The sequence below is a fragment of the Serratia microhaemolytica genome (genome assembly GCF_004011885.1).
Lineage (GTDB): Bacteria > Pseudomonadota > Gammaproteobacteria > Enterobacterales > Enterobacteriaceae > Serratia_G > Serratia_G microhaemolytica.
The window spans coordinates 1-57,671 of the sequence record NZ_SBEF01000005.1 but is presented as its reverse complement, the minus strand read 5'-3'; the positions used below and the strand labels follow the sequence as shown (position 1 = coordinate 57,671).

Sequence of the window (57,671 nt, the reverse complement as noted above, 5' to 3'; positions counted from 1 at the left end):
TCAACCTGCTACCACTGGAAATGGCGTTCATATCGCTTTTTTTGCCGCTAACAAACAGCAGGTTGATGATTTCTATCAGCAGGCATTAGCCGCTGGTGCTAAAGATGATGGAGCACCAGGGCCACGTCCCCTGTATGGTAATGCATACTATGGTTGTTTCGTGCGTGACTTGGATGGACACAAAATCGAAGCCAGTTTCTGGGATACTACAGTCAGTTAACTGGCAGATTGGATTAGGTTACATCCCAGATTTCCAGTGCGGATAAGACAGATACAGACCGAAAAAAATGCCGACATAACTGTCGGCATAGTATGAAGAAACCTGCTATTTGACAACAACAAAATAGAGAAGTAAGACAATCACCGAGCACAACGCCCATCGCTTAGCGTTGTATTCACCTGCGCCAGTGACAGTACTCGCTTCTGCCGTTGTGAGTGTTGACATTGCTCAATCTTTGCTTTTTTACCACCACGACAACCTACAACCACCTACTGCGTCTTAACCACCAAGCCACAATAGCAATCAGCAACAGCAGTAATACACAAAAGGTAGCAAAAGCAACTGGGCTGGCATTACCAGGAATGCCTCCGAGGTTTACACCAAACAGTCCAGTTAGGAATGTGGTCGGCAGAAAGATCATCGCCATGATTGACATGGTATAAGTGCGCCGGTTCATCGCATCTGCCATTAGTACGGTAATTTCATCCGCCAGAATGGCGGTACGTGCAATACTGCCATCGACATCATCCAATCCCCGCCCTAATCGATCCGCTAAGGCTTGCAGACGATAGCGCTGTTCATCAGTGATCCAAGCAAGACGTTCTATTGCCAAGCGAGAAAACACATCGCGCTGAGGCGCCATATAACGACGCAACACAATCAGTTGCTTGCGAATTAACGCCAGTTGACCACGTTCAGGAATGAGCTGCTCAAGTAATGCATCTTCAAGATCGATAATTTGATCATGAAGTTGCTCAATAAATTCAATTACCTGGTCAGTTAAAGCATCAATCATTTCCACCAACCACTGCGCAGTGCAACTGGCTCCACTGTGATTATACAAATCACTCATCACGGCTTCGATAGCGTAAAATTTTCGATGGCAGGTAGAAACAATTAATTTATCAGTAAGATAGATGCGTACCGTGACCAATTGATCCGGACGTGAGTCACTGTCTAAATTGATGCCTCGCAGTGTAAGCATCATTCCTTCTGATAGCCGGTTTACCCTTGGCCTTGTGCTGGCACCCGATAACGGTTCTCTCACTAACTGAGGTAGCACTGCTGTCGTCGATATCCAGTCTATGCTCGCTGGATGCTGATAATCCAAGTGTAACCAGCAGGGCTTCTCACTGGTCGCAGTCTCTTCATTATCAATCGGGGTACATCCCCCCTTACCATCGAATTGACAAGCATAAGTTGCATCAACAACCTGTAATTCACGCCCAATAATTGTCTCCATTGCCCCCCCTCTGTTTCTGTAGCATTAACAGAAAGTCTAGCGTGACTATCAAGTTGTATCACTTGCAGATCAGCATTTATTTATCACCTTTCGGAGACTTACGCTGATTTAATCCATATTCACGCAACTTGTTCGCAATCGCCGTATGAGAAACCCCTAAGCGTTTAGCCAACTTACGGGTACTTGGGTAGGCACGATAAAGGCGGGTTAAAATCGAGCGTTCAAAACGTTTGCTGATCTCATCCAATGAGCCTTCCAGCACATCGTCACCGAACGACATATCGACATCAAATGTTGGTAGTTCAATGTCTTCTGCTGTCAATTCGTAGCCGTTCATCTGTGTCAAGGCACGATAGATAGCATTCTTAAGCTGACGCACATTACCTGGCCAACTGTATTGGATCAGAAATTCATCAAGGCCGGGAGCCAATCTCGGCTGAGCAACCCCCTGTTCATCGGCAAAGCGTGCAACAAACAGTTCAGTGAGCGGCATGATATCCTGCAAACGCTCCTGCAAAGGTGGCAAATGAATGGTCAAGACATTCAGTCGATAGTAGAGATCTTCACGAAACGCGCCACTCTGCACCAGTTCGATCAGATTTTTCTGTGTCGCACAAATCACGCGGACATCAACCTGAACCTCATGTTCCTCGCCCACACGTCGAAATGTACCGTCATTCAAAAAACGAAGCAGTTTAGTCTGCATTCGTGGTGACATCTCGCCAATTTCATCCAACAGTACCGAACCACCATTTGCTTGTTCAAAAAAACCTTTCTTCCCTTCAATCGCATTAGGATAGGCACCAGGAGCATGTCCAAACAGCTCGCTTTCAACCACATCGTCAGGCAGTGCGGCACAATTGAGAGCTAAAAAGGGTTGTTGGCCACGTGTGCTGTGTAGGTGACACGCCCTAGCCAACATATCCTTGCCGGTGCCAGTATCACCGACTATCAACAACGGTGCGTCAAGCATGGCCAGTTTGCGTGCTTGTTCCAACACCTGGCGCATGTTTGCACTCACGGCAATGATCTGATCAAATTCTGCCACTTTTTGCAGCGCTTGCTCAGCAGACTTGCGCTTAGCAGCCACCGTGTTGAATGTGACCAATGCGCCAATCGGCAGGCCAGGTGCCTCCTCTTCTTCAGGCTGAACTGGGGTAATTTCCATCAAAAACTTCTGATTGCGGATCAGCACTTGCTCAGTATGAACCTGAATATTTTCACTATCCCAAGAGCGGCCAAAATTGTATCCATTGATCAACTGTGCCAGGGTTTGATGTGAAATCTTATCCTGCGAAATCTGGAACAATTGCAGCGCTGCGCTATTTGCCAACACCAGACGCCCTTTGATATCTATTGCCAATACCGGTTCTGTGCGCGCCTGTAGTAATGTCCTTAACGCCCCTAATTCAAGTTCAGAAGGCATAAAGCTCACGGTACGAACATCACTAATACCGCTAATTCGGCGAATTTCCGCCATCAAAGTGCGAAAACTGTCAAAATCCTGCTCAGAAAATTTGAGGTAGATCCGGCCAGCAGCGTAGATTTCTATGCCGCGCAAATCGATATTGCGTGATACCAAAAGATCAAGTAACTCTCGGGTAAGACCGAGACGGTCTTGGCAAAACACTTCTAAGCGCATCAATATTGGCCTCATCTTTACGAGTACTGCGGATGATAATACCCTCTCAGCCGACGCAGAAGAAGTTATCTGTCAGTAAAAGTTGACATCTTTAACGCATTTCAATTTACATCAATATGTTAAAATCAAAAAAAAGCAAAACTTATATCTGGTTAATTTTAACATATTGCTATTTTCAACTAACAAACAGCCCCTATGACCAATTTAAAAACCAAGAGCAGCCTATTATTGCTGCTCATGGTGAGTTACAAATCCAGTCACTTTGTCTCAATCAGCCACGCCTTGTCGTTCTCTCTGATTATGCTTTACTGCCACTTATGCTTTACTGCCACTACTTTTTACCGTCTCCTTCAGTTGGCTAAGCAAGTGATGGCGAAACTCACTAAGTTTAGGTTTTTCATCAGCCAACCAGGGCAGTGGTCGACAAAGTTCCATCGCTTTAATTCCCAGTCGTGCAGTTAACAATCCGGCCCCAATCCCTTGAGCAGCACGAGTGGAAAGGCGAGCAACCATATCCTGAGACATCCAATCCATACCCACTTCGCGCACCAATTCGCTGGCTCCAGCAAAAGCAATATTGAGTAACACCAGTTTCAATAGACGGATCCGACTAAAATAGCCCAATTCGATACCGTATAATCCAGCAATACGATTGATCAGCCGAATATTCCGCCAGGCAATAAACGCCATATCCAATAATGCCAGTGGGCTAACCGCAATCATCAAAGCCGATTCTACTGCTGAGCGATTAATTTCACGCCGAGCATGGCTATCAATCTCTGGCTGAACTATCTGAGCATATAACGTCAATACCTCACCGTCACTCTGGCTTTCATGCAGTGATAACCGCCAGCGCTGCAATGCCGGATGTTCTGCATTCAAACCCGCTTCACGCGCCAATTTCTGGCAAAACAGTTGCCCGTTGCCCACGTCGTGACTCTGCAGCAACTCCCTTGCCTGATCACGTATCTGATTGCGATGGCGTAACCGGTATAAACGTCGCCACTCGGCAATCACCGTTCCCACTGTGGCAAACAGCACCAGCGCTGTTGCTCCGCCAGCAACAAGCACCCCCCAATCCTGTTGTTGCCAAGCGTGATAGAGCCATTGCCCACTCTGTAGTAGCGCACTAACCACAAACAATACCAGCGCCACAGTGACCATTTTTCGCCACAAACTGCGTTTAGGTAACAGTGCGCTATGCATGATCTGCTCCACCTGTTGCGACGCCAACCCATCATCCGGTGGCGATGGAACAAACTGCTCACTCGCTGGCTGACTAAAAGCGCTTCCAGTACGCAACTGCGAAGAGTGTTCCAGTTGCGGAGATGATGTAAAATCGATCCGCCCTTTTAGCTGATCATTCATCGTAATTTATCCCCCAGCAGAAAATGCATCACTGCATCCAATCGAATGTGTGGCAATGGGGCATCAACAGGCATTATCCGTGGCCGAAATTGTTCAAAATGAAATCCCTGTTGCTGCCAAAAAGAAGCAGCAGGTAAGCGTGGCGGTACTTCACCAGGAAACAGCGTCAGTGGCGTGTTATCACTCAATCGGTGCCCTTTTAGCGCCGGAACGCGCGCTCCTTGGTGTTCAACACTACCTGTTTCCGTGGCTTGTACCGAAGCCAGGCTGGCACAGTCGATCGTGATGCCCTCAAAAGCAGCATTTTGCCAAGCATCATGCACTAACTGTCTGAGCAGTGAGAGTAGATTTCCGTGCTGGTCAGCAGTGATATGGTCGACTTTGCTCGCAGCAAACATCAATTTATCAATTGTCGGTGAGAATAGACGACGAAACAGCGTGCGCTTACCGTAATGAAAACTCTTCATCAGTTGCGTCAATGCCAGGCGCATTTCGTTAAATGCTTCAGGGCCACGGTTCAATGGCTGTAGGCAGTCAACAAGTACAATCTGCCGATCAAACTGTGAGAAGTGTTCACGATAGAATTTTTTGATCACTGCCTGACAGTAGTAGTTGAACCGTGTGCGTAACACGCCGATGTTGCTCTGTTCATCAGCTTGTGCCCATTGTGTACTGGTTAACGCCGTTGAATTTGGCCAGGGGAAAAATTGCAACACTGGAGCCCCAGCCAAATCACCGGGTAATACGAAGTGGCCGGGCTGGATAAAATGCAACCCATTCTGTTTGCAGCGTAATAGATAGTCGGTGTAGGCATTGGCAATGGCTGCCAAGCGGTTTTCATCGGCAGCGGCCAAAGGATCGAGATCCCGGCACAACGCCAACCACGGTTCTGCCCATTGCGCACGATCGCCACGCAATAATTCGACCATCTGCCGTGACCAACTCGGGTAGTCCTGTTCTAGCATTGGTAAATCAAGCAGCCACTCTCCAGGATAATCAACAATTTCCAAATAGAGTGTCGCGGTGTCTTTGAAATGGCGCAGTAGTGAATCTGTCGAACGGTAACGCAGTGCCAAACAGATTTCACTCACCCCACGAGTCGGCGTTGGCCACTCAGGCTGAGTGGCATAGAGTTGAGCCAAACCTTCATCATAGCTAAAACGGGGGATGGAAAGATCGCGCTGAGGGATACGTTTAGCTCCGAGTAAACGTCCCTCGCGTAGTGCGGAGAACAGCGGTAAACGCGCGCCGTGGTGGGCATGAAGTAACTGATTTACCAACGAAGTGATAAAAGCCGTTTTACCACTGCGGCTTAATCCGGTTACCGCCAGGCGCAGATGACGATCAACCCCGCGATTAATCAGCGAGGTCAATTCATTTTGCAGTCGTTTCATTCATCCTCTCTGCTTAGCGCACTAAATTGTCACCAACATTGTTCAGCTTTTGTGATCCACCACGGTTTGCCAATGCCAACAGTGGCAAACCGCTAGCTAAAATCACAATTGACGAAAACGGCCACGCACGGTGAAGGTATCAGAGGTAACATAACGCTCAAGTTGACGCAGTTTCTGTTCACTTTGCTCTAACTCAAGTTCAAGCTGTGCCAGTAATTGCCGTGATGTTGGTTGATAACCATCTGTTTCAACTTCTGATGTTGGTGCCTTGTCCAGGAAAAAGGCCAGGATAGCGTATGCTGCCACAGTTAATACCACACCAAAAAACAGCGAGATCACCACAAGTACCCTTACCAAACGTACCGGCAGACCAAAATAGTGCGCCAAACCGGCACAGACTCCCTTGATAATCCCCTGTTGCGGCATAAGGTACAACTTTCTGCCCGAATAACTTGTATGAGAACTGGAACAGCTAGATGATGTTCTGCGGTACTGCGTGCTATTACTGCGCGTTCTGTTTTGCCAATCACGCATTATGACTGTCTCCAATTTGGATGTTCCGCATCAAGAATGTCTTCCAAAACCTGGAGACGTGCGCGCATTCGTGCACTCTGCTCACTCAGTTGCGTTAACTGACTCATTTCCTGTGCATCCAACTCCCCTCCACTCTGTTTCTGAGCGCGGTAATGCAGCCAAAGCCAAATTGGAACAATAAACACGACGAAAATTGTCAGCGGGATAAAGAGAAAGAAACCACTCATTTGACTTCCTTATTGTTGGCAATAGGTTAGCGGCGGCCACATGGTGGCCGCTGGAATATTATTCAGTACGATTTATTTTGGCTTTCAGCGCAGCTAATTGCTCACTAATAGCATCATCGGCTTTCAGCTCTGCAAACTCCTGCTCCAAGTTTTTCTTCTTACCGATGCTAAAACTTTCCGCTTCAGCCTCCATATGGTCGATCCGGCGTTCAAACTGTTCAAATCGGGCCATCGCGGCATCCAGTTTACCGCTATCCAACTGTCGACGCACTTCCGATGATGATGCTGCCACCTGATGCCGTAATGTCAATGCCTGCTGACGTATGCGCGTTTCAGTTAATTTATTCTCCAATTCACCGATTTCGCTTTTCATGCGTATTAATTTCTCATCGATGACTGCAACTTCCCGCTCCAGCGTTCCGACAACATCGGCCACTTTCTGCTTTTCAATCAATGCTGATCGCGCCAACTCTTCTTTGTCTTTGCGTATTGCCAGTTCAGCTTTTTCCTGCCAGTCATTCAGTTGACGTTTGCCATCTTCAACTCGACGTAACAGATGTTTTTTCTCTGCCAGCGCCTGAGCTGAAATCGAACGTACCTCAACCAGTGTATCTTCCATCTCTTGGATCATCAGCCGCACCAATTTCTGTGGGTCTTCGGCTTTATCTAATAACGCATTGATATTGGCATTCACAATATCGCTAAAACGAGAGAAAATTCCCATGATTCACATCCTCTTGATACTGAACATTGATTAAGTTAATTGCCTCTCGATTTAATCAAGAAGCGTGCCAACTTTTATCACAATGAAAATAAATGATTTTTTGTTTTTACCTCTGATAATCTATGGTTTAAAGTAGCCATTTACGCTAAATGTTGGTGAATTTCGTCATGCATGAGCAGCAAGAAAACCTATTAGGCGAAGCCAATTGCTTTGTCGAAATGCTAGAGCAAGTCTCAAAACTGGCAAAGCTCAGTAAACCCGCGCTGGTTATCGGCGAACGTGGAACCGGTAAAGAGATGATCGCTCATCGTTTACATTACCTGTCACCTCGTTGGCAAGGGCCATTTATCTCACTCAACTGTGCTGCACTGAATGAAAATCTGCTTGATTCCGAACTGTTCGGCCACGAAGCCGGTGCGTTTACTGGTGCGCAAAAGCGTCATCTTGGCCGTTTTGAGCGTGCTGATGGCGGTACGTTATTTCTTGATGAGTTAGCGACTGCGCCAATGTTGGTACAAGATAAACTGTTGCGAGTGATCGAGTATGGGCAGTTGGAACGTGTCGGCGGTAGCCAGCCATTAAAAGTCGATGTCCGTTTGGTGTGCGCAACCAATGACGACTTACCCGCTTTGACCAAAGCAGGCAAATTCCGTGCTGATCTGCTCGATCGCTTGGCATTTGATGTGGTGCAGTTGCCTCCACTGCGCCAGCGACAGCAAGACATTCTGTTGCTGGCCGAACATTTTGCCATTCAGATGTGCCGCGAGTTGTCATTGCCGTTATTTCCGGGCTTTAGCCAACAAGCTCAGGATAGCTTGCTGAACTATCAATGGCCGGGTAATATCCGCGAGCTGAAAAATGCTGTTGAGCGTTCGGTTTATCGGCACGGCTCCAGCCAGGAGGCACTGGATCAGATCATCATCGATCCCTTTAACCGGCAATTAGCGCCAATTGTCGCGCCCGCTGATAGCCACACAGTACTGCCAGCCTTGCCGCTGGATCTGAAACTCTGGCAACATCAGCAGGAAGCCGCTTTATTGAAGGCAGCACTGCAACAAGGGCGTTTCAATCAGCGTAATGCGGCCAAATTGCTCGGTTTAAGTTACCACCAGTTACGCGGTTTACTGAAAAAACATGAAGACATTGGTTGAGTACCGCCATGATGGCTCTACAGCTCTTTTGCTGACTGTCACAATCAAAACCATTTTGTGTCAGCAATTGGGCTGTTGCCGATAGTGCGATACACTAAGTCCATCACTGGATAACTCACTGACACCTGTATGCGCATCTTTTGGCTTTGGTTCATCTCGTTTGGTTGCTTGGCAAACTCATTTATCTGCCTGGCTGGTTCGCTATCGGCTTCCATCCGGCCAACATCCTATACACCTGCAACCTACCATTCACCGACAGATATTCGCCGTAGTGGTTTCGTCTATTGTGTCAACGGCATTTTGAACACCTTTAATCCACAGATGGCCAGTAGTGGATTGGTGGTTGATACCCTTTCGGCACAACTCTATGATCGGCTGCTGACTGTCGATCCCAATACCTACCGTTTACTGCCTGGATTGGCTGAACGTTGGGTTGTGCTGGACAATGGCGCCACCTATCGCTTTCATCTACGCAACAATGTTCCATTTCAAACCACTGCTTGGTTCCAACCCACCCGCAACATGAATGCTGAAGATGTGTTGTTTAGTTTTCGACGCATCTTTCAGGTCAATCACCCATTTCATGCGCTCAATGGGGGTGAGTATCCCTATTTCGATAGTTTACAGTTAGCGAATTCAATTCAGTCGATCAACAAACTGGATGACTATACTGTCGAATTTCGCCTACGGGCACCGAATGCCTCCTTCTTGTGGCATCTTGCTACCCATTACGCCCCGATCCTATCGGCCGAATATGCCACCAAGCTTGCGCAAGCTGGCGTACCACAACTCCTTGATCGCAAACCGGTCGGTACCGGCCCCTTTCTGTTGAGTGAATATCATGCCCGGCAATATTTGCGTCTAGCGCGCCATGACAGTTATTGGCAAGGTAAACCGCAGATGCCTCAAGTGGTGATTGATATGAGCGCCGGTGGTGCTGGGCGACTAGCCAAGTTGCTGACTGGTGAGTGTGATGTGCTGGCTTATCCTGCTGCCAGCCAGATCTCGGTGCTGCGCAAAGATCCACGCCTCAGTTTAACGTTACGTCCAGGAATGAATGTCGCTTATTTGGCTTTTAATACGGCTAAACCGCCGTTGGATAACCTGAAGGTTCGTCAGGCAATTGCACTGGCAATCGATAGCGAACACCTGATGCAGTCGATCTATTATGGCAGTGCTGAAACCGCCAGTTCGATCTTGCCGCGTGCTTCCTGGGCCTATGACAGTGAAGCTAAACCAGAGAAATATGATCTTGCCCAGGCTCGCCAACTGTTGAAACAGGCCGGTATTACACACCTATCGTTGACACTTTGGGTACCGATCGCATCGCAGTCCTACAACCCAAGCCCGATGAAAATGGCCGAGCTATTGCAGGCCAGCTTAGCGCCGCTCGGCATTACGCTTAGTATTGTTCCGGTCGATGGTCACTACCGTCAGGAACGGTTGATGGAAATGCACCACGATCTGACGCTCACTGGCTGGGCTACCGACAGCAATGACCCTGACAGCTTTTTCCGCCCATTACTCAGTTGTGCGGCAATTCGCTCACAAACCAACTATGCCCACTGGTGCAATCCCGGCTTTGACGACATCTTGCAAAATGCCCAACTCACCAGTGAGCTGTCACAGCGTATTAGCTATTATCGACAGGCACAGAAGATCCTGACCGAACAATTACCGATCTTGCCGCTCGCCTCCTCATTACACCTACAGGCTTATCGGCATGATATTAATGGGCTTATCTTTAGTCCATTCGGTAACGCCTCATTCGCGGGGGTGCATCGCACCCCGTTAAAGGAAGAACAGACCAAGTGATTATTTTTATCTTACGTCGCCTGCTGTTGCTGCTGATCACGTTGCTACTGTTGACCATGATCAGCTTTAGTCTGAGCTATTTTACACCACATGCGCCACTAGCCGGTTCTACGTTACCGGATGCTTACCTTTTTTATGTCAACAACTTGATCAAAGGTGATTTCGGGTTTTCGATTGTTAATGGTCAGCCGATTAAAGATCAGTTAAAAGAAGTGCTGCCAGCTACTGTTGAACTCTGCTTGCTGGCATTTAGTCTGGCGTTACTGATCGGTATCCCATTGGGGATTATCGCCGGTGTATTACGTGGAAAATGGCAGGATCGCGCTATTAGCACGGTAGCCTTACTCGGTTTCTCGATCCCAGTATTTTGGTTAGCGCTGTTGCTAATACTGCTGTTTTCGTTAAATCTTGGTTGGTTGCCGGTTTCCGGCCGTTTCGATCTGCTCTACCAAGTCAAACCGGTGACCGGCTTCGCGTTAATTGACACCTGGCTCTCAGATTCGCCATACCGTAGCGAAATGATCAACAGTGTATTGCGCCACATTATTCTGCCGGTCGCCACACTCTGTGTTGTCCCCACCACCGAAGTGATCCGCCTACTACGGATAAGCGCCAGTGAGGTATTTGCCAAAAACTACATCAAAGCTGCCAACACGCGCGGCTTGTCGCGCTTTACCATCATTCGCCGTCATGTGCTACATAACGCGCTACCGCCAATCATCCCGAAACTTGGCCTGCAATTTTCTACCATGCTCACACTCGCCATCATCACTGAAGTGATCTTCAGTTGGCCAGGGCTTGGCCGTTGGATGATCGATGCGATTCGCCAACAGGATTTTGCTGCTCTCTCTGCCGGCGTGATGATTTTCGGTGCGCTAGTGATGATGATTAACACGCTGGCCGAGATTATCGGCGCTGCAGCTAACCCGCTAAAACATAAGGAATGGTATGCTGTTCGATAGTGTGTATCGAGAAAATAAAATGCCCAGCCGCCTGCTCTATATTTGGCGTATTTTCTACGCTGACACCTTAGCCATGATCGGCTTTTATGGCGTATCAATACTATTGCTACTCTGTCTGATCGGCAACCTGCTGGCACCCTATCCGCTGGATCAGCAATTTATTGGTTATCAGTTGGCACCGCCCGCTTGGTCAAATCATGGCAATGTCTCGTTCTTTCTCGGCACCGATGATCTTGGCCGTGATTTGCTCAGCCGTCTGCTCAATGGTGCCCGCGCTACTTTTGGCAGTGCCTGGCTGGTGACCATTGCGGCTGCACTCTGTGCGATATTACTCGGCGTTTTTGCCGGTATTACACGTGGGTTACTCTCCGCATTACTCAAACACATGTTAGATATTTTGCTTGCCATTCCTTCACTACTGATGGCAATCATTATCGTGGCATTTGTTGGCCCTTCTCTACAGCACGCCATGTTAGCCATTTGGCTGGCTCTGCTGCCGCGCATGGTTCGTACCATCTACAGTGCTGTACATGATGAACTGGAAAAAGAGTACATTATTGCTGCTCGGCTGGATGGTGCAACCACCGCCCACATTTTGTGGTATGCGGTAATGCCGAATATCAGCGCAGTGCTCATCAATGAGTTTACCCGTGCGCTGTCGATGGCAATTCTCGATCTTGCCGCGCTTGGGTTTCTCGATTTAGGCGCACAACTGCCCAGTGCCGAATGGGGCACCATGCTCGGTGATTCATTGGAATTGATCTATGTCGCGCCCTGGAGTGTTATGCTGCCCGGTGCTGCGATTATGTTGAGTGTATTGCTCGTTAACCTGCTGGGCGATGGCATACGCCGTGCTGTTACAACCGGAGTAGAATAATGCCATTACTCGATATTCGTAACCTCACCATTGAATTTATGACCGCGCAAGGCCCAGTAAAAGCCGTGGATCGCATCAGCATGAGCTTAACTGAAGGAGAAGTACGTGGCATTGTTGGCGAGTCTGGCTCAGGCAAAAGCCTGATTGCAAAAGCGATTTGTGGCGTTACCAAAGATAACTGGCGTGTCAGTGCCGATCGCTTTCGCTTTGACGATATTGATCTATTACGTTTAAGCCCGCGTAAACGGCGCAAACTGTTAGGGCAGGATGTGTCGATGATCTTCCAGGAACCGCAATCCTGTCTCGATCCAGCAGAGAATATCGGCCGTCAACTGATGCAGGCAATTCCTGGCTGGACTTACAAAGGGCGCTGGTGGCAACGTCTTAACTGGCGCAAACGCCGAGCAATTGAGCTACTGCACCGTGTTGGCATTAAAGATCATAAAGATATCATGGGCTGCTTCCCTTACGAATTGACCGAAGGTGAGTGCCAAAAAGTGATGATCGCGATTGCGCTAGCGAATCAGCCGAGATTGCTGATTGCTGACGAACCAACCAATGCGATGGAGCCAACCACTCAGGCACAAATTTTCCGGCTGTTAGCCAGGTTGAATCAAAACAATAACACCACCATCCTACTGATTAGCCATGATCTACAGATGATGAGTAAATGGGCAGATCGGGTCGATGTGCTCTACTGTGGCCAAACGGTAGAGAGCGCACAGTGTGAAGAATTGCTTGCAACCCCGCACCATCCCTATACACAGGCGCTGATCCGCGCCATGCCGGATTTTGGCCGTGCGTTGCCCCATAAAAGCCGACTGAACACGCTGCATGGTGCCATCCCCTCACTCGAGCGCTTACCTATCGGTTGTCGCTTAGGCCCACGTTGCCCTTATGCACAAAAAAAATGTATTGAAACACCACGCTTACGCACGATGAAAAATCGCTCATTCGCCTGCCATTTTCCGCTGAACATTGAGGAGCAGTAACATGGAGACGTTGCTGGAAGTGCGCAATTTGACCAAAACCTACCGCTATCGCACTGGGCTTTTTCGCCGCCAACATATTGAAGCGGTCAAAGCAGTCAGCTTTACACTGCGTGAAGGGCAAACGCTGGCGATCATCGGTGAAAATGGTTCTGGCAAATCAACACTGGCTAAGATGCTGGCCGGAATGATCGAGCCTTCATCCGGTGAGTTACTGATCGACGATCATCGACTGGAGTTTGGCGACTATCACTATCGAAGCCAACGTATTCGCATGATTTTTCAAGATCCAACCACCTCCCTCAACCCGCGCCAGCGGGTCGGCCAACTGCTGGAGACGCCACTACGCCTCAACACTGCACTTGAGGCACATGAACGGGAAGAGCGAATTAACCAAACACTGCGCCAAGTGGGGATGCTACCTGATCACGCCTACTACTACCCGCATATGCTAGCGGCTGGGCAGAAGCAGCGTGTCGCATTGGCACGCGCGCTGATCTTACAACCCAAAGTGATTGTCGCTGATGAAGCGTTAGCCTCGCTTGATATGTCAATGCGCTCACAAATCACGAATCTGATGCTGGAACTCCAGGAAAAACATGGTATTTCGTATATCTATGTTACTCAGCATCTCGGCATGATGAAGCATATTAGTGATCAGGTACTGGTGATGCATGCGGGCGAAGTGGTTGAACGTGGCAACACCGCCGAAGTACTGGCAGCACCGCTACATGATCTCACCAGGCGGCTAATTGCCGCTCACTTTGGTGAAGCATTGACTGCTGATGCCTGGCGCAGAGATGGCGAACAGTTCTAACTGCCGCCGATACCTTGGCCTGTCAGGCTAAAATAAGACTCAGCAACGTATCTGCCTAATCGCATTTACACCTGACACAAAACCATACAACAAACTGATTTTAAAAGAATAAAGATAATCACATGAGCAACTCTGAAAACCGCCGTGACTCGATCTCACCCACCTACCGTTACTCACTGCCAGAGCAGCCCGGTGATGTGCGGCAACTTGGCCAACTACAGGGTTCAGCCTGTGCGGTAGAGTGTGCTGAAATCATTGAGCGACATCACGGCCCAGTGTTGTTAATTACCCCTGATATGCAAACTGCACTGCGACTGCGTGACGAAATCCGACAGTTTACCGAGCAACCGGTGACTACCCTGCCGGACTGGGAAACACTGCCTTATGACAGTTTCTCTCCACATCAAGAGATTATCTCTGCACGCCTTGCTCGCCTTTATCACCTGCCCACACAAGTCACAGGTGCGCTGATCTTGCCGGTCAACACCTTAATGCAGTGCGTCTGCCCACATGAGTTTCTCCATCGCCATGCCTTAGTGATGCGCAAAGGCCAGAAATTATCGCGCGATCGGTTACGCGCCCAGTTAGAACAGGCCGGTTACCGTTGTGTGGATCAAGTGATGGAACATGGTGAATTTGCTACCCGAGGCGCACTGTTTGATCTCTATCCAATGGGTAGTGATCTTCCCTATCGAATTGATTTTTTTGATGATGAAGTAGATAGCTTACGCACTTTTGATATCGACAGCCAACGTACACTGCTCGAAGTTGACAACATCAATCTGCTACCTGCACGCGAGTTTCCGACCGATAAAAGTGCCATCGAGCTATTCCGCAGCCAGTGGCGAGAACAGTTCGATGTGCGACGTGACGCCGAGCACCTCTATCAACAAGTCAGCAAAGGGAGTTGGCCGGCCGGTATCGAATATTGGCAACCTCTGTTTTTCAGCCAGCCGCTAGTATCACTGTTTAGCTATTTACCGGCAAACAGCTTGATTATTAATACCGAACCACTGGAAAGTGCGGCAATTCGCTTTTGGCAGGATATCGAACAGCGTTATCAGAGCCGCAGCGGTGATCCCATGCGGCCGCTATTATCACCCGAACGGCTCTGGCTACGTGTCGACGCGCTGTTTGGCGAATTAAAAGCCTGGCCACGCGTGGTACTCAAAACAGAGCCTCTGCCAGACAAGAGCGGCTGCCGCAATCTGGGTTATCAACCGCTGCCCGATCTGGGGATACAGGCAGCGCAGAAAGCACCACTGGATAAATTACGTCGTTTTGTTGAGCAGTTTAGCGGCAGCATCCTGTTCTCGGTTGAGAGCGAGGGGCGACGCGAAACACTGCTGGAACTGCTGGCTCGCATTAAACTCAATCCGCAATTGATCAAACAGCGAGAGCAAATCACCGCCCCCGGCCACTACATTATGGTTGGTGCTGCTGAACATGGTTTTATCGACAGTGTGCGTGACTGTGCGATGATTTGCGAGAGTGATCTGCTCGGAGAACGCATCAGCCGTCGGCGGCAAGATAACCGCCGCACCATCAACACCGACACCCTGATCCGCAACTTGGCAGAACTGCACCCAGGGCAACCGGTGGTACATCTGGAACATGGCGTTGGCCGCTATGTCGGGTTAACCACCTTAGAAGCGGGAGGCATCAAAGCTGAATATCTGATCCTGGCCTATGCCGGCGAGGATAAGCTCTACGTCCCCGTCTCTTCACTCCATCTGATCAACCGCTATGCCGGCGGCAATAGCGAAAACGCGCCACTGCATAAACTGGGCGGAGATACCTGGTCTCGAGCCAGGCAGAAAGCCGCCGAACGGGTGCGTGATGTCGCTGCTGAACTCCTCGATATTTATGCACAGCGTGCCGCTAAAACCGGCTTTGCCTTCAAGCATGATCGCCAGCAATACCAACTGTTTTGTCAAACTTTTCCCTTTGAAACTACCGTGGATCAAGAGCAGGCAATCAATGCGGTACTGAGTGATATGTGTCGACCACTGGCGATGGATCGCCTAGTGTGTGGTGATGTCGGTTTTGGTAAAACCGAAGTGGCAATGCGTGCAGCCTTTTTGGCGGTAGAGAACAACAAACAGGTGGCAGTGTTAGTACCAACCACACTACTGGCACAACAACATTTCGATAATTTTCGTGATCGCTTTGCCAGTTGGCCGATCCGTGTCGAGATGCTCTCCCGCTTCCGCACCACCAAAGAACAGCAGCAGATCCTGGCGGAAACTGAACAAGGGAAGATCGACATCATCATTGGTACTCATAAACTGTTGCAGAGCGATCTACGCTGGAAAGATTTGGGCTTGCTGATTATCGATGAAGAACACCGCTTCGGAGTGCGGCACAAAGAGCGCATCAAAGCGATGCGTGCCCATGTTGATATCTTAACACTCACCGCCACACCGATACCCAGAACGCTGAATATGGCAATGAGTGGTATGCGTGATCTGTCAATCATCGCCACCCCCCCGGCGCGACGTTTGGCAGTGAAGACCTTTGTGCGGGAATATGACAATCTAGTGGTACGAGAAGCCATATTGCGTGAAATATTGCGTGGTGGCCAAGTTTACTACCTCTACAACGACGTTGAACATATTGATGCTGCTGCCGGGAAACTGGCTGAACTGGTACCGGAAGCACGCATTACCATTGGTCATGGCCAAATGCGTGAACGTGACTTGGAACGGGTGATGAACGATTTTCATCACCAGCGTTTTAATGTGCTGGTCTGCACCACCATTATTGAAACCGGCATTGATATTCCGAATGCCAACACCATTATTATTGAGCGGGCAGATCGCTTCGGCCTTGCTCAACTGCATCAGCTACGTGGTCGGGTCGGTCGTTCACACCATCAGGCTTATGCTTACCTGTTAACACCGCCACCCAAAGCCCTGAATGCGGATGCTCATAAACGGCTGGAAGCGATCGCCTCACTAGAGGAGTTAGGGGCTGGATTTGCATTAGCCACTCACGATCTAGAGATCCGTGGTGCTGGTGAGTTGTTGGGCGAAGATCAGAGTGGGCAGATGAACAGTGTCGGCTTCTCACTCTACATGGAGTTGTTGGAAAATGCCGTTGAGGCACTGAAAAATGGCCGTGAACCGTCACTGGATGATTTGATTAGTCAACAGATTGAGGTTGAATTACGTCTACCGGTGCTACTGCCAGAGGATTTTGTCCCTGATGTGAATACACGCCTGTCATTCTATAAGCGTGTGGCTACCGCCAAAGATAGCCAGCAATTGGACGAGATCAAAGTGGAGTTGGTTGACCGATTCGGTCCACTGCCGGATGCCACACGTAATCTGTTACATTGCGCACAAATACGCCAGCAAGCACAGCAATTGGGCATTAAGCGTATTGAAGCTAACGAACGTGGCGGCTTTATTGAGTTCAGCAGCAATAACCGTGTCGACCCAGCTTATCTAATTAGCTTGTTGCAACAGCCACAAAATTATCGTCTGGATGGCTCAAGCAAACTGAAATTTACCCAAGATCTCAGCCAACGAGCCACACGGTTAAGCTTTGTTGAACAATTAGTTCAGGAGTTTGCGCAACACCAACTCCCAGCCACAATCTAAGCCTCTCGATAGATATTGACTGCTGCTGATGGCCCAAACCGGCAGCAGCAATGTCAACCTGCCGCTATCCAAGGCAACCAGCCAACGAACATGGCGCGACTGAGAGAGCCGTTAAGTCACACAAGAGAGAACACATGGGATATAACCTAGCCGAGCTACCAAAACTGGAAATGGACAAAATTAATGTCGACCTCGCGGCTGCTGGTGTGGCATTTAAGGAACGCTACAATATGCCAGTGGTTGCTGATCTGGTCGAACGCGAACAACCGGCAGAACTGCGCGACTACTTTCGCCAACGCGTGATGCACTACCGAGCTGAATCAAGCAAGTTTTCCTGTCTGCCTTATGAACCGAAAAGCAGATAACTGCTCTTTACACTACTTTACGTATATAATGCCAGGCAATCCGCTAACAAAAGCGCATAAACAAAGTCTTTTTAGCTAAAGGAAAGAGAAATGACGACATTAGCCCCGGTTATCACCATTGATGGCCCAAGTGGTGTGGGTAAAGGCACGCTGTGTAAAGCGCTGGCTGAAACACTAAGCTGGCATCTGCTGGACTCGGGAGCGATCTATCGCGTGTTGGCTCTGGCTGCATTACATCATCAGGTAGATATCAGCTCTGAAGAAGCGCTAGTTCCATTAGCCGCACACCTGGATGTCTGCTTTGTAACACAAAACGGCAACATGCAGATCATGCTGGAAGGGGAAGATGTCAGTCATCAAATCCGCACCGAAGCGGTGGGCAATACCGCATCACAAGCTGCCGCTTTCCCGCGTGTGCGTGAGGCATTACTGCGTCGTCAACGTGCATTTCGTGAGTTGCCGGGGCTGATTGCCGATGGTCGAGACATGGGGACCATCGTTTTCCCCGATGCACCGGTAAAAATTTTTCTCGACGCCAGCGCAGAAGAACGGGCAAAACGTCGACTGCTACAACTGCAAGAAAAAGGTTTTAGCGGTAGCATTGAAACAATATTAGCAGAGATAAAACAACGGGATGATCGTGATCGCAACCGCGCAATCGCCCCATTAATACCGGCAGAAGATGCCCTGATTATCGATGCCACCGAAATGTCAATTCAGCAAGTTAGGCAACAGGCCTTAGCATACATCAAACAAAAATTAACAAATCAATAACAACGAATTCTCATGCAGGCGACTTTTTGCTATATTAGTCACCGTATTGCATAGCAGTCTCTAAATATATCAGTTAGAATGTAGGCTTTCTACCCAACGCCCTGTAGGCACGGAGCCAATAACAGGGTATGTGAAACAACCCCATTTCGGCCGGATGTCGGATGGCAGTTAAACCCAAAATCCTGAAGATTAACAACATGACTGAATCTTTCGCTCAACTCTTTGAAGAATCCCTGAAAACTATCGAAACTCGTCCTGGTGCCATTGTTCGCGGCGTCGTGGTTGCTATCGATAAAGATGTCGTACTGGTTGATGCCGGCCTGAAATCTGAGTCAGCCATTCCAGTAGAACAGTTCAAAAATGCCCAAGGCGAGTTAGAAATCCAGGTTGGTGACGAAATTGATGTTGCACTGGATGCCGTTGAAGATGGTTTCGGCGAAACCCTGCTCTCACGTGAAAAAGCTAAGCGTCACGAAGCTTGGATCACGCTTGAGAAAGCTTATCAGGAAGCTGAAACCGTAGTGGGGATCATCAACGGAAAAGTTAAAGGTGGCTTCACTGTAGAGCTGAACGGTATTCGTGCATTCCTGCCAGGTTCACTGGTTGATGTGCGTCCAGTACGTGATACTCTGCACTTAGAAGGCAAAGAGCTTGAGTTCAAAGTAATCAAACTCGATCAGAAGCGCAACAACGTTGTGGTTTCTCGTCGTGCGGTGATTGAATCAGAAAATAGCGCCGAACGTGACCAATTGCTGGAAAACCTGCAAGAAGGTATGGAAGTCAAAGGTATCGTTAAGAACCTGACCGACTACGGTGCATTCGTTGACCTCGGTGGTGTTGACGGTCTGTTGCATATCACCGATATGGCATGGAAACGCGTTAAGCATCCAAGTGAAATCGTCAGTGTTGGCGATGAAATCCCAGTTAAAGTATTGAAGTTTGATCGTGACCGTACCCGCGTATCTCTGGGTATGAAACAACTGGGTGAAGATCCGTGGGTTGCTATCGCACAACGTTATCCAGAAGGCACCAAGTTAACGGGTCGTGTCAGCAACCTGACTGACTATGGCTGCTTCGTGGAGATCGAAGAAGGCGTTGAAGGGCTAGTACACGTCTCAGAAATGGACTGGACCAACAAGAACATCCATCCGTCTAAAGTTGTTAATGTCGGCGATGTGGTTGAAGTGATGGTTCTGGACATCGACGAAGAGCGTCGTCGTATCTCTCTTGGCCTCAAGCAGTGCAAATCTAATCCTTGGCAGCAATTCGCCGAGACTCACAACAAGGGCGACCGTGTTGAAGGCAAAATCAAGTCTATTACTGATTTTGGTATCTTCATCGGCCTGGACGGTGGCATCGACGGCTTGGTACATCTGTCTGATATTTCCTGGAATGTCGCTGGTGAAGAAGCAGTGCGTGAATACAAGAAGGGAGATGAAATCGCCGCAGTAGTGCTGCAAGTTGATGCAGAGCGTGAGCGTATCTCTCTTGGCGTGAAGCAACTTGCTGAAGATCCGTTCAATAACTACCTTACTGTGAATAAGAAAGGTGCTATTGTTACCGGTAAAGTCACTGCAGTTGACGCGAAAGGTGCTACAGTTGAATTAGCAGGTGGTGTAGAGGGTTATCTACGTGCATCTGAAGCCTCTCGTGACCGCGTTGAAGATGCAACGCAAGTTCTGAAAGTGGGCGACGAAGTGGAAGCTAAATTCACTGGTGTTGACCGTAAGAACCGCGTTGTCAGCCTCTCTGTCCGTGCTAAGGACGAGGCAGACGAGAAAGATGCAATGGCGACTGTGAATAATAAGCAGGAAGAAGGCAACTTCTCTAACGCGATGGCTGAAGCCTTCAAAGCGGCCAAAGGCGAGTAATAACCGGGGCGACGATTAGTCGCCCTTAATACGGTAGTTGAGCTATAAAACTTGGAGGAGCAATGACCAAGTCGGAACTGATTGAAAGAATTGCCGGGCAACAGACTCACCTTTCTGCAAAGCTTGTTGAGGATGCGGTGAAAGAAATGCTAGAACACATGGCGGCGACATTAGCCGGGGGTGATCGCATTGAGATCCGAGGGTTCGGCAGTTTTTCTCTTCACTACCGTGCTCCGCGCATTGGCCGTAATCCTAAAACCGGTGAAAAAGTTGAATTGGATGGCAAATATGTCCCTCACTTTAAACCGGGTAAAGAGTTACGTGACCGAGCCAATATTTACGGCTAGTCGCTGACCACTTATGGTGTTGTTATTAGTAATGTTTTGTTATTGCTGGTAAAACATAAAAATGGCACCTTCAAGGTGCCATTTTTTTATTCAGCGTGCAGCCACGAATAGCAAATGGCTTAATCGTGTTGTGTTAATGCAGCCAACTGCTGGAAATAGTCGGGAAAGGTTTTGGCCGTACACTTGGGATCAAGGATCGTCACCGCAGTATCAGAAAGAGCAACCAGCGAAAAACACATCGCCATACGGTGATCGTTATAAGTCTCAATCTGTGCCAACTGCAACTGCCTTGGTGGCACAATATGAATATAGTCCTGCCCTTCCTCTACCTCTGCACCCACTTTACGCAATTCTGTCGCCATCGCTGCTAGCCGGTCAGTCTCTTTCACACGCCAATTGTAGATATTACGGATAGTCGTTGTCCCTTGAGCGAACAGCGCGGTGGTAGCAATCGTCATTGCAGCATCTGGAATATGGTTCATATCCATATCAATACCGTGCAATTCACCGCGACTGCACGCAATATAATCCTCCCCCCAATGGATGTTCGCCCCCATTTTCGCCAACACGTCGGCAAATTTAATATCACCCTGCACACTGTTTTTGCCAATCCCTGTCACGCGCACCGTTCCACCTTTGATCGCAGCAGCTGCAAGGAAATAGGAAGCGGAAGAGGCATCGCCCTCCACCAGATAATCACCGGGTGAACGATACTGCTGCCGCCCAGCAATATGAAATACACGATAGTTATCGTGATGCACGGCAACCCCAAACCTACGCATCAGATGCAATGTAATATCGATATAGGGTTTAGAAACCAGTTCCCCTTTGATCTGGATCTGCGTGTCTTGTGCTGCCAGTGGCGCCATCATCAGCAAAGCCGTCAGAAACTGGCTGGAAACACTGCCATCAACACTCACCGTACCACCCATAAAACCACCGCGCAGACGTATTGGTGGATACTCTGGCTGCTCAAGGTAATCGATATCTGCCCCGCCTTGGCGCAACGCATCAACCAAATGGCCAATCGGTCGCTCCTTCATACGTGGTTCACCAGTCAGCACCACATCACCACTACCCAGGCAGAGTGCGGCCGTGAGCGGGCGCATCGCCGTGCCCGCATTGCCAAGGAACAACTCAAGGGGGTGAGGTGCTACTAGTGCCCCCGCTTTACCCTCTATCTGGCAGACGGTGCGATCGGCAGAAAGCTGATAGTTGACTCCCAACTCCTGTAACGCATTCAGCATGTGACGCACATCGTCACTGTCTAACAGATTGGTCAGGCGTGTAGTTCCCTGTGCCAATGCAGCCAACAGCAACGCACGATTTGATACGCTTTTTGAGCCAGGTAAATTGATGGTGCCATTAACCAAAGCGATAGGGTGTAACGTCAGGGAATCGACCATATTAATAAAACTCTCCAGCATCTAATAAACGAAACGGCTCCGCGCTGACACTGGAGCCGCTTGATCGCACACTCTTTAATAGCTTGTTGTCAACAAAACGGACCAACAACAACAGCCAGTCGACAACGTGTTCAATTCACTAAGTGGTAAACTGCCGTTCGCCAGCATACCATTAGCCAACAGGCTACCCTAGCCCTCAACCGTGGCGACGCTCAAAATCGAGCATGAATTCAGTTAACGCCTGCACACCCGCGAGCGGCATCGCATTGTAGATTGAAGCGCGCATCCCGCCAACCACACGGTGCCCTTTCAAAGCATGTAATCCGTTTGCTTGTGCCTGTGCCAAAAATTGTGCATCAAGCTGAGGATCGGCAAGCTGGAACGGCACATTTATCCAAGAACGATTGGCTGCCGCAACCTGGTTACGGTAAAAACCTGATTGATCAATGGTGTTATACAGTAACTCAGCTTTCTGCTGATTACGTTGTTGCATCACGGCTAACCCGCCCTGCTTCTTCAGCCACTGAAAGACCAGACCAGAGAGATACCAGGCAAACGTCGGTGGGGTATTAAACATCGACTCATTTTGTGCCAACACCTGATAATCAAGAATTGACGGCGTTTCACGTCGAGCCTTACCCAGCAGATCTTCACGCACAATCACCAGCGTCAAACCCGCAGGGCCGATGTTCTTCTGCGCACCAGCATAAATCACACCAAAGCGGCTAACATCGATCGGGCGTGAGAGAATACAGGATGAGAAATCTGCCACCACCACTTTGTCGGCGAAATCGGGCAACTCATCGATGGCTGTACCGTCGATGGTTTCATTCGGGCAGTAGTGGATATAAGCGGCATCTTCACTCACCTGCCACTCAGACATCGGTTTAATGGCATGCAAGCCATCACGCGTGGTTTTGACATTGACTGCTCGCACTGAGCCATACTTTTCTGCTTCACTCAGTGCACTGTGTGCCCAGTAGCCGCCATCAATATAATCCGCCGAGCGGCCTGGCGCTAACAGATTCAGAGGCACAGCGGCAAACTGAGCGCGCGCACCACCATGACAGAATAGAACTTGATAATTATCAGGGACATTAAGGAGATCACGCAGATCCTGCTCGGACTGTTGTGCCACTGCAATAAATTCCTTTCCCCGGTGACTCACCTCCATGACTGAGGTACCTAACCCCTGCCAGTCGCAAAGCTCCTGCTGTGCCTGGCGTAACACCTCTGTCGGCAACATTGCCGGCCCAGAACTAAAATTGTAAACCTGAGTCATTTTCTCTCACCACGCTCACTGTTGGTCGTAAAAATCGGCTGGTTAAAATAAGCCAAACGTCGCCCCTGATACTATACCGTTATGAGTTGAAATTACAGGTGTGATGCAGCCTGTTACGCCAGCTTGTGAACGCAGCACGCCGATCCGGCTCAGTCTTGATTGAATGCCAATACTATCCTGATGAGCAATGCTGCCAATCCCGCTGGTTTTACTGTTTTTATTATGTTTCTCCGTTATAAATACCAGGCTGGATGATTCTATTACGCTACGATAAAGAATGTGATGCGATTGCCGATCCCAGAAGCGCTGGAGCTTGGCATAAAAACCCCGTATCATCGCACATCGTTACTGCACGCCAATTTTCCAACAGGTTTGTTACCACACTGAGTTGCCATTCGGTACGCTCCAGCACAAACCCTCCGCAACCGCCGATGACCGATAAGTGAAAACCATGACGCAAACATTTATTATTGGTAAAGATGCCGCGCTGGAAGACTCCATCGCCCACTTTCAACAAAAACTCGCTGAGCTGGGTTTTAACATTGAAGAGGTCTCCTGGCTCAATCCTGTTCCACATGTCTGGTCGGTGCATATTCGCGATCGTGACTGCCCTCAGTGCTTTACCAATGGCAAAGGCGCCAGCAAAAAAGCGGCGCTCGCCTCAGCACTGGGTGAATACTTTGAGCGGCTGTCAACCAACTATTTTTTTGCCGACTTCTACTTAGGGCAGCAAATCGCACACGGTGACTTTGTCCATTACCCGAACGAACGCTGGTTTCCGATCACTGACGACGATGTTCTGCCGGCCGAGATGCTAGACCCCTATCTGCGTGAGTTCTACGATCCACACCAACAACTGGTTGCCAGTGACCTGATTGATCTACAATCAGGTCATGCTGAGCGCGGGATCTGCGCCCTACCATTCTGTCGCCAGTCTGATCAGCAAACTGTTTATATTCCAATGAATATTATTGGAAATTTATATGTCTCCAACGGCATGTCTGCCGGAAATAATGCCAATGAAGCCAGAGTGCAGGCTTTGGCAGAAATTTTTGAGCGTTATGTCAAAAATCGCATTATTGCTGATGCCGTCAGCCTGCCCCTGATCCCAGACAGTGTGCTACAGCGCTATCCGCATGTCGTGGAAGCTATCAGCCGTTTAGAAGATGAGGGATTCCCGATCTTCGCCTACGATGCCTCACTGGGCGGTGTCTACCCCGTGATCTGCGTAGTGCTGTTTAACCCCGCCAATAGCGGTTGCTTTGCCTCATTCGGTGCCCACCCTGATTTTGGTGTCGCATTAGAACGCACCGTCACCGAACTCCTGCAAGGGCGCAGCCTAAAAGATCTCGATGTATTTAGTTGCCCAAGCTTTGATTACGGTGAAGTTGCTGACCACACCAATCTGGAAACCCACTTTATCGACTCCAGTGGCCTGATCTGTTGGGATATGTTCAAACAGGATGCCGACTACCCATTTGTCGACTGGAGTTTCAGTGGCAGCACATCGGATGAATTCACTGCCCTGATGAACATCTTTCAGCATGAGCAAGCGGAAGTTTACATTGCTGATTATCAGCATTTGGATGTTTACGCTTGCCGCATCATCGTACCGGGAATGTCAGAAATTTATCCGGTAGAAGACCTACTACTGGCAAATAACAACATGGCAGCAGAACTGCGTGCAACCTTACTGCAACTGCCAGACAGCCAGTGGCAAGCTGACGAGTATCTCGCCCTGTTAGAACAGTTGGATGACGAAGGTCTGGATGATTTCACCCGTGTTCACGAACTGCTTGGTATTGCTCCCGGCAAAGACAATGCCTGGTACAGCTTACGGGTCGGAGAACTGAAATCGATGCTGGCACTGGCTGGACATGATCTTGAAGAGGCACTGACCTGGGTCGAGTGGAGTCTGGAATTCAACGCATCAACGTTCAGTGCCGAACGCAGTAATTACTACCGTTGCCTGAAAACTCTGCTGGAGTTAGCGCTGCAACCTGAACGTGAGCCAACGCAATACTACTCAGCTTTCGTGCGCATGTATGGGCAACAGACTGTCGAAGCCGCTTCAGCGGCAATCAGTGCAGAAGCTCCATTCTATGGACTATTCGCTGTAGATGAAAACTTACAGCAACTGACGGCACATCAGGCACTGCTCGCCGCTTATCAAAAACTGCAACGTGCCAAACGTCGTGGCTAGTACGATAAGCTGCTGGCAATAGCCAGCATCGCTTGCCTCTCTATGCACTGGGAGGCAAGCACTGCCTACGCACTGTACCACGACAAACATACATTCCGCCGGGTTACCTCTCCCATCAATCAACCGCAATAACCTACTAGCGCATTAATCTGTTTATTATCACTTTGCAGTTACGTCATTCTGTGATCTACTAAGCGTTGGTGTATCGCTCGTTCAGGGAAATGACGGCGTATGATTGAAAGCATTCAACTCAACAATCGCGTGGGTCAGATCTTTTTCCCGCAACTTTCGGCAATCACCAAGGACGTGTTTTTATTTGTTATAAACCGATAAAAATGGGGAAGTTTATGTACAAAGTGGCAACATTAGCGCTATTACTCACCAGTGTATTCAGCGCCCAGGCAGAGACAATCTATACCGGTGATAAGATTAACGGCTATCCGGTAATCAAAAAACTGGATGTGAATGATCTTGAAGCAGGAAAACATTATCGCTTTATGTTTCAAGGGGCCAGCAACGGTATTGGGCAAAATTGGTACGTACCCATTTTGGTTGCTAAAGGTGCTAAAAGCGGCCCTAAATTAGGGCTACAAGCCGCTATTCACGGTGATGAACTCAACGGCGTGCGGGTGATACAACAGGTATTTGAAAAACTTGAACCAGCAAAATTAAGTGGCACCGTTGTTGCCGCAGTTGGTGCAAACCCTTCCGGAATGTTAGTCAATAACCGTCACTGGCAGTTTGCCATGGACAGCGGCAGCAGTGTTGACTTTAACCGTATCTGGCCAGGCAAAGAGAAAGGCAATAGCGCTCAGCAACACGCCTGGTTAATGTGGAATAATCTCTGGGCAGGCAATGTCACACTCTTCGTTGACATGCATACCCAAAGTACCGGTAACGATTTCCCGCTATTCATTTATGCTGATTATCGCAACCCACAAGTGAAAAAGATGGCGGAACTGTTCCCAGCCGATCAAATTAAAAAAGATCTAGGCGAAAAAGGTTCGGTAGAAACCACCTTTGTTGAACACAATATCCCGGCAATTACGTTGGAAGTGGGTAAGCCCAAACTCTATCAAACCGATCTCATTGCCCGTAGCGTCACTGGGGTAAACAACATTCTGATTGAACAAGGGATGATTGCCGGCAAACTTGGTCGTACTGCCAAAGAGCAACAAACCTACATTGGTAATAGCATGAACTCGATTCGTGCTGAAGTGGGTGGGTTCGCAGAAATTCTGGTTAAAACCGGTGACTCGGTGCAGAAAGGACAAAAAGTTGCCATTCAACGCAACGCGTTTGGCGACGTGTTACGTGAATACTACGCGCCAAATGCAGGCAAAGTGCTCTCAATCGGTGATGATCCGATGCGCGAATCCAATGCATTATTGGTACGCATCCTGTTTAACGACCCCTCAGCAAAATGTGCTGATGGTTGCTAACCAGCTATAGTGGCAAACCAATTATCGTTGCCAACCAAAGCAAAAGCCGCCAATAAAGGCGGCTTTCATAATTTGGTGGAGCTAGACGGGATCGAACCGTCGACCTCTTGCATGCCATGCAAGCGCTCTCCCAGCTGAGCTATAGCCCCATAAATGGGTGGTTGTTGTACACTGTGGTTGTCGACTTAACCGAGTTGTGAGCTGCAATGCTGTGCAATATCAACCTACAACACCAACCTGTCATACTAACTGGCAATAAGGTTGGTGGAGCTAGACGGGATCGAACCGTCGACCTCTTGCATGCCATGCAAGCGCTCTCCCAGCTGAGCTATAGCCCCATCGATAAAACAACTCAATGAACCGCGCGCATAATATGAAACCACTGAAACAGTGTCAACGGCTAAATTCAATTCTTAGTGCAATCGCTGAAAAAAGCCGCTAATAGAATGGCGCAATCGATCCCGTATGTACGACAAACAAAAAGCCAACAAAAAATGAATAATGATGTTGGCTTTCTGTGAGTCAAACAACCTACATATGCTTAACGATCGCCTCGCCGAACTCTGAACATTTCAGCAGTTTGGCACCTTCCATCAGGCGTTCAAAGTCATAGGTCACGGTCTTGGCAGCGATCGCCCCTTCCATGCCCTTAACAATTAAGTCCGCCGCTTCAATCCAGCCCATGTGGCGTAACATCATCTCTGCCGATAAGATCACTGAACCCGGATTTACCTTATCTTGCCCAGCATATTTTGGCGCAGTACCGTGAGTGGCTTCAAACAATGCACACTCATCACCGATATTGGCACCCGGTGCAATACCAATACCGCCGACCTGTGCCGCCAGTGCATCAGAAATATAGTCACCATTAAGATTCATACAGGCGATAACATCATACTCAGCCGGGCGCAACAGGATCTGTTGTAGGAAAGCATCGGCAATCACATCTTTAATCACGATCTTTTTGCCTGTATTCGGATTGGTCACTGCCAACCACGGCCCGCCATCGATCAGTTCACCCGCAAACTCTTCTCGCGCCAGTTCATAACCCCAATCTTTGAACGCCCCCTCAGTGAATTTCATAATATTTCCCTTGTGTACCAAGGTCACTGAGTCTCGGTCATTGGTGATGGCATACTCAATCGCGGCACGCACCAAGCGTTTAGTGCCTTCTTCAGAGCATGGCTTAACGCCAATACCGCACTGTTGCGGGAAGCGGATCTTTTTCACGCCCATCTCTTCACGCAGGAATTTGATCACCTTTTCTGCTTCTGCTGAACCCGCTTTCCATTCAATACCGGCATAAATATCTTCCGCATTCTCGCGGAAAATTACCATGTCAGTCAGTTCAGGCTGTTTTACTGGGCTGGGCGTGCCCTGATAGTAACGTACTGGGCGCAAACAGATATAGAGATCAAGCTGTTGACGTAAAGCAACATTCAATGAACGGATCCCGCCCCCAACCGGTGTGGTTAGCGGACCTTTGATCGCGACACGATATTCACGGATCAGATCCAGCGTCTCATCTGGCAGCCAAACATCCTGACCATAAACATGCGTCGATTTCTCACCGGTATAGATCTCCATCCAAGAAATTTTGCGCTGACCTTGATAGGCCTTTTCTACTGCTGCATCAACCACCCGGATCATTGCGGGAGTCACATCAACACCAATGCCGTCACCTTCGATGAACGGGATGATAGGATTAAGGGGGACAACCAGTTTACCTTGATCGTTCACCTTAATTTTTTGACCTTTTGCTGGCACAACGACTTTGCTTTCCATCAACCTCTCCTTTCTTCAAATTCATATTTTGTTAATGACTTGTGAGATCTCAGCTCATACTACTTGAATATCTCGCTTGCGCCAATCACAACGACGACAGCTATTTGGTAACAATGTCACCTATCGTAACTGCCACTTTAAATCATTTCCGGTGTATAATGCGCCAGTTATTCATGGCCCAGACCATCATGCAAAAATATCCAGCTAAAAATCAATTAACTAAAAGAAAAAACCCCAGCTACTCACCTCGCCGTGTGTTTCCTGCATCAGCCAGCGCGGTGATCCTGTTCAATAAACCGTTTGATGTACTGACCCAGTTTACCGATCAGGATGGTCGCAGCACGTTAAAAGATTTCATTCCACATACCGGCTTCTATGCTGCCGGTCGTCTTGATCGTGACAGTGAAGGCCTGCTGGTTTTAACCAACAACGGCAAGTTCCAGGCGCAACTGACCCAACCGGGCAAACGCACCGGCAAAGTCTATTACGCACAGGTCGAGGGCGAGCCACAAGAGAGCGATTTACTCTTGCTGCGTCGCGGCATCACACTCAACGATGGGCCGACACTGCCCGCAACTGTGGAGCGAGTCACCGAACCAGCGTGGTTATGGCCGCGCTTTCCACCTATCCGCCAGCGTCTATCAATACCTACCAGTTGGTTAAAGCTAACGCTACACGAGGGCAGAAACCGGCAAGTACGCCGCATGACTGCGCATATCGGCTTCCCGACACTCCGTTTGATCCGTTATCGGGTCGGTGACTTTACCCTTGATGCCTTGCCGCCTGGTGAATGGCGATACCTCACACTAAAGTAAAACGCAGCCGAAGCGAGTGACAGTGATGCAGCCGCCTAACCAACATGCTAGAATCCGGCGCTGGTTTTTTAGCTAATGGTTTTTTAGCGTATATAGTGATGAGACGCCGATGTCAGACAACAGCCAAAAAAAAGTGATTGTAGGAATGTCCGGTGGTGTTGACTCCTCCGTTGCTGCCTATCTGCTACAACAACAGGGCTATCAAGTCGCTGGGTTGTTCATGAAAAACTGGGAAGAGGATGACAACGAGGAGTACTGCTCAGCAGCGACAGATCTCGCTGACGCACAAGCGGTATGCGATAAGCTGGGTATTAAATTACACACGGTCAACTTTGCTGCCGAATATTGGGATAACGTTTTCGCCCTGTTTCTGCAAGAGTATCAAGCTGGACGCACTCCCAACCCAGATATTCTGTGTAACAAAGAGATCAAGTTCAAAGCTTTTCTACAATTTGCTGCTGAAGATCTGGCCGCAGACTATATTGCCACCGGTCACTATGTTCGCCGCGACACCGTGGACGGAAAAAGCCGTTTGCTGCGCGGTGTAGACAGCAACAAAGATCAAAGCTATTTCCTCTATACCCTTAGCCACCAGCAGGTAGCGCAAAGCCTGTTTCCTATTGGTGAGTTAGAAAAACCGCAAGTGCGCCGTATCGCAGAGCAGTTGGAACTGGTCACCGCCAAGAAAAAAGATTCGACCGGTATCTGTTTCATTGGTGAACGTAAATTCCGTGATTTCCTCGCGCGTTATCTGCCTGCTCAGCCAGGTGCGATTGTCTCTGTCGATGGGCAGCATCTTGGCGAACATCAAGGGTTGATGTATCACACGTTGGGGCAGCGCAAAGGGTTGGGCATTGGTGGCCTGAAAGAAGCCAGCGAAGAACCGTGGTACGTGGTGGATAAAGATGTGGCCAACAATGTGCTGATCGTAGCACAAGGGCATGACCACCCACGGTTAATGTCCGTCGGGCTCATCGCCCAGCAGTTACACTGGGTCGATCGTCTACCACTATTACAGCCGCTGCATTGCACGGTAAAAACCCGTTATCGTCAGCAAGATATTCCCTGCCTGATCACACCGATTGACAGCGACCGCATCGAGGTACGTTTTGAACAGCCGGTTGCCGCTGTCACACCGGGTCAATCTGCCGTGTTTTATCGTGATCAGATCTGCCTGGGTGGCGGCATTATTGAACAGCATTTGCAGGAGTAACCGTGGCGAAAAACTACTATGACATCACGTTAGCACTGGCCGGGATCAGTCAATCTGCCCGACTGGTGCAACAGCTCGCGCATGAAGGACAAACCGATCAAACAGCTTTTCTCTGTATGCTCAATAGTCTGCTGCAAATCAACCCCAACTCAACCCTGGAAGTATTCGGTGGAGAACTGTCGCAGTTACAGATCGGCCTAGAATCACTGCTAACGATGCTTTACGGCGGTGGCAAAGGTGCAGGCGCTGAACTGACCCGGTACAGCCTGGGCATCATGATGCTGGAAAGCAAATTGAAAGCCAATCAACCGGTAATGGCACAACTGGCCGAACGGTTAAAGCAACTCGAACGCCAACTCAGCCACTTTGAGTTGGCTTCAGACACCATCATCAACGCATTAGCTTCAATTTATGTCGATGTTATCTCACCATTGGGGCCGCGACTACAGGTCACCGGTTCCGCTACGATGCTGCAAAACCCATTAGTTCAAGCTAAAGTGCGTGCGACCCTGCTCGCAGGTATCCGTGCTGCCGTGTTGTGGAAGCAGGTCGGTGGTAGACGCCTACAATTTATCTTTTCCCGTAACCGCCTGATCAAACAGGCAAAAGACCTGATCGCTCACTGTGAATCTTGCTAGGAGTTAATAGTGATGGAATTATCCCCACTGACTGCCGTTTCCCCTATTGATGGGCGCTATAGTGATAAAGTGAATGCGCTGCGTCCGATTTTCAGCGAGTATGGCCTGCTGAAATTTCGTGTACAGGTTGAAGTGCGCTGGCTACAAAAACTGGCCTGCTGCACCGAGATCAGCGAAGTACCTGCTTTTGACAGCAATGCAAACGATTTTCTCGATAACATTATTACCCAATTCGATCAGCAGGATGCTGAGCGTATCAAACAGATCGAGCGAACCACTAACCACGATGTCAAAGCGGTTGAATACTTTCTGAAAGAAAAAGTTGCCGCCATCCCGGCACTACATGCGGTCAACGAGTTTATCCACTTTGCCTGCACCTCTGAGGATATCAACAACCTCTCCCATGCATTGATGCTGCAAACCGCACGTCAGCAGGTGATACTGCCGCAATGGCACACGCTGATCGAGACGATCAAAACCCTTGCTCATCAATATCGTGACATCCCGTTGCTATCGCGCACACACGGTCAACCGGCGACCCCTAGCACCATCGGCAAAGAGCTGGCGAACGTCTGCTACCGCATGGAACGCCAGTATCGCCAACTGGCTGCGATTGAAATCCTAGGGAAAATCAACGGTGCTGTTGGCAACTACAATGCTCATACCGTCGCCTATCCGCAAGTTGACTGGCACCGTTTCAGTGCTGAATTTGTCACTTCACTCGGTATCAGTTGGAACCCCTACACCACACAGATTGAACCACACGACTACATCGCCGAACTGTTTGACTGCATTGCTCGCTTTAACACCATTCTGATCGACTTCAATCGCGATATCTGGGGTTACATTGCGCTAAATCACTTCAAGCAAAAGACCATTGCCGGTGAAATTGGCTCCTCGACCATGCCTCACAAAGTTAACCCAATCGACTTCGAAAACTCTGAAGGCAACTTGGGCTTAGCCAATGCACTCCTCGGTCACCTGGCTGCCAAGCTACCCATCTCGCGCTGGCAGCGTGATCTCACCGACTCTACGGTGCTCCGCAATCTTGGGGTTGGGCTGGGTTATGCGCTAATCGCCTATCAGGCCACCATGAAAGGATTGAGCAAACTGGAAGTCAATCACAGTCACTTGCTCAATGAGCTGGATCAAAACTGGGAAGTGCTGGCAGAACCGATCCAAACCGTAATGCGCCGTTATGGCATCGAAAAGCCTTACGAGAAACTGAAGGAGCTTACGCGCGGCAAACGGGTCGATGCCCAAGCGATGAAAAATTTCATCGACACCCTTGCGATACCTGAGCAGGAAAAAACGCGTCTAAAAACTCTCACTCCCGCTAACTATATCGGCTTAGCTGCAGTCATGGTTGATGCGTTAAAGTAAGTGGATTTCAGCGTTAAGATTAATGTATGCTTTTTTTATACACAGAATTTGCTGCGATAACGATCAATAAAAGAGTAATAACTCGCCTGCACTGCGTAATGCAGCGGGTAAATTGATGTCTGTTTGTTTAGAAATTATGTGTCATTCCTGTAACAAAAAAGGCAATAATGCTGTTTAATCAGTCCATTATTGCCTTTTTCAGAATTAATATGTATCAATTCTTTCAATTCTGCTAATATCTGCTAACCACTTAATCTTGGTTCAATTTTTCTATTGTGTTATTTATCCCACGTTTAATCATGATGGTTAATAATCAATCCGCCAAATCAAGATGATAACGTTCGTTCTCTTTCGTTTGAGTCTCAAAGGATTGACGTCCTCGTCGAACCGTCGAGGTGCTTACGGCTGTAGCGGGTGTGATGTTGTGGTAACCGCGCTACTGCTGTTTTTGAGTAATCAGGGTAGATAGTTAAGAGTTTGAGTAACAATGACGTTTCTGCGTGTTGTTATCTTAAGTGCTGAAAATACATTCCCCTCAAACTTGGGTTGTTGGAATTTCACCCATGTATTAACAGGAGTTTTTCCATGCGAGTGCTGATTGTTGAAGATAATGCTTTATTGCGCCACCATCTCTCTGTGCAAATGCGTGAACTGGGGCACCAGGTTGATGTAGCCCAGGACGCAAAAGAAGCAGATTATTTTCTACTAGAACACATTCCTGATATTGCCATTATCGATCTTGGGCTGCCTGATGAAGATGGCCTTAGCTTGATCGAGCGTTGGCGTTACCGCCAGATGAAACTGCCTATTTTGGTATTGACTGCTCGCGAAAGCTGGCAAGATAAGGTTGCTGTGTTAGAAGCCGGTGCCGATGACTACGTCACCAAACCGTTCCATCTAGAAGAGTTGATCGCTCGAATGCAAGTGCTGCTGCGTCGCAACAGTGGCCTGGCATCACAGTTGATTGATATTCCGCCATTCCAGATTGATCTATCGCGCCGTGAGTTCAAAGTTAATGAGCAGCGGATAAAATTGACTGGTTTTGAATACACCATCGTCGAAACGCTAATGCGTAATGCGGGCAAGCTGGTGAAGAGAGATGCCTTAATGCTGCAACTCTACCCGGATGCCGAACTACGCGAAAGTCACACCATTGACGTTTTAATGGGTCGAGTGCGCAGGAAAATACAAGCTGAATATCCACATGAGGTGATCACCACCGTTCGTGGACAAGGCTATCGTTTTGATCTCGAAGCCGACTGAACAGTATGTTCAATAAAAAACCCTTTTCCCTTCGCGCACGTTTTCTCATGGCCACTGCGGGGGTGGTCATGGCGCTTTCGCTCTCTTATGGTGTGGTAGCGGTGGTTGGCTATCTGATTAGCTTTGATAAAACCTCCTTCCGACTGCTACGCACAGAGAGCAATCTCTTTTTTAATCTCGCTCAGTGGCAAGATCAAAAATTGACTCTGGTACTCCCGCCCGATCAGATACTCGACTCCGCAACCCTGGTGTTCATCTATGATGATAGAGGCAATCTACTGTGGAGCCAGCGCAAAATACCGGAGCTGGAAAGACTGATCCGCAAAGAGTGGTTAACTGAGCCGGGTTTTTATGAGATCGACACCGACACCCATACCGGTCGCCAACTGTTGAGTGGCAATCTTAAAGCTCAGGCACTGCTAAAAAACTACAACACCAACACCCAGAACGGATTAACACTCTCAGTTGCCGTCAATACCTATGCCGCCACCCCGCTGTTACCGGCACTCACTATCGCTGTGGTAGACAGCATCCCGCAAGAGTTTCAACATGCTGATATGGTGTGGGAATGGTTCAGCTACGTGTTACTGGCTAATTTGCTGCTAGTATTACCGCTATTATGGCTAGCCGCGTACTGGAGCCTGCGCCCGATTAAGACGCTGGTCAAGCAAGTGCGGGAACTGGAAAATGGCGAACGCGAACAGCTAAATGAGAACTTACCCAACGAGTTACGCAGCCTAGTGCGCAATCTCAACATCCTGGTCGGCAATGAACGCCGGCGCTATACCAAATATCGCACCACCCTCTCCGATCTGACCCACAGCCTGAAGACACCACTGGCCGTACTGCAAACCACGCTGCGCTCCCTGCGTTCAGGTAAACACACCTCGATTGAAGAGTGTGAACCGATTATGCAGGAACAAATTAGCCGAATATCACAACAGATCGGCTATTACCTGCATCGAGCCAGCATTAAATCGGGGCAAACCACGCTAACACGTGAAATTCACTCCATATCACCACTATTAGATAAACTCAGCCTGGCGCTGAATAAAGTTTACCAGCGCAAAGGCGTGGCGATCACCATCGACATTTCACCTGAAGTGACCTTTGTCGGTGAGAAAAATGATTTCGTCGAAATTATGGGCAATATTCTAGAAAACGCCTGCAAATATTGCCTAGAGTTTGTCGAAGTCAGCTCACTGCACTCCAACAACTACCTCACTATCGTGATCGATGATGACGGGCCAGGTATTCCCAAAAGCAAACGCAAACTTATTTTCCAGCGCGGCCAACGCATCGATACGCTGCGCCCCGGGCAAGGTTTAGGCTTATCGGTTGCTGCCGAAATCATCGAACAGTATAACGGCCACATCACCATTACTGACAGCCCATTGGGTGGCGCACGGGTAGCGGTTACCTTTGGCAACCAGCATGATACTGCGACAATCAGCAAATAACAGCCGAGGATCCACCGACAAAAGCCAATTAGCAGGCAGCAACTCCAAGCCATTTCAGTGTATAATTTCTGCCAGCCCACTGACTCTTGGAATAGCCTATGGATTACCTGCTTAATCTCAACTGGAGCGACTTTTTACAACATTATTGGCAAAAGCGCCCTGTGGTCCTGAAGTCTGGTTTCAAAAACTTTGTTGATCCCATCTCTGCCGACGAACTTGCCGGGCTTGCAATGGAAAATGAAGTCGATAGCCGTTTAGTCAGCCATCATAATGGCCGCTGGCAAGTGGCTCATGGCCCATTTGAAAGCTATGACCATCTTGGTGAAAATAACTGGTCGTTACTGGTGCAAGCGGTCAACCACTGGCACGAACCCTCTAGCGCCTTAATGCAACCGTTTCGCCAATTACCGGACTGGCGTGTTGATGATTTGATGATCTCATTCTCAGTGCCTGGCGGTGGTGTTGGTCCACATATTGATCAGTATGATGTCTTCATCATCCAAGGCAGTGGCCGCCGCCGCTGGCGTGTCGGCGAAAACTTGCCACTGAAACAGCACTGCCCCCATCCTGATCTCCTGCAAGTGGCACCGTTTGAAGCGATCATTGATGAAGAGCTCGCACCGGGTGATATTCTCTACATCCCGCCTAACTTTCCGCATGAAGGCGACTCACTGGAAAACTCGCTCAACTACTCGGTTGGGCTACGAGCCCCTAATGGTCGCGAACTGCTCAGCAGCTATGCCGATCACATTCTGGAGCAAGAGTTGGGGAGCGAACGCTACCGCGATGCTGATCTTCAGCCACGGCGACAAGCGGCTGAAATCTTGCCACATGAAGTCGATAAACTGCGCCAGATGATCATCGACCTAGTACAACAACCTGAACACTTTACACACTGGCTGGGTGAATTTATCTCACAGCCACGGCACGAACTCGATGTTGCACCACCCGAGCCGCCTTATCAGTGTGATGAAGTGCATCAACTATTGCTGGCAGGGGAACGTCTGCAACGTCTTGGTGGTTTACGTGTCTTAAGTATCGGTGAGCAACTGTTTGTTAATGGTGAAAAAATCAATGCCCACCATCAACACGGCAGTGAACAGTTATGCCAACACTGGGTGATCAGTGCCGATCAACTCGCCGATGCGCTACACGACCTACCGTTTTTGTCTACGCTGACTGAACTGATCAACAGTGGTTACTGGTACTTTAAAGATTAAATCGCTCAATTAGCGACTTAATCAAACAAAGACAACGCATTAAAAAGCAACACAAAAAATTGGCCATGATGCAGATACACTCGCTATCATGGCCGCATCTTCTCAGCACTAGCGTGTTAAACCAGCCATATCGCCCGTTAAGCATCTGGCTGAACTCACCAATGAAATATTGGCAAAACTTGGGCAGAGTAGCCCACTGCTGGACAGCAAGACAACATGAATGGCAAACAGAAACAGAACACATTCTACTTCCATGACTATGAAACTTTTGGGAAAAGCCCATCGCTTGATCGCCCTGCTCAATTTGCCGGTATTCGTACTGACGCTGATCTCAACCCGATTGAACAACCACTGATCTGTTACTGTGCGCCTGCCGACGACTACCTGCCCGATCCGGAAGCGGTGATGATAACTGGCATCACGCCACAACAAGCACTCGCCAAAGGCAGCAATGAAGCGGAGTTCGCCCGCCAAATCCACCACGCCTTCAGCCAACCGGGCACCTGCATCGTCGGCTACAACAATATCCGTTTTGATGATGAAGTAAGCCGCAACATCTTCTACCGCTGCTTCTATGATCCCTACGCCTACAGTTGGCAACACGGTAATTCACGCTGGGATCTGCTGGATGTGATGCGTGCCTGCTATGCACTACGTCCAGAGGGCATCAACTGGCCGGAAAATGAACAGGGACTACCGAGTTTCCGTCTGGAACACTTAACACAAGCCAATAATCTGGAACATCAGCAGGCTCATGATGCAATGTCTGATGTCTACGCCACCATCGCAATTGCGCGCCTCGTGCGGCAAGCGCAACCCAGATTATTTAACTATCTGTTTGAGCATCGTCACAAACACAAACTGGCTCCGCTGATCAACATTGCCGAAATGACGCCACTGGTCCATGTTTCTGGCATGTTTGGTGCGCTACGCGGCAACACCAGTTGGGTGGTACCGCTTGCCTGGCATCCCAGCAACAAAAATGCCGTGATCATGTGCGATCTGGCGACAGATATCAGCCCATTGCTAACACTCACCAGCGATGAACTACGCCAGCGCCTCTACACCCGTCGAGATCACTTGTCAGCGGATGAACCCGCAGTACCAATCAAACTGGTACATCTCAACAAATGTCCGGTGTTAGCACCGGCTAAAACCCTGCTACCAGAAAATGCGGTGCGGCTGGGCATTGATCGTCAACGTTGCCGTGACAACCTCAACCTGCTGCGACAGCACCCTGAAGTGCGAGAAAAAGTGCTGGCACTGTTTGCCGATGCAGAACCCTTCCCCGCACTGACTGATGTTGATCGCCGACTCTACGACGGTTTCTTCAGTGATGCCGATAAAGCCGCAATGCAGATCATCCAACAAACACCAGCACAACATCTGCCGGCACTCAATTTAACCTTTAGCGACAACAGAATGGCCGAGCTGCTATTTCGCTACCGCGCACGCAACTACCCGAATACGCTGGACGACAGCGAACAACGCCGCTGGCTCCAGTATCGTCAGCAGACATTAACTGAACAGCGCGTCAGCCACTATCTACTGCAACTGGAAGAACTTTATCACCGCTATGCCAGTGAACCAGCCAAGTTAGAGCAACTTAAAGCGCTGTTTGATTACGCCAAATATCTGCTTGGTTGACCTTGTGGAAATGAGCGCTCAGGACAAGATAACGAACATTTTTTAACCAAAACCAGTATGTAACCTGCGTGCGTGTCTATGTCATTCCCCTTCTTAAAGCAAAATAACCCCTTCCCTGCTCCCACTACGAACCGGGAACTGGGAAGGGGTTATTTAAAAACAATCAAAGACTTTAAACCCTCCCCTTATCAAGGAGAGGGAACATACTCAGTTAGCCGACATCTTCGCTGGCTTGCGGCACGGGCAAACGGAAACTGCGCGTCACAATAGCCAGGTAAATGATACCTAACGCAGCCCAGCTCAAGCCCAGTATCATCGCATTACGCTCCTGGTGGATCCACAGCATACTCACCGTCAAGGTACCGAGCATTGGCATGATCAGATAGCTGAACTTCTCTTTAAGCGTACGATTCAGTTTGTCACGAATATAGAACTGTGCAATCACAGACAAGTTAACAAAGGTGAACGCAAACAGCGCACCAAAGCTGATCAGCGCAGTCGCCGTGGCCAGATTAAACGAGATCGCCGATATCGCAATCACCCCCACCAGCAACACATTCAGCGTTGGCGTGTGCCACTTAGGATGCAGATAGCCAAAGAACCGCTCAGGCAACACACCATCACGCCCCATCACATACATTAAGCGCGAGACACCCGCATGAGCCGCCATACCAGAAGCCAACACGGTGGCACAAGAGATCACCAAAATCACCGACTGGAACAACTTGCCAGCGACATACAGCATAATCTCGGGTTGTGAAGACTCAATATCCTTAAAGTGTGACACATTAGGGAAATAAAGCTGCACGAAGTAAGAAACCGCAATAAAAATCACACCGCCGATCAACACAGTGAGGAAGATCGCCTTCGGGATCACCCGCTCGGCATCTTTAGTCTCTTCCGACAGTGAGCTAAGGCCATCAAAACCCAAGAACGAGAAACAGAGGATAGTCGCTCCGGTCAGCATAGCGGCAACATGCGCATTGTCAGACCAGAATGGCCGACTACTGACCAGAGTACCGCCGCCCTCACCCAACCAGACGCCGTGGATCACCAAGCCTAAAAACACCACCATGATAGCGACCTGCACCACAACAATAATCGAGTTCAGGTTAGCCACCAGCTTGATCCCACGCAGGTTAGCGAACGTCATAATACCGACCAGCACCAACACAAAGATCCACGGCGGAATGCCCGGTAGAATCTCTTCCAGATAAGTTCTCGCCAACAGAATGTTGATCATCGGCATCAGCAGGTAGTCAAGCATCGCCGACCAGCCAACCATAAACCCGACATGCGGATTGATCGACTTCTGGGCATAGGTATATGCAGAGCCAGCAGAAGGATACTTACGCACCAACTTACCGTAACTGAATGCAGTCAACAGGATCGCCAGCAAAGCAAACGCATACGCTGTCGGCACATGACCATCGGTAATATGTGAAACGATACCGAAAGTATCGAAAATGGTCATTGGCTGCATATAAGCCAAACCAATCATGATCACCGGAATTAAAGTCAGTGTTTTACGTAGTTGAGGGCGTTGGCTGCCTGTCGCAGCGGTATGGATATTATTGGACATTACTAAGCCCCCCCTTACCTTCAGCCTGACGGAGAGTAGACACGCCAAAACTCAAGGTTGCAGGGAAACTTCGCAACGTGGGACTAAATTCAAATAGGGGAATGAGGGAAGCAAGGTGGCAAGGCAATGCTGCCTTGGTTGCTCCATAATCGCTGCGGCCACAGCGGATGCCGGCGGGCACCGGTGCTAAAGTGAAAAATTGCCCCATCATTGTTATCCTCATAAGTTGCAACCATAAAGTTTTGTTTGATTGCAACGGAACTATTTATCTATCCGGCTCGATGACCGGCCTCGCTTGGTGTATAAAAAGCAAATTGCTTAAAGGCAATGCAAAAAAATAACCGACGGTTTAACACGTCGGCTATCTGCATTTGGCGTATTTTGCCCTAACTGCCAGCCAAAACACAAGCACCTGAAGCAATCCAATAGTGCCCTTTTGGTTAAAAATAGTTAATTTTTTGTTTTTTAATAAAATTAATCCAGTTGACAGCACACTATTCTGATCTCAGCCCACAATACTGCCGCTGGATCGGCGCGCTCCTGCTGTTTTAACCGCAATGCTGTCGGCCCCTCACCGGCCAACCACCAAACCCCCTGCTGGGCAACCAGTGAGCTTTGGTCAGGCAACAGCCACTCACCACCAAGTACATAAAGCACACCGGCATGAGCAGGATCAATAACCTGGCTGCTAACCAGTCGCTGTACGCTGGCACTGTGGCGACCGCGCCGAGTCATAATATTGAAATCCTGACTACTGCCCGCCAACAATTGCGCCTGTAGCGGCAGATCACCCGCAAAAGCAAACGGTACACCAATCTGATCCAGACGGTGATCAACACCTTCAGCGGCGAACAGATGTACCCCACCTCCCGCCAGTAACGTGATCGAGCGATCAATACCGGGGAAAGCAGAAAATGGCCCATCCTGCGCAATCGTCGCGATACTGGCTCGCCAGTCAAATTGACTCGCACCTAGCGGTTGGCTAGTGATCTCACGCGTCTCACCGCCACCATTCCGCCAACGGCTCACTGCAAGTTGTGCAAAACTAAATCGGGTTAAGCGCATCATACCTCCTGTTGACAAGCCTTCAGCACCTGTAAAAACTGCGCATCACTCTGCTGCTGCAAGTGGTGCTGCCCCTGTTCGATCACTTGCCGCCCGGCGACAAACACATCACGGATCTGCTGCTGACCACCGGCAAACAGCCAGCGATTGAGCAGAGAAACCGCTGGCGTCCCCTGTAGATAGGGATCATCGCCATCCAACACCAGCCAATCCGCACGATAACCGATCGCCAGTTTGCCAATCGCTACCCCACAAGCTTGAGCACCCCCTTGTAGCGCCTGCTGATAGAGCCAATCACCGACCGAAGGCTGCTGGGGCGTGCTAAGCCGATTACGCCGTTGATCACGCAAGCGCTGACCATACTCAAACCAGCGCAACTCCTCCACCACACTGAGTGACACATGGCTATCAGAACCGATCCCCCAACGCCCCTGCTGCTGTAGATAAGCAACACCGGGGAAAATCCCATCGCCCAGATTGGCCTCGGTGCTCGGGCAGAGGCCTGCCACGGCCTGACTGGCAGCAATCGAGTGGATCTCGCCCTGATCAAGATGAGTCGCATGAACCAGACACCAGCGCTGATCGACCGCTAACTGCTGATACAACCACGCCACCGGACGTTGCCCACTCCATGCCAAACAATCATTCACTTCCTTCTGCTGCTCGGCGATATGGATATGCACCGGCAGTTGATCACTGCTGTGTGCCAACACCTGCTGCATCTGCTGCAACTCAACCGCACGCAATGAGTGGAAGCAAATACCCTGATTTTGCTCGCGAAGCGTGGCAACCTGTCGTGCCACCACCTGCTGCTGGCGCAAATAGCTGTCGACATCCTGAATAAAGCGCAACTGCCCAGCTTGCGCCGGCTGAGCACCGAAACCGGCATAGCTATACAACACCGGCAACAGTGTCAAACCGATACCGGCCTGCTCGGCCGCCCAACTGAGCTGAGCCGTCATCTCACCCAGATCGGCATAGCGCTTGCCACCTGGGGCATGATGAAGATAGTGAAACTCTGCCACTTGGGTGTAGCCACCTTTTAACATCTCAATATATAACTGACGGGCAATCACCGCGACCTGATCGGGGGTCAAACGCTGAAGCAGGCGATACATCAAATCACGCCACGTCCAAAAACTGTCTTGAGGATCGCCAGCAATCTCGGCCAGCCCGGCCATCACACGTTGAAAAGCATGCGAATGAAGATTTGGCATCCCAGGCACAACATCGCCGTGCAGACAGACCGCGCCATCGGGCAGAGCATCAGGGGTGATCTGGCTGAATTGGCCCAGATCATCAACATCCAACCGCACGTTATGCGCCCAACCAGATGGAAGCAGCGCACGAGAAGCAAAATAGGCAGGCATACGAAATTCCCAATGAGATCGATGAGGTAACCACGTGCAACAACCACGCAGACGCAAACAGAAAAACCGCAGTTCAGTCTCAGCAATTGCTCAACCCTGGCATGAAGCTCGCCGCATCAAACGCTACTATTTAACCTGCAAACTTCTGCCCTCGGCTGTTATGCTACTCTCCTGCCGCAAAAAGCAGTATCAACAGCCAGCGCTCAGGCAAAAAATTAAACAACCGTTAATGAAATAAACACGATCAGCCAGTGTTGATCACCGATGCGATGAACTGATGTTTACTTGTATATACATGCTTGGACATCAACAGTAAACTACTGCTACTCTTTTTTTATTTATCGAGGTGAATATCTTGGTCGACCAACAGCCCCTGCTGCAATTAGCTGCCGCGATGAGCGACACCCCAGCACCTGTTTATCAACGGGTTAAACAAGCCATCATCAGCCAGATCCGCGCTGGGCACTGGCAACCGCACCAGCGAGTTCCCTCCGAAAGTGAACTGGTGAATCAGTTAGGTGTCAGCCGCATGACCATCAACCGCGCACTGCGTGAACTGACCAGCGAAGGTTTTCTGGTACGAATGCAAGGCGTCGGCACCTTTGTCGCGGAAGCGAAAGCCGATACCGCATTACTCGAAGTCCATAACATCGCCGATGAGATCGCCGCACGCGGCCATCGTCACAGCAGCAAAATCCTGCAACTGATCGCACGCCCCGCCAGCAGTGAAGAAGCCGCAGCGTTAAACATTCACCCTGGCCAGCAGGTGTTCTACTCACAAATTGTCCACTACGAGAATGACATTCCGGTACAGGTAGAAGATCGCTGCATCAATCCACTTGCCGCGCCTGACTACATGCAGCAGGATTTCGACCAACTCACACCCTACATCTATCTGACTGAATCGGCACCACTCACCGCCGGTGAGCATATCGTGGAAGCGGTGATCCCGAGCGCAAATGAACGCGAACTGTTACAACTGGCAGAGCATGAGCCGGGGCTACTGATCCACCGCCGTACTTGGTCTGGCAAAACGGTAGTCTCCTCCTCTCGCCTGCTCTATCCTGGCAGCCGTTACCGGCTATTTGGCCGTTTCACTGCGCCGGGTGCCTGAATGCGTCAACCAACTGACTAACCCAAGCTGACTGGCACGTGATAAGGTAAGCCATTACCAGAACCTAGCGATCAATGGCGTGATATGACCATCAAACTCTCTTTTCACATTAAGCTGTTCCTCTGTTTGGTCGCCTTCTCATCACTGCTGTTATCACTGATTGGTGGTTATGCTTACTACCGCTGGGATCAGCAGCTACACCGCGATTTAGGCGCACGCGCTCAAGTACAAGCACGCGCGATCGCGCGGATGCCAACCCTGCTCAGTGCAGTCATCCAGCAAGATAGCGCAGCGATCGCCGCACTGATGCAAAAAATTCGTGCTGTCAGTGATGCCAGTTATATCGTGATTGGTGATCGTCAAACACTGCATCTTTACCACTCCGAACACCCAGAACGCTTAGGCAAACCAATGGTCGGTGGCGACAATAGCGAAGTGCTAGCAGGTAACACCATTATCTCGATCCGTGAAGGGGGATTGGGTGTTTCGCTACGCAGCAAAGCGCCACTGCTGGATAGCAACCAACAGGTGATCGGTATCGTCTCGGTGGGCTACCTGAAATCCTACATTGACAGCATCAACACACGAATACTGATGCAGATCAGCGTATCGATTGTGCTGTTGCTGATCGCACTATTTCTGTTCTCTTGGCTACTGTCGAAAAACCTCAAGCGCCAAATGCTGTCGTTAGAGCCAAAAGAGATTGCCCTGCTGGTGCGCCAACAGAAAGCGCTACTGGAAGCAATCTATGAAGGGGTGATTGCCGTCGATCGCCAGCTACGCATCATCACCCTCAACCACGCCGCGCGTGAACGCCTCGCGTTACGGCAACCACTGCACCAGCTACTCGGGCAGCCGGTCAACAGCGTGATCCAGACACAACCTGACTTCTTTACTGCTGATCAACACCAAGATCTGCATGATGAAGTCTGCCGCTTCAACCATGTACGCGTGATTGCCAGCCGAGTGCGTATTATGCAGGATGATGAACTGCTCGGCTGGGTGATCAGCTTCCGTGATAAAAATGACATCAACACCCTCAGCAGCCAACTCAGCCAAGTCAAGCGCTATGCCGACAGCCTGCGCATTATTCGCCATGAACAGTTGAACTGGACTGCCACCCTGGCCGGCCTACTGCATATGCAACGCTACGATGAAGCGATGCGCTACATCACCGCGCAATCGGAAGGGGTACAAGAGATGCTCGATTTCATCTCACAACGCTTCAACTCCGCGCCTCTGTGTGGGCTGCTACTGGGTAAATATGCCAGTGCGGCCGAAAAAGGCATCACGCTCTGCTTTGATCCAGCCTGCCAGTTGCAGCAACTGCCACGTTCACTGAACGAAACCGAGCTGATGTCAATTATCGGCAATCTGCTGGATAACGCGGTCGAAGCGACACTACGCACCGCGCCGCCCTATGGCGTAGTGGAACTCTACCTCGTCGACAACACACACGAGTTGATTATCGAAGTAGCCGATCACGGCAGCGGCATTGATCCCGCACTGCGTGACACCCTATTTGAACCGGGCATCAGCAGCAAACAGAAAGGTGACCACGGCATTGGGCTACATTTGGTAGCGCGTTATGTTGCGCAAGCCGGTGGTAGCATTGAAGTAACGGATAATGATCCGCACGGTGCAATCTTCTCGCTGTTTATCCCCAATGCCTAACGGCAAGATTCAATACCACAGACTGAGGATCGGCCACCCAATCAACAACAGTGCAGAGATGTAAATTGCCCCCAAGATACCGCCAAGCCGCCAATAATCTTTCGATTTCACATAACCACAACCGTAGATGATCACCCCCGGCCCGGTAGCATACGGTGTCAGCACGCCCATAATGCCGATCGACAGCACCAGCAGGATCGAAAGATGCTCCATCGGCACCCCTGGCAACCCCTTACCGATCGCCAAAATCACTGGCAACATGGTTGCAGTATGGGCGGAAAGGCTGGCAAACAGATAGTGTGCATAGTAAAACACCAGCACGAGCAGCAACACCGTCATTTTGGGTGAAAAACCATCCAGATGCGTGCTCATCATGCTGGCAAACCAATCAATAAATCCAGAGCGGCTGAGGCCACTGGCCATCACCACCAGCGTCGCCAGATTAACCAAGGTATTCCAGGCACTGGAGTACTTGGTGATCTCGCTCCAATTCACCACACGCAGCATCAGCATCAGTGACACGGCCAATAAACAGACCGCAGTAGCATTGACCCACTGGCCAGCAAACACCCACAGCGACAGGCTAAACAGCACCAATCCGATCAGCATATACTCTTGGCGGCTCAGCTTTCCCATCTGTTGCAGCGCATTTTCCGCCCAACTGGCGACCTCATTACTGTGTGTGATGGTCGGCTTATAGAGGTAGTAAGAGAGCAACGGCGCGATCACCAACAACAGCAGGCCGACCGGTAAAAACGCCAGGAACCACTGCATCCAGCTAATCTGCACCCCAGCGATCTTATTGACAAACTCAATCCCCAACACATTAGGGGCTGATCCGGTAATAAACATTGACGAACTGATACTGGTGCCCACCACCATCATCCACATCAGGTAGCCACCGATGCGACGTGATGAAGGATCATTCGGGTAGGAATCAAACAGTGCTGGCAGGTTTTTCACCACCGGAAACACGGTACCGCCGGTGCGTGCGGTATTGGAAGGCGTGAATGGCGCTAACAGAATGTCGATGATCACCACCGCATAACCTAATGTCAGCGTGCGTTTACCCATAAACTTGACCAAAAACAATGCAATGCGCCGTCCTAATCCGGTCGCCTCATAGCCAAGCGCAAAGATAAACGCACCAAACACCAGCCAAACTGTGGTACTGGAAAAACCGGCCAGCCCCCACTTTAACGCCTCTTTGCTCGCCTTAAAGCCGGGATCAGCCAGCTCTTGCGCACCAAACAGCACCCAGTTGGCACCCAGCACACAGGTGCTCATCGCAATAAAACTGATCGCCGTCGCAGGGATTGGCTCCAGGATCATGCCCACCACCATCGCGACGAAAATCGCGAAATAGCGCCAAGCTTGTGGTGGCATCCCCTCTGGCGCGGGGATCAATAAAATCACTAACAGCACCGCAAACGGGGCGAGCGCCTTCCAGATTTTTTCTTTGGTTTCAGACATAAACAGACCTCCTAAACGCATTGTGATCTTTTAAAAACAGCGGCGGTGCCAACTGCGCCAACAGCCAGGTCACGATCAACAGATCGGCACTACCGCCCGGGCTTAGATTGCGACGGATACAAGCCGCATCGAATAGCTGTAGTTGTCTGATACCCTGAGGCGCCACGGCACCGCCCTGTGCCAATAAACGGAGCGCACGCTGTTGTAGCCAATGCAACCCCTGAAGCCCACCGCGTGCTGCCACGTTGGTGTCGTTGTTATGTGCCATTAGCCACAGCAGGCTATCGAGCAGTGCCGCCTGCTCGCCCGCGCCTTCCGCTAGGCGTCGGCAGTAGTGCGGTAATGCACCACCTATCACGCGGTGAAATCCGGACTCTGCCTCGCCGCGCGCACCGCTTAACCCCAAGCGATTGAATAACCGCTCTCCAGCACTCCTACCACGGTTGTTATCGATCAGTTCACGCTTGACCAAGCCCCGGCAGATTTGCGCCACCTGCTGGCAGAGACTCTCCGCGTCGATAGGCTGGCGCAGTTGCTGTAACCGGCCAAAAGCGCTACACAGCAAGCTCAAACTGAAGATGCTGCCTTTATGCGTGTTAATCCCACCCGTCGCCTGAAACATCTGCTGTTCACAAACCACACCCAGTGGACGCAGCCGAGCGAGTTGCTGCTCAACCGGCAACTCCGCATCCTCGATACCCTGGCGGATAAAACGTGGCAACCACGCTGCAATCGTGCGTGCGCTGCGGTAAAAATGCCCTAACTCCATGTCACGGTGTGCGCCACTATTGTTGCGATCAACCAGCCCAGGCTTTGGCGTTAGGTTGACCTCTACCAACAGCGCCTGAAATGCCAAATCAGCAAACTGCTGGCAGGCAAGTGGCAGCGACCGCAGAGCACGATCACGATGCGGCATAGAATATCCTCGCTATTTCGCTAACTAGCTGTTCATTAGAGTGAGTTCGCTGGCGGGCGCACTGTTTGGCCGGTCGATCACAAAGCAGGCAACGGCGTTCAGGCAGCCCAATATCACTGCGCGAGATAATTTGCCCTTCGGGCGTCAGCACATCGATATCCCACAGGCGGCCAACCGCTTGCTGTTGCTCCAATGCCACTGCCGCCCGTTTGATCTGCCAGGCATCTGCCTGTAGTGACAGATAACCCTCGCAACCGGTCGGCAATGCCAACGTCTGTTGTTGATGACAGTGCCAGCCCTGTTGAACCGACATCCGCTGTACTGCCCGCCACCCCCGGTTAAAGATCTGGCGAGTCAATTGGCTGTCTTTCACCGCACCGGGCACAACCAGTGTCAACACCAGCAACGGCGCAGCATAGTGAGCCAGCCACGCCTGTTGTCGCTGCTGCCGGTTGTCACGGCTGGCCAGCAGTTCCGGCAGGGTGACCGCTCGGTTGGCGGCCAACTCACGCACCAGATGCACGATGGCATCACCAGGCAACACATCTGCAGGAAGTGCATTCGTGAGCAATGTGTTACTGGGCAATGTGTTACTGGACAATGCGTTACTGGACAATGTGTTACTGGGCAATGTGTTACTGGACAATGCGTTACTGGGCAATCTGTTACTGGACAATCTGTTACTGGACAAGTTGATGCACCACGTCGATCACTGAACCATCGCGGTAGCGCACCACTGCCACCACATTGTCGCTAAATGCAATCGGCTTCGGCTCACCGGTCAGCAGTAACGCACGCTGACGTAACGCTTCAATGGTGACCACGGTTAAACCCGCCTGCTGCAATCGCTCTGCCAGCTCAGGGCGAGCCGGATTGACAGCAATACCATGATCGGTCACTAGAATATCAATGCTGGAACCGGGCGTGACGCAGGTGGTCACCTGCTCAACCAGCGTCGGAATGCGTCCACGCACCAACGGTGCGACAATAATTGCCAGCCGAGCGGCTGCGGCAGTATCACAATGGCCGCCAGAAGCACCACGGATCACGCCATCAGAGCCGGTCAACACGTTGACATTAAACTCGACATCAATTTCCAGTGCGCTGAGCACCACCACATCGAGACGATCAACCGATGCGCCTTTGGCATTCAAGTTGGCATACTGATTAGCGCTAATCTCGATATGGTTGGGATTACGCGCCAACGAGCTGGCGGCAGCGCGATCAAAACTCTGCACATCGAGTAACTTGTCAATCAGCCCCTTCTCATGCAAATCCACCATAGTCGAAGTGATACCGCCCAGCGCGAAACCGGCACGTACTCCCCTGGCGCGCATTTTGTGTTCCAGAAAACGCGTTACCGCCAGCGAAGCGCCACCAGTACCGGTTTGTAGCGAGAAACCTTCGGTAAAATAGCCTGAGCCAACAATCACCTCGGCAGCTCGCCGGGCAATCAACAGCTCTCGCGGATTGGTGGTCATCCGGGTCGCACCGGCACCAATCTTGTTGGCATCACCCACTCGAGGCAATTGCACAATCAGATCAACCTGATCCTGCGCCAAGCTAGCCGGATGATGTGGATAAGCCACTATCGCTTCGGTCAGCAGCACCACACGCCGTGCCACGGCCGCATCCACCTTGGCATAACCGAGTGAACCGCAGCAGGCTTCTCCGCTATGACCATTAGCATTACCAAACTCATCGCAACTCGGCACACCAAGAAAGGCGACATCAATCTGCAACTCACCGCTGTGAATCAACTGTACCCGCCCGCCATGTGAGTGGATCTGCACCGGCTGTTTCAGCAACCCGTGTGAAATCGCTTCCGCCAGCGGACCACGCAAGCCAGAGGTATAAATACGGCTGACAACACCATTACGAATATGCCCAACCAGTGGCGCGTGGCAGTCAGTTAACGAGCTGGAAGCCAGCGTTAAATTGCGGAACCCCATTGCTGCAATCGCCTCCATCACTTGGTTAAGCGTTAAATCGCCACCACGGAATGCATGGTGAAAGGAGATGGTCATTCCATCCTGTAGTCCGCTACGCCGGATTGCCTCTGATAACGAATCGCAGCACTTGCCATCTCGCGGCTTGCGCGCCTGCTGATTCGCTTTCGAGATCGGCTGATAACGTGCTAACTCGGTGTCTTGCGTCAATGTCATCACGCGTTGTTGACGTTTCATGCTTGCTCCTCGCTAAAGTCGCTCGATTCACGAATGCCAGAAAGGGCTGCACGTTGCAGCAACAGGCGCGCGCGTTCAATCACCGGGCTATCGACCATCTTGCCGTTGAGCGACACCACACCCAGCCCCTCTTTCTCTGCGCTATCGGCGGCATCCACCACCCGCTGTGCAGCAGCAACCTCTTTGCTGCTTGGCGCAAATAAATTGTGCAGTAATTCAATCTGGCGCGGGTTGATCAACGACTTGCCATCAAAGCCCAACTGTTTGATCTGCATTACTTCCTGTAAAAAGCCAGCTTCGTTGTTAGCATCGGAATAGACGGTATCGAACGCCTGTATTCCAGCAGCACGTGCGGCCTGTAGCAGTGAACAGCGGGCAAATAGCAGCTCAATCCCCTCTGGCGAACGTTCGGTACGCAGATCGCGCACATAATCTTCTGCCCCCAGCGCAATGCCGATTAAGCGTGCAGACGACTGCGCTATCGCCACTGCTTGAGTGATACCTTGTGCAGACTCGATCGCCGCCAGCAAGCCAGTGCTACCAAGCGGACGCCCACAAGCCTGTTCAATCGCGGCAATTTCAGCTTCCATCTCAATCACGTCTTGTGCGCTGTCGGTCTTCGGTAACCGCACAATGTCGACACCCGCACGCACCACCGCCTGTAAATCAGCCAGGCCATAGGCCGAATCGAGCGCATTAACCCGCACGATGGTTTCAATCTCCCGATACAACGGGTGCTGTAGCGCGTGATAGACCAGACGCCGTGCGGCATCCTTTTCACGCAAGATCACCGAATCTTCCAGATCGAACATCACCGCATCCGCCTGGTAAATAAACGCGTTGCTCACCATTGCCGCATTGGCACCCGGCACAAATAACATGCTACGGCGCATACGGTTCTTATCTGGCATTCTCACCCGGTACCTCCCACGGTAGTGTGTCGCTATCGCTGGCGCGTATCAGTGCGGTTTCCAAGCGCGCCCGTAACACGCAATCTAACGCCCCTTTATCGTCAATGATCAGTTGCACCGGTGACACCTGGTAGCGCTGCAACAGCTCCAACAGCGTCTGCCTGATCGCCTCACCAAACTGCTTCTCTACACTGCTGGCAATCAGCAGATCATGCTGTGGCCCCTGCGCTGGTGCGATACGAACCATCACATCGCTGGATTCCAACGTACCCGCCACGGCTTCTCGGACTATTTTCATCATTCACCTGGTTGTGCAAAGTTAACTTGATGCGCTGATTATTTGATTAAGGCTACGGTTTGGATCGACGTTGTTGCTGCTGATCTTGCAGATAGTAAAGGGTATCTTCCGGCACCAGTGGCGCAGCAGCATGAAAATCGCCAGCCGCCAATAGCTTGCGCACCCAAGAGGCAGAGATCGCCATCCCCTGATACTGCAAACGCTCAATCTCCACCAACTCAATCGTTGGGCTGCTGAGCGTGCTGCTTTCCAGCCAATAACGCATATCTCGGTTGTACTTTGCCGTTACTTCACAGAACGGTTCGGTACCGACAAAACGGTGGGTGATCGCCAACGCCGGTGCCAAGTATTGGCGAAAAATCTTCAGATCAATCTCGGTATAACACTGGTCAGCAATGCCTTGTTCTTTAATGAAATAACAAGGAAAGGTAGCGCGTGAAATCACATATTGTGACCCTTCATGCACCGTCAGATTGCTGATCTGTTGCGCGCCTTTAAGCACCAATTCCCGTCGATGCTGATAGGGAAAGCGTGAAGTGTTCTCTTTCACCAGAAACAGATGCAGCCAGTCGCAACACTGTGCCGCCTGACGCAACAGATATTGATGTCCACGGGTAAATGGGCTGGCATTCATCACAATACTGCCAATTTTTTTGCCCGGCTGACGTAACGTTGCCAGTTGTGTTGCGTAGCGTTTGAGCCGACACGGGCTATTCTCCATCAGCACCACCACCCCCGGCACGCTGGCAATCGGGTAAAAACCACACTGGCGAAACAGCGGCTCATTCTCTGCCTTGGTGTAGATAAACAACTCCGTATGCTGACGTTCATAAGCCAGATTGACCAGTTCAGTCGCCAGTGAGAGCGCTAGCCCCTCACCACGCATCTGTGGGCTAATGGCGATACATTTAATAATGTTATCCGCAATACCCCCACAGGCGACTAATTGATCATCTTGTGTCACGGTAATAAAAACCTCGACCGTGGTGTCTATATTGAGATCATTGCTGCGCAAGAATGCACTAATCAGCGCGATATTTTTATGGTCAGAACGCTTAACACAATTAAATACGGCATCACTGAACATGACACACTCTCTAAAATAATCCCACTGGTGATGTGGTTAAAAATGACACAAAATAAACATGCGGTAGTAAATTGAAAAATAAAGACACATTAATCACTAGCGAATGTAACCAATAACGACGTCAGCGTTGGAATAAATAGCAATTGGATTATGGTAAACAGAAAAAAAGAGATTATTATTGACCGATCTCACAAATATATTGCAGCTAAAAAGTTGTTTTATGGTTTTTATTTACTTAATTATTTTTATTGTTTTTATTTTCGCCACTGTTTTGCTAAAGTACCGCCAGCAGATATTGTCAATCACGGCAACACGATCAATCGGCAACCGGTTTACACGCGGTTTCGCTTAACGTAACTTGCGATGCCATTGAGAATACCTGATTGAAAATAAACAATAATATTTCCTTACCAATCGGTTACCTGGGTGCAGTGATCCAGTGATGGAGAGTGAAATTGGAATGGCTCAATATTCTGATTGTGGAAGATGAAACCGCACTGGCAGAAATGCATGTCGAGTTTATCAAACAGAACGGCGGTGCTCGCCAGATTTGGCTGGCCAACTCGCTAGCTCTGGCGCGTAGTATGACCGAACGCTTCAAGCCAGACCTGATCCTGCTGGATAACTTTCTGCCAGATGGGCAAGGAATTGATTTTCTACGTGAATTGACATTAGAGGGCTATAGCGGTGGCTTGGTATTCATCACCGCTGCCAGTGATATGGACACCGTAGCAGAAGCGTTGCGCTATGGTGTATTTGATTACCTGATCAAGCCATTAGCTTATGACCGCCTGGCACAAACGCTGTTGCGTTTTAGCCAGCGCCGCCAAGCACTGAAAGGCAAAACGCGCCTCAGCCAGCGCGGCATTGATCAGATGTTTAATGCCTACGCCCGTGGCGGTGAACAACCCACATTACCGAGCGGCATTGATGAATTGACGCTAGTCAAAGTACGCACGCTGTTTAACGAGCCGCAATTACGTTATACCGCAGAACAGGTCGCGCAGCAGATTGGCCTCAGCCGCACCACCGCGCGCCGCTATCTGGAATATCTCTCCGCCAATCAGCAACTCTGTGCGGAAATTATTTATGGCAAAGTGGGCCGACCACAACGCATCTACTGCGCGCCCGAGCGTGATTAATCACTGCGTTACTCGCCTGCTAGCGTGATTGCCCCGCGCGGCTGGTAACGCTTTCTGACAAAGATCTGCAACACATAAAGTGATATCAAATCAACACACAGGTTAAATTAAACCGGCAACAGCAATCGTCAACAAAGCACTTGCTGCCGCTATGCGGCACACTCCTTTTACGTAACGAGAGGTCACTGCCATGCTTTACCGAGGAATCGCCCTGTCTGTAGCCGCCAGCGACAGCGGAGGTGGCGCTGGAATACAGGCCGATTTAAAAACCTTCCAAGCGCTGAAAGTGTTTGGCATGAACGTGGTTGTCGGTTTGACGGCTCAAAATAGTCTCAGCGTCACCGGCATTCATGACACCCCACAACAGATGATCGCGCTGCAATTTGATGCACTGTTCTCAGATTTTGAGATCCCCGCCGCAAAAACCGGCATGTTGCACTGCCCGGACACCATCATCACCGTCGCCGAACATTTCAAAAAGCATCACGTTAAACAAATAGTGGTCGACCCAGTCATGATCGCACAGAGTGGCAGCCAACTGATCTCCGACGGTGCAGTCAACACCCTGTTAAACGAGTTGATCCCGCTAGCCACCTTAGTGACGCCCAACGCACCAGAAGCCGCAACACTGACCGGGCAACGGGTGGAAAGCGTGGCGGAGATGAAACAGGCTGCGCTGGCGATTGCCGCTCATGGCTGCAACGCAGTGTTAATCAAAGGTGGGCATTTAACTCATCAGCAAAAAGTGTGCGACCTACTCTATCTCGATGGAGAATTCACGCTGTTTGAAGACGAGTGGATCAACACCCAGAACACCCATGGCACCGGTTGCACACTCAGCGCAGCGATAACCGCTGAACTCGCTGCCGGGCGCGATCTGAAACAAGCGGTGCATTTTGCACGGCGCTACTTACGGCTAGCACTTCAGCACGCATTCAAACCCGGCCACTCGCATGGCCCACTCGGGCACGCAGTTGACGTGCCGTGGTTATAACCCAAAGAAAACAATAAGGCTGATTATTATGCAACTTCGTCATATTACCGCCGATCACCTGGTTGATGCTTGGCAGCGTGTCAAAACAGAACGACCGTTAATTTTCCATATCAGCAACGACGTCGCCATGCCACTGCAAGCCAATATCTGTCTGGCAGTCGGCGGCTCGCCCATCATGTCGCAATACCCAACAGAGACGGCTGATCTGCTAACGCTATGCCAAGGCTTGCTGATCAATCTGGGCACACCGAACCAGGCGGCACTGCAAGCCGCCGAAATTGGCCTGGCTACAGCCGCCAAACGGCAAGACTGCCTGTCGCTGCTTGATCCGGTCGGCTATGGCGCTTCGCCGTGTCGTATTCAGCACACACAACAACTGCTGCAACAATTCCCACTCTCCATTTTGAAAGGAAACGCCGGTGAGATATCGCTGCTGGCCGGTGAAGGTGGAACCATCAAAGGCGTTGATACCGTTACGGCTGGTGATCTGCGGCAAAGCGTGATCACACTGGCACAACACCACGCCTGTATTGCTTGTGCCACTGGCGAAGTTGACTATCTGAGTGATGGCGAATCTGTGGCGCTGATCTATGGTGGCAGTGCCTGGCTACCGCTGCTTTCTGGCAGTGGCTGTGCCTTGGGCAGCATCATGCTCACATGTGCGGCAGCAACCCGTGATGCACTACTCGGCTCACTGTGTGGCCTGATTGCGATCGGCATTGCTGCTGAACGGGCCGAACAAAAGTGTAGCGGGCCAGGTTCTTTTCAAACTTGCCTGATCGACGCGCTGTATCACCTGTCACCGCAAGACTTTTTGGCAACCGAAACACGCTGGAGTGTGCAATCCGCATGAAAAGCCTGGCTGAAGCATTACTGCTCTACGTGATCCCGGACAGCACCCTCGGTGCGCCGCTATCACTGGAAAAACAAACCGAATTGGCGTTGCAGGGCGGAGCCAGCGCGATCCAGTTACGCGATAAACGGATGGACGGCAAAACGCTGTTTGCCACCGCCACGCGAATGCAAGCCCTTTGTCGCGCTTATGGTGCACTTTTTTTGGTTAACGACCGGCTTGATATTGCCTTGGCCTGTGGCGCGGATGGCGTTCACTTAGGGCAGAGTGACTTACCGATCAATCAAGCGCGAAACCTGGCAAAGCGCCCGTTTATTATTGGTGCCTCCGCCGGGAGTGTTGACGAAGCACAACAAGCCGCCGAAGCCGGTGCTGATTACCTCGGTTTTGGCGCGGTATTCGCTACCGCTTCAAAACAGGATATCGAGGTTATCGGACTGACAACGCTTAACCTGTTAGCCAATGCAACCCAATTACCATCCGTCGCGATTGGCGGCATTAACCATGAAAACCTAGCACAAGTGATGGCACAAGGTGTGAACGGCATCGCGGTGATCTCCGCAGCAATCACCGGCAACGTACCAGAACAAACCGCTCGCCTACTGGCTCAGTTAACGGCAAATGGTTAGCGTGCCTGTGCGGTGGTGAGGGACAAGAGCATACCCACCGCGCAGCATTTTGCTTGCCGACGTTTCTAAGCTGCCTGTGCGGCAGTGAACATCACGGGTATCAACGTCGAGCAGGACAGTGCTTTCTAAGCTGCCTGTGCGGCAGTGAACAGCTCACATCACATGCGAGGTTGATACCTTGCTTTCTAAGCTGCCTGTGCGGCAGTGAACATTGCCGCTGATGAGTTTTGGCTTCATTTTCATTTCTAAGCTGCCTGTGCGGCAGTGAACATCAACGCCCATGACAACCGCATTGCCAAAAATTTCTAAGCTGCCTGTGCGGCAGTGAACATATTATCAGAAATCAAGAAAGCGCTTCACGCTTTCTAAGCTGCCTGTGCGGCAGTGAACTCCAAAAGAACTTTCTGAATTCACCGCTGCAGCTTTCTAAGCTGCCTGTGCGGCAGTGAACGGCTGCAAGCATCAATTGACGCGCACTATAAATTTCTAAGCTGCCTGTGCGGCAGTGAACATTAACTCAAGCACGTAATCACATTAATTTGTTTTCTAAGCTGCCTGTGCGGCAGTGAACGGCACAAGCCTACAGAGTCCCGTATGGATTACTTTCTAAGCTGCCTGTGCGGCAGTGAACGATTCGGAGAAGGCAGCCGAATCATGTTACTGTTTCTAAGCTGCCTGTGCGGCAGTGAACCATGGTTTGGCTTTTGCCGCTGGCAACCAGTTTTTCTAAGCTGCCTGTGCGGCAGTGAACGTTAAAATGGGCTTCGATGGATGCGAAGATGATTTCTAAGCTGCCTGTGCGGCAGTGAACACAAGGGAGAAGCGAAGTGCCGCGCTCACGCGTTTCTAAGCTGCCTGTGCGGCAGTGAACGGATAAAGACGTGGCCGCATTATATATATCCCTTTCTAAGCTGCCTGTGCGGCAGTGAACCGATAGAATAAACCAATAAAAATAAGTTACAACAGCTAGCTAGGATAAAAATCGTCTTTTTACCCTATTAAAAACCACCTGTTGTAACCTTTTGTATTTAAACAACGTTTTTAAAGCGCAAAAATAAAGGGTCAAACCCAAGCAACCGTCGCTGTGTGATTCAAGCCATACCCAGCAAACGTTTCACTCACCGCTGTTTGTTGCATTTGGCCAAAAAGAAAGAAGTTACGCTACCTTTGCCCTGTCGAGCTGCTCAGTCAATCGCGATAACGGATGTCAACACGCTGGCTGCGTATCTTAGCTGTGTATCGCTGTTCAGCTCAGGGCAAGATCACCAACATTTTTCAACCAACAACAGTATTTGACCTGTTCGCGCGTTTACCTGCTTCACCTCATCAAAACAACAGCATTGTCCAGTTCCGCCCGCTGCGACGGGTGCGGTTGGGAGGGGGTTATTGCAAAATAATCAAATGCTTTTAAACAGAGGAGCTTAGCAGCTTCAAAGAGGCCGCTAAGCGATTCATATTAAGGAAGTGAGAGGTGTAGATAGCTATATTTAACAACGGGCGGGAACTGGAACCCTGCCCCCGGCACTTTTCGCTACTTAGGTTGACCAATCAAACCATAAATGGTGGTAAAGCGGTTATCGACTTTGATTAATCGCTCCAACAGCGGGTGGAACCACTCGGGGGCTTCCCAGCGCGAGAAATCCGGCAGATGTTCGCCACCCATTGGTGTGGTAAATAACGGGTGTTCAATCACCG

At 50.2% G+C, this 57,671-nt stretch carries 48 protein-coding genes, 2 tRNA genes, 1 pseudogene and 1 CRISPR repeat array (1 of these 52 running past the window's edge); of the genes and pseudogenes, 29 read left to right on the top strand and 22 right to left on the bottom strand.

Annotated features, from left to right (window positions below):
- Nucleotides 1-220, top strand: partial view of a VOC family protein gene (locus EOJ37_RS04690; protein WP_127958324.1) — the 3' portion only. 182 nt of this gene lie to the left of the window's left edge; only the last 220 of its 402 coding nucleotides appear in the window; the start codon falls outside the window, past its left edge; its stop codon occupies nucleotides 218-220.
- A 259-nt stretch (nucleotides 221-479) separates the two neighbouring features.
- Here the strand turns inward: EOJ37_RS04690 and zntB are convergent, their stop codons facing one another.
- The 7 genes and pseudogenes from zntB to pspA form a co-directional block, all read right to left on the bottom strand.
- Nucleotides 480-1,463, bottom strand: coding sequence for a zinc transporter ZntB (gene zntB / locus EOJ37_RS04685; RefSeq protein WP_127958322.1), 984 nt, complete (start codon nucleotides 1,461-1,463; stop codon nucleotides 480-482).
- Nucleotides 1,464-1,539: 76 nt separating this feature from the next.
- Complete coding sequence (tyrR, locus tag EOJ37_RS04680; protein WP_127958442.1) at nucleotides 1,540-3,105, bottom strand: transcriptional regulator TyrR; 1,566 nt, start codon at nucleotides 3,103-3,105, stop codon at nucleotides 1,540-1,542.
- 315 nt (nucleotides 3,106-3,420) lie between these two features.
- Nucleotides 3,421-4,473, bottom strand: a complete 1,053-nt coding sequence (locus EOJ37_RS04675) for a YcjF family protein (RefSeq protein ID WP_127958320.1) — start codon at nucleotides 4,471-4,473, stop codon at nucleotides 3,421-3,423.
- A complete protein-coding gene (locus tag EOJ37_RS04670; protein WP_127958318.1) occupies nucleotides 4,470-5,867 on the bottom strand; it encodes a YcjX family GTP-binding protein in 1,398 nt (465 codons plus the stop codon). The genes EOJ37_RS04675 and EOJ37_RS04670 overlap by 4 nt, the downstream gene beginning before the upstream one ends.
- Nucleotides 5,868-5,969: 102 nt before the next feature.
- Nucleotides 5,970-6,308: pseudogene (gene pspC, locus EOJ37_RS04665) on the bottom strand (envelope stress response membrane protein PspC); the annotation flags it as partial.
- A 92-nt stretch (nucleotides 6,309-6,400) separates the two neighbouring features.
- Nucleotides 6,401-6,628: an envelope stress response membrane protein PspB gene (gene pspB, locus EOJ37_RS04660; RefSeq protein WP_127958315.1), complete on the bottom strand. Its 228-nt coding sequence runs from the start codon at nucleotides 6,626-6,628 to the stop codon at nucleotides 6,401-6,403.
- Between the two features lie 58 nt (nucleotides 6,629-6,686).
- Nucleotides 6,687-7,352, bottom strand: coding sequence for a phage shock protein PspA (gene pspA / locus EOJ37_RS04655; RefSeq protein ID WP_127958313.1), 666 nt, complete (start codon nucleotides 7,350-7,352; stop codon nucleotides 6,687-6,689).
- A gap of 167 nt (nucleotides 7,353-7,519) precedes the next feature.
- On the opposite strand from pspA, the gene pspF reads away from it, so the two are divergent.
- The 11 genes from pspF (at nucleotide 7,520) to ihfB (ending at nucleotide 20,925) form a co-directional block, all read left to right on the top strand.
- The gene (gene pspF / locus EOJ37_RS04650; RefSeq protein WP_127958311.1) at nucleotides 7,520-8,503 is read left to right on the top strand and encodes a phage shock protein operon transcriptional activator; all 984 of its coding nucleotides are present in this window, start codon (nucleotides 7,520-7,522) and stop codon (nucleotides 8,501-8,503) included.
- A gap of 129 nt (nucleotides 8,504-8,632) precedes the next feature.
- Nucleotides 8,633-10,318: an ABC transporter substrate-binding protein SapA gene (gene sapA / locus EOJ37_RS04645; RefSeq protein ID WP_127958309.1), complete on the top strand. Its 1,686-nt coding sequence runs from the start codon at nucleotides 8,633-8,635 to the stop codon at nucleotides 10,316-10,318.
- Nucleotides 10,315-11,280: a putrescine export ABC transporter permease SapB gene (sapB, locus tag EOJ37_RS04640; protein ID WP_127958306.1), complete on the top strand. Its 966-nt coding sequence runs from the start codon at nucleotides 10,315-10,317 to the stop codon at nucleotides 11,278-11,280. The genes sapA and sapB overlap by 4 nt, the downstream gene beginning before the upstream one ends.
- The gene (gene sapC / locus EOJ37_RS04635) at nucleotides 11,267-12,157 is read left to right on the top strand and encodes a putrescine export ABC transporter permease SapC (RefSeq protein ID WP_127958304.1); all 891 of its coding nucleotides are present in this window, start codon (nucleotides 11,267-11,269) and stop codon (nucleotides 12,155-12,157) included. Before sapB ends, sapC begins: the two co-directional genes overlap by 14 nt.
- Nucleotides 12,157-13,149: a putrescine export ABC transporter ATP-binding protein SapD gene (gene sapD / locus EOJ37_RS04630; RefSeq protein WP_127958302.1), complete on the top strand. Its 993-nt coding sequence runs from the start codon at nucleotides 12,157-12,159 to the stop codon at nucleotides 13,147-13,149. The genes sapC and sapD overlap by 1 nt, the downstream gene beginning before the upstream one ends.
- 1 nt (nucleotide 13,150) lies before the next feature.
- Nucleotides 13,151-13,963, top strand: coding sequence for a putrescine export ABC transporter ATP-binding protein SapF (gene sapF / locus EOJ37_RS04625; protein WP_127958300.1), 813 nt, complete (start codon nucleotides 13,151-13,153; stop codon nucleotides 13,961-13,963).
- Nucleotides 13,964-14,085: 122 nt separating this feature from the next.
- Nucleotides 14,086-17,568, top strand: a complete 3,483-nt coding sequence (mfd, locus tag EOJ37_RS04620) for a transcription-repair coupling factor (RefSeq protein WP_162473655.1) — start codon at nucleotides 14,086-14,088, stop codon at nucleotides 17,566-17,568.
- 134 nt (nucleotides 17,569-17,702) lie between these two features.
- Nucleotides 17,703-17,933 carry a DNA polymerase III subunit theta gene (locus tag EOJ37_RS04615; RefSeq protein ID WP_127958298.1) on the top strand — a complete coding sequence of 77 codons (231 nt, stop codon included), beginning with the start codon at nucleotides 17,703-17,705 and terminating at the stop codon, nucleotides 17,931-17,933.
- A gap of 90 nt (nucleotides 17,934-18,023) precedes the next feature.
- Nucleotides 18,024-18,707 carry a (d)CMP kinase gene (gene cmk / locus EOJ37_RS04610; RefSeq protein WP_127958296.1) on the top strand — a complete coding sequence of 228 codons (684 nt, stop codon included), beginning with the start codon at nucleotides 18,024-18,026 and terminating at the stop codon, nucleotides 18,705-18,707.
- Between the two features lie 197 nt (nucleotides 18,708-18,904).
- Complete coding sequence (gene rpsA, locus EOJ37_RS04605; RefSeq protein WP_127958438.1) at nucleotides 18,905-20,578, top strand: 30S ribosomal protein S1; 1,674 nt, start codon at nucleotides 18,905-18,907, stop codon at nucleotides 20,576-20,578.
- A 62-nt stretch (nucleotides 20,579-20,640) separates the two neighbouring features.
- Complete coding sequence (gene ihfB / locus EOJ37_RS04600; RefSeq protein ID WP_127958294.1) at nucleotides 20,641-20,925, top strand: integration host factor subunit beta; 285 nt, start codon at nucleotides 20,641-20,643, stop codon at nucleotides 20,923-20,925.
- Nucleotides 20,926-21,044: 119 nt separating this feature from the next.
- Here ihfB and aroA read toward each other — a convergent pair whose 3' ends face one another.
- The gene (aroA, locus tag EOJ37_RS04595; protein ID WP_127958292.1) at nucleotides 21,045-22,331 is read right to left on the bottom strand and encodes a 3-phosphoshikimate 1-carboxyvinyltransferase; all 1,287 of its coding nucleotides are present in this window, start codon (nucleotides 22,329-22,331) and stop codon (nucleotides 21,045-21,047) included.
- 196 nt (nucleotides 22,332-22,527) lie between these two features.
- Entirely contained in the window at nucleotides 22,528-23,613 is a 1,086-nt protein-coding gene (gene serC / locus EOJ37_RS04590) for a 3-phosphoserine/phosphohydroxythreonine transaminase (RefSeq protein ID WP_127958290.1), read from the bottom strand.
- Nucleotides 23,614-24,064: 451 nt separating this feature from the next.
- On the opposite strand from serC, the gene ycaO reads away from it, so the two are divergent.
- Both ycaO and EOJ37_RS04575 read left to right on the top strand, forming a co-directional pair.
- Nucleotides 24,065-25,816, top strand: coding sequence for a 30S ribosomal protein S12 methylthiotransferase accessory factor YcaO (gene ycaO, locus EOJ37_RS04580; RefSeq protein WP_127958285.1), 1,752 nt, complete (start codon nucleotides 24,065-24,067; stop codon nucleotides 25,814-25,816).
- 347 nt (nucleotides 25,817-26,163) lie between these two features.
- Nucleotides 26,164-27,258 (top strand): M14 family metallopeptidase, encoded by a 1,095-nt coding sequence (locus EOJ37_RS04575; protein ID WP_127958283.1) that lies wholly within the window; start codon nucleotides 26,164-26,166, stop codon nucleotides 27,256-27,258.
- A gap of 73 nt (nucleotides 27,259-27,331) precedes the next feature.
- Here the strand turns inward: EOJ37_RS04575 and EOJ37_RS04570 are convergent.
- The 3 genes from EOJ37_RS04570 to icd form a co-directional block, all read right to left on the bottom strand.
- Nucleotides 27,332-27,407, bottom strand: a tRNA-Ala gene (locus EOJ37_RS04570).
- Nucleotides 27,408-27,520: 113 nt separating this feature from the next.
- Nucleotides 27,521-27,596: transfer RNA gene (locus EOJ37_RS04565), tRNA-Ala, on the bottom strand.
- Between the two features lie 193 nt (nucleotides 27,597-27,789).
- Nucleotides 27,790-29,043, bottom strand: a complete 1,254-nt coding sequence (gene icd / locus EOJ37_RS04560; RefSeq protein ID WP_127958281.1) for an NADP-dependent isocitrate dehydrogenase — start codon at nucleotides 29,041-29,043, stop codon at nucleotides 27,790-27,792.
- A gap of 158 nt (nucleotides 29,044-29,201) precedes the next feature.
- Here icd and rluE point away from each other — a divergent pair, with 158 nt between their 5' ends.
- From rluE to sbcB, 8 genes are all read left to right on the top strand, one after another.
- Nucleotides 29,202-29,858 carry a 23S rRNA pseudouridine(2457) synthase RluE gene (gene rluE / locus EOJ37_RS04555; RefSeq protein ID WP_127958279.1) on the top strand — a complete coding sequence of 219 codons (657 nt, stop codon included), beginning with the start codon at nucleotides 29,202-29,204 and terminating at the stop codon, nucleotides 29,856-29,858.
- 109 nt (nucleotides 29,859-29,967) lie between these two features.
- The gene (gene mnmA / locus EOJ37_RS04550) at nucleotides 29,968-31,071 is read left to right on the top strand and encodes a tRNA 2-thiouridine(34) synthase MnmA (RefSeq protein WP_127958277.1); all 1,104 of its coding nucleotides are present in this window, start codon (nucleotides 29,968-29,970) and stop codon (nucleotides 31,069-31,071) included.
- A 2-nt stretch (nucleotides 31,072-31,073) separates the two neighbouring features.
- Nucleotides 31,074-31,709 (top strand): high frequency lysogenization protein HflD, encoded by a 636-nt coding sequence (gene hflD / locus EOJ37_RS04545; RefSeq protein WP_127958275.1) that lies wholly within the window; start codon nucleotides 31,074-31,076, stop codon nucleotides 31,707-31,709.
- Between the two features lie 12 nt (nucleotides 31,710-31,721).
- A complete protein-coding gene (gene purB, locus EOJ37_RS04540; RefSeq protein WP_127958436.1) occupies nucleotides 31,722-33,092 on the top strand; it encodes an adenylosuccinate lyase in 1,371 nt (456 codons plus the stop codon).
- A gap of 585 nt (nucleotides 33,093-33,677) precedes the next feature.
- The gene (phoP, locus tag EOJ37_RS04535) at nucleotides 33,678-34,355 is read left to right on the top strand and encodes a two-component system response regulator PhoP (protein WP_127958274.1); all 678 of its coding nucleotides are present in this window, start codon (nucleotides 33,678-33,680) and stop codon (nucleotides 34,353-34,355) included.
- 5 nt (nucleotides 34,356-34,360) lie between these two features.
- Entirely contained in the window at nucleotides 34,361-35,815 is a 1,455-nt protein-coding gene (gene phoQ / locus EOJ37_RS04530) for a two-component system sensor histidine kinase PhoQ (RefSeq protein ID WP_127958272.1), read from the top strand.
- Between the two features lie 98 nt (nucleotides 35,816-35,913).
- A complete protein-coding gene (locus EOJ37_RS04525; RefSeq protein WP_127958269.1) occupies nucleotides 35,914-37,035 on the top strand; it encodes a ribosomal protein uL16 3-hydroxylase in 1,122 nt (373 codons plus the stop codon).
- Between the two features lie 216 nt (nucleotides 37,036-37,251).
- Nucleotides 37,252-38,682, top strand: coding sequence for an exodeoxyribonuclease I (sbcB, locus tag EOJ37_RS04520; protein WP_127958267.1), 1,431 nt, complete (start codon nucleotides 37,252-37,254; stop codon nucleotides 38,680-38,682).
- A 211-nt stretch (nucleotides 38,683-38,893) separates the two neighbouring features.
- On the opposite strand, the gene EOJ37_RS04515 is transcribed toward sbcB, so the two are convergent.
- From EOJ37_RS04515 to EOJ37_RS04500, 3 genes are all read right to left on the bottom strand, one after another.
- Nucleotides 38,894-40,264, bottom strand: coding sequence for an APC family permease (locus tag EOJ37_RS04515; protein ID WP_127958265.1), 1,371 nt, complete (start codon nucleotides 40,262-40,264; stop codon nucleotides 38,894-38,896).
- A 474-nt stretch (nucleotides 40,265-40,738) separates the two neighbouring features.
- Complete coding sequence (locus tag EOJ37_RS04505; protein WP_127958432.1) at nucleotides 40,739-41,329, bottom strand: HutD/Ves family protein; 591 nt, start codon at nucleotides 41,327-41,329, stop codon at nucleotides 40,739-40,741.
- Complete coding sequence (locus tag EOJ37_RS04500) at nucleotides 41,329-42,699, bottom strand: formimidoylglutamate deiminase (RefSeq protein WP_127958263.1); 1,371 nt, start codon at nucleotides 42,697-42,699, stop codon at nucleotides 41,329-41,331. The genes EOJ37_RS04505 and EOJ37_RS04500 overlap by 1 nt, the downstream gene beginning before the upstream one ends.
- 394 nt (nucleotides 42,700-43,093) lie before the next feature.
- Here EOJ37_RS04500 and hutC point away from each other — a divergent pair, with 394 nt between their 5' ends.
- Both hutC and EOJ37_RS04490 read left to right on the top strand, forming a co-directional pair.
- Entirely contained in the window at nucleotides 43,094-43,813 is a 720-nt protein-coding gene (gene hutC / locus EOJ37_RS04495; protein ID WP_420820615.1) for a histidine utilization repressor, read from the top strand.
- Between the two features lie 84 nt (nucleotides 43,814-43,897).
- Nucleotides 43,898-45,487 carry an ATP-binding protein gene (locus tag EOJ37_RS04490; RefSeq protein WP_127958259.1) on the top strand — a complete coding sequence of 530 codons (1,590 nt, stop codon included), beginning with the start codon at nucleotides 43,898-43,900 and terminating at the stop codon, nucleotides 45,485-45,487.
- Nucleotides 45,488-45,496: 9 nt separating this feature from the next.
- On the opposite strand, the gene EOJ37_RS04485 is transcribed toward EOJ37_RS04490, so the two are convergent.
- The 3 genes from EOJ37_RS04485 to citX are packed head-to-tail and all read right to left on the bottom strand — an operon-like array spanning nucleotide 45,497 to nucleotide 48,402.
- Nucleotides 45,497-46,960 carry an anion permease gene (locus EOJ37_RS04485; protein ID WP_127958256.1) on the bottom strand — a complete coding sequence of 488 codons (1,464 nt, stop codon included), beginning with the start codon at nucleotides 46,958-46,960 and terminating at the stop codon, nucleotides 45,497-45,499.
- Nucleotides 46,953-47,876 carry a triphosphoribosyl-dephospho-CoA synthase CitG gene (citG, locus tag EOJ37_RS04480; protein ID WP_127958254.1) on the bottom strand — a complete coding sequence of 308 codons (924 nt, stop codon included), beginning with the start codon at nucleotides 47,874-47,876 and terminating at the stop codon, nucleotides 46,953-46,955. Before citG ends, EOJ37_RS04485 begins: the two co-directional genes overlap by 8 nt.
- On the bottom strand, nucleotides 47,863-48,402 hold the full coding sequence (citX, locus tag EOJ37_RS04475) for a citrate lyase holo-[acyl-carrier protein] synthase (protein WP_127958430.1): 540 nt from the start codon (nucleotides 48,400-48,402) through the stop codon (nucleotides 47,863-47,865). Before citX ends, citG begins: the two co-directional genes overlap by 14 nt.
- 37 nt (nucleotides 48,403-48,439) lie before the next feature.
- Between citX and EOJ37_RS14385 the strand changes: the two genes are divergently transcribed.
- The gene (locus tag EOJ37_RS14385) at nucleotides 48,440-48,592 is read left to right on the top strand and encodes a hypothetical protein (protein WP_155522477.1); all 153 of its coding nucleotides are present in this window, start codon (nucleotides 48,440-48,442) and stop codon (nucleotides 48,590-48,592) included.
- Here the strand turns inward: EOJ37_RS14385 and citF are convergent.
- The 4 genes from citF to citC are packed head-to-tail and all read right to left on the bottom strand — an operon-like array spanning nucleotide 48,557 to nucleotide 52,358.
- Complete coding sequence (gene citF, locus EOJ37_RS04470) at nucleotides 48,557-50,062, bottom strand: citrate lyase subunit alpha (protein ID WP_127958252.1); 1,506 nt, start codon at nucleotides 50,060-50,062, stop codon at nucleotides 48,557-48,559. The two genes, EOJ37_RS14385 and citF, sit on opposite strands and share 36 nt — an antisense overlap.
- Nucleotides 50,059-50,973: an aldolase/citrate lyase family protein gene (locus EOJ37_RS04465; RefSeq protein WP_162473654.1), complete on the bottom strand. Its 915-nt coding sequence runs from the start codon at nucleotides 50,971-50,973 to the stop codon at nucleotides 50,059-50,061. The genes citF and EOJ37_RS04465 overlap by 4 nt, the downstream gene beginning before the upstream one ends.
- Nucleotides 50,963-51,271 (bottom strand): citrate lyase acyl carrier protein, encoded by a 309-nt coding sequence (gene citD / locus EOJ37_RS04460; protein WP_127958428.1) that lies wholly within the window; start codon nucleotides 51,269-51,271, stop codon nucleotides 50,963-50,965. Before citD ends, EOJ37_RS04465 begins: the two co-directional genes overlap by 11 nt.
- 52 nt (nucleotides 51,272-51,323) lie before the next feature.
- Nucleotides 51,324-52,358: a [citrate (pro-3S)-lyase] ligase gene (gene citC, locus EOJ37_RS04455; RefSeq protein ID WP_127958248.1), complete on the bottom strand. Its 1,035-nt coding sequence runs from the start codon at nucleotides 52,356-52,358 to the stop codon at nucleotides 51,324-51,326.
- A 455-nt stretch (nucleotides 52,359-52,813) separates the two neighbouring features.
- Between citC and dpiA the strand changes: the two genes are divergently transcribed.
- From dpiA to thiE, 4 genes are all read left to right on the top strand, one after another.
- On the top strand, nucleotides 52,814-53,500 hold the full coding sequence (gene dpiA / locus EOJ37_RS04450) for a two-component response regulator DpiA (protein ID WP_127958426.1): 687 nt from the start codon (nucleotides 52,814-52,816) through the stop codon (nucleotides 53,498-53,500).
- A gap of 190 nt (nucleotides 53,501-53,690) precedes the next feature.
- Nucleotides 53,691-54,494, top strand: a complete 804-nt coding sequence (thiD, locus tag EOJ37_RS04445; RefSeq protein WP_127958246.1) for a bifunctional hydroxymethylpyrimidine kinase/phosphomethylpyrimidine kinase — start codon at nucleotides 53,691-53,693, stop codon at nucleotides 54,492-54,494.
- A 28-nt stretch (nucleotides 54,495-54,522) separates the two neighbouring features.
- Nucleotides 54,523-55,347: a hydroxyethylthiazole kinase gene (gene thiM, locus EOJ37_RS04440; protein ID WP_162473653.1), complete on the top strand. Its 825-nt coding sequence runs from the start codon at nucleotides 54,523-54,525 to the stop codon at nucleotides 55,345-55,347.
- Entirely contained in the window at nucleotides 55,344-55,976 is a 633-nt protein-coding gene (gene thiE, locus EOJ37_RS04435) for a thiamine phosphate synthase (RefSeq protein ID WP_127958242.1), read from the top strand. Before thiM ends, thiE begins: the two co-directional genes overlap by 4 nt.
- Before the next feature lie 62 nt (nucleotides 55,977-56,038).
- Nucleotides 56,039-56,907: a CRISPR direct-repeat array (repeat unit 28 nt; unit sequence TTTCTAAGCTGCCTGTGCGGCAGTGAAC).
- Nucleotides 56,908-57,671: the final 764 nt, after the last annotated feature.

Excerpts from the sequence above, each read along its gene's own strand:
- sapC (WP_127958304.1), top strand. The coding sequence starts at position 11,267 with ATGCTGTTCGATAGTGTGTATCGAGAAAATAAAATGCCCAGCCGCCTG.
- mfd (WP_162473655.1), top strand. The coding sequence starts at position 14,086 with ATGAGCAACTCTGAAAACCGCCGTGACTCGATCTCACCCACCTACCGT.
- citD (WP_127958428.1), bottom strand. The coding sequence starts at position 51,271 with ATGAAAATAGTCCGAGAAGCCGTGGCGGGTACGTTGGAATCCAGCGAT.
- phoP (WP_127958274.1), top strand. The coding sequence starts at position 33,678 with ATGCGAGTGCTGATTGTTGAAGATAATGCTTTATTGCGCCACCATCTC.
- purB (WP_127958436.1), top strand. The coding sequence starts at position 31,722 with ATGGAATTATCCCCACTGACTGCCGTTTCCCCTATTGATGGGCGCTAT.
- sapD (WP_127958302.1), top strand. The coding sequence starts at position 12,157 with ATGCCATTACTCGATATTCGTAACCTCACCATTGAATTTATGACCGCG.
- icd (WP_127958281.1), bottom strand. The coding sequence starts at position 29,043 with ATGGAAAGCAAAGTCGTTGTGCCAGCAAAAGGTCAAAAAATTAAGGTG.
- mnmA (WP_127958277.1), top strand. The coding sequence starts at position 29,968 with ATGTCAGACAACAGCCAAAAAAAAGTGATTGTAGGAATGTCCGGTGGT.
- citG (WP_127958254.1), bottom strand. The coding sequence starts at position 47,876 with ATGCCGCATCGTGATCGTGCTCTGCGGTCGCTGCCACTTGCCTGCCAG.
- EOJ37_RS04525 (WP_127958269.1), top strand. The coding sequence starts at position 35,914 with ATGGATTACCTGCTTAATCTCAACTGGAGCGACTTTTTACAACATTAT.
- rpsA (WP_127958438.1), top strand. The coding sequence starts at position 18,905 with ATGACTGAATCTTTCGCTCAACTCTTTGAAGAATCCCTGAAAACTATC.
- rluE (WP_127958279.1), top strand. The coding sequence starts at position 29,202 with ATGCGCCAGTTATTCATGGCCCAGACCATCATGCAAAAATATCCAGCT.
- phoQ (WP_127958272.1), top strand. The coding sequence starts at position 34,361 with ATGTTCAATAAAAAACCCTTTTCCCTTCGCGCACGTTTTCTCATGGCC.
- sapF (WP_127958300.1), top strand. The coding sequence starts at position 13,151 with ATGGAGACGTTGCTGGAAGTGCGCAATTTGACCAAAACCTACCGCTAT.
- EOJ37_RS04615 (WP_127958298.1), top strand. The coding sequence starts at position 17,703 with ATGGGATATAACCTAGCCGAGCTACCAAAACTGGAAATGGACAAAATT.
- sapA (WP_127958309.1), top strand. The coding sequence starts at position 8,633 with ATGCGCATCTTTTGGCTTTGGTTCATCTCGTTTGGTTGCTTGGCAAAC.
- zntB (WP_127958322.1), bottom strand. The coding sequence starts at position 1,463 with ATGGAGACAATTATTGGGCGTGAATTACAGGTTGTTGATGCAACTTAT.
- EOJ37_RS04490 (WP_127958259.1), top strand. The coding sequence starts at position 43,898 with ATGACCATCAAACTCTCTTTTCACATTAAGCTGTTCCTCTGTTTGGTC.
- ihfB (WP_127958294.1), top strand. The coding sequence starts at position 20,641 with ATGACCAAGTCGGAACTGATTGAAAGAATTGCCGGGCAACAGACTCAC.
- EOJ37_RS04465 (WP_162473654.1), bottom strand. The coding sequence starts at position 50,973 with ATGCCAGATAAGAACCGTATGCGCCGTAGCATGTTATTTGTGCCGGGT.
- thiE (WP_127958242.1), top strand. The coding sequence starts at position 55,344 with ATGAAAAGCCTGGCTGAAGCATTACTGCTCTACGTGATCCCGGACAGC.
- EOJ37_RS04675 (WP_127958320.1), bottom strand. The coding sequence starts at position 4,473 with ATGAATGATCAGCTAAAAGGGCGGATCGATTTTACATCATCTCCGCAA.
- aroA (WP_127958292.1), bottom strand. The coding sequence starts at position 22,331 with ATGGTCGATTCCCTGACGTTACACCCTATCGCTTTGGTTAATGGCACC.
- pspA (WP_127958313.1), bottom strand. The coding sequence starts at position 7,352 with ATGGGAATTTTCTCTCGTTTTAGCGATATTGTGAATGCCAATATCAAT.
- tyrR (WP_127958442.1), bottom strand. The coding sequence starts at position 3,105 with ATGCGCTTAGAAGTGTTTTGCCAAGACCGTCTCGGTCTTACCCGAGAG.
- cmk (WP_127958296.1), top strand. The coding sequence starts at position 18,024 with ATGACGACATTAGCCCCGGTTATCACCATTGATGGCCCAAGTGGTGTG.
- EOJ37_RS04670 (WP_127958318.1), bottom strand. The coding sequence starts at position 5,867 with ATGAAACGACTGCAAAATGAATTGACCTCGCTGATTAATCGCGGGGTT.
- ycaO (WP_127958285.1), top strand. The coding sequence starts at position 24,065 with ATGACGCAAACATTTATTATTGGTAAAGATGCCGCGCTGGAAGACTCC.
- EOJ37_RS04485 (WP_127958256.1), bottom strand. The coding sequence starts at position 46,960 with ATGTCTGAAACCAAAGAAAAAATCTGGAAGGCGCTCGCCCCGTTTGCG.
- pspF (WP_127958311.1), top strand. The coding sequence starts at position 7,520 with ATGCATGAGCAGCAAGAAAACCTATTAGGCGAAGCCAATTGCTTTGTC.
- sbcB (WP_127958267.1), top strand. The coding sequence starts at position 37,252 with ATGAATGGCAAACAGAAACAGAACACATTCTACTTCCATGACTATGAA.
- citF (WP_127958252.1), bottom strand. The coding sequence starts at position 50,062 with ATGAAACGTCAACAACGCGTGATGACATTGACGCAAGACACCGAGTTA.
- pspB (WP_127958315.1), bottom strand. The coding sequence starts at position 6,628 with ATGAGTGGTTTCTTTCTCTTTATCCCGCTGACAATTTTCGTCGTGTTT.
- thiD (WP_127958246.1), top strand. The coding sequence starts at position 53,691 with ATGCTTTACCGAGGAATCGCCCTGTCTGTAGCCGCCAGCGACAGCGGA.
- citC (WP_127958248.1), bottom strand. The coding sequence starts at position 52,358 with ATGTTCAGTGATGCCGTATTTAATTGTGTTAAGCGTTCTGACCATAAA.
- thiM (WP_162473653.1), top strand. The coding sequence starts at position 54,523 with ATGCAACTTCGTCATATTACCGCCGATCACCTGGTTGATGCTTGGCAG.
- EOJ37_RS04515 (WP_127958265.1), bottom strand. The coding sequence starts at position 40,264 with ATGTCCAATAATATCCATACCGCTGCGACAGGCAGCCAACGCCCTCAA.
- EOJ37_RS04575 (WP_127958283.1), top strand. The coding sequence starts at position 26,164 with ATGTACAAAGTGGCAACATTAGCGCTATTACTCACCAGTGTATTCAGC.
- EOJ37_RS04500 (WP_127958263.1), bottom strand. The coding sequence starts at position 42,699 with ATGCCTGCCTATTTTGCTTCTCGTGCGCTGCTTCCATCTGGTTGGGCG.
- hutC (WP_420820615.1), top strand. The coding sequence starts at position 43,094 with ATGAGCGACACCCCAGCACCTGTTTATCAACGGGTTAAACAAGCCATC.
- EOJ37_RS04505 (WP_127958432.1), bottom strand. The coding sequence starts at position 41,329 with ATGCGCTTAACCCGATTTAGTTTTGCACAACTTGCAGTGAGCCGTTGG.
- serC (WP_127958290.1), bottom strand. The coding sequence starts at position 23,613 with ATGACTCAGGTTTACAATTTTAGTTCTGGGCCGGCAATGTTGCCGACA.